The sequence below is a fragment of the Methanoculleus sp. UBA291 genome (genome assembly GCF_002499755.1).
In the GTDB taxonomy this organism is placed as follows: Archaea; Halobacteriota; Methanomicrobia; order Methanomicrobiales; family Methanoculleaceae; genus Methanoculleus; species Methanoculleus palmolei.
In genome coordinates this window covers 113,896-167,852 of record NZ_DANC01000041.1, presented here as the reverse complement: position 1 = coordinate 167,852, position 53,957 = coordinate 113,896, and the positions used below count along the sequence as shown (strand labels likewise).

General features: G+C 62.8%; 60 protein-coding genes, 2 tRNA genes and 1 pseudogene (2 of these 63 only partly in view). 29 read left to right on the top strand and 34 right to left on the bottom strand.

Annotation, left to right across the window (positions count from 1 at the left end):
* The 4 genes from BP737_RS10110 to BP737_RS10095 form a co-directional block, all read right to left on the bottom strand.
* A protein-coding gene (locus BP737_RS10110) for a hypothetical protein (RefSeq protein ID WP_292406676.1) crosses the window boundary here: on the bottom strand, positions 1 to 549 show its 5' portion. Its footprint begins 18 nt before the window's first position; 549 of the gene's 567 nt are visible here — the first part of the coding sequence; its start codon is at positions 547 to 549; its stop codon lies beyond the left edge, outside the window.
* Positions 546 to 1,790: an HD domain-containing protein gene (locus tag BP737_RS10105; protein WP_292406678.1), complete on the bottom strand. Its 1,245-nt coding sequence runs from the start codon at positions 1,788 to 1,790 to the stop codon at positions 546 to 548. The genes BP737_RS10110 and BP737_RS10105 overlap by 4 nt, the downstream gene beginning before the upstream one ends.
* Before the next feature lie 951 nt (positions 1,791 to 2,741).
* Positions 2,742 to 2,960, bottom strand: coding sequence for a hypothetical protein (locus BP737_RS10100; RefSeq protein ID WP_292406680.1), 219 nt, complete (start codon positions 2,958 to 2,960; stop codon positions 2,742 to 2,744).
* Positions 2,961 to 3,038: 78 nt separating this feature from the next.
* Positions 3,039 to 3,764: a HEPN domain-containing protein gene (locus BP737_RS10095; RefSeq protein WP_292406683.1), complete on the bottom strand. Its 726-nt coding sequence runs from the start codon at positions 3,762 to 3,764 to the stop codon at positions 3,039 to 3,041.
* 273 nt (positions 3,765 to 4,037) lie between these two features.
* Here BP737_RS10095 and BP737_RS10090 point away from each other — a divergent pair, with 273 nt between their 5' ends.
* Positions 4,038 to 5,174 carry a glycosyltransferase family 2 protein gene (locus BP737_RS10090; protein ID WP_292406686.1) on the top strand — a complete coding sequence of 379 codons (1,137 nt, stop codon included), beginning with the start codon at positions 4,038 to 4,040 and terminating at the stop codon, positions 5,172 to 5,174.
* A 281-nt stretch (positions 5,175 to 5,455) separates the two neighbouring features.
* On the opposite strand, the gene tfrB is transcribed toward BP737_RS10090, so the two are convergent.
* Positions 5,456 to 6,919, bottom strand: a complete 1,464-nt coding sequence (gene tfrB, locus BP737_RS10085) for a fumarate reductase (CoM/CoB) subunit TfrB (protein WP_292406689.1) — start codon at positions 6,917 to 6,919, stop codon at positions 5,456 to 5,458.
* On the bottom strand, positions 6,916 to 8,547 hold the full coding sequence (gene tfrA, locus BP737_RS10080; RefSeq protein ID WP_292406692.1) for a fumarate reductase (CoM/CoB) subunit TfrA: 1,632 nt from the start codon (positions 8,545 to 8,547) through the stop codon (positions 6,916 to 6,918). Before tfrA ends, tfrB begins: the two co-directional genes overlap by 4 nt.
* Positions 8,548 to 8,618: 71 nt before the next feature.
* On the opposite strand from tfrA, the pseudogene BP737_RS10075 reads away from it, so the two are divergent.
* Together BP737_RS10075 and purM are read left to right on the top strand one after the other, a co-directional pair.
* Positions 8,619 to 10,004 (top strand): annotated as a pseudogene (locus tag BP737_RS10075) (aspartate kinase); the annotation flags it as partial.
* 45 nt (positions 10,005 to 10,049) lie between these two features.
* Positions 10,050 to 11,048: a phosphoribosylformylglycinamidine cyclo-ligase gene (gene purM, locus BP737_RS10070; RefSeq protein ID WP_292406830.1), complete on the top strand. Its 999-nt coding sequence runs from the start codon at positions 10,050 to 10,052 to the stop codon at positions 11,046 to 11,048.
* A gap of 30 nt (positions 11,049 to 11,078) precedes the next feature.
* On the opposite strand, the gene BP737_RS10065 is transcribed toward purM, so the two are convergent.
* The 6 genes from BP737_RS10065 to BP737_RS10040 all read right to left on the bottom strand — a co-directional run bounded on the left by BP737_RS10065 (position 11,079) and on the right by BP737_RS10040 (position 13,656).
* On the bottom strand, positions 11,079 to 11,480 hold the full coding sequence (locus BP737_RS10065; protein ID WP_292406695.1) for a type II toxin-antitoxin system VapC family toxin: 402 nt from the start codon (positions 11,478 to 11,480) through the stop codon (positions 11,079 to 11,081).
* A gap of 4 nt (positions 11,481 to 11,484) precedes the next feature.
* The gene (locus tag BP737_RS10060) at positions 11,485 to 11,691 is read right to left on the bottom strand and encodes a DUF2281 domain-containing protein (RefSeq protein ID WP_292406698.1); all 207 of its coding nucleotides are present in this window, start codon (positions 11,689 to 11,691) and stop codon (positions 11,485 to 11,487) included.
* Between the two features lie 199 nt (positions 11,692 to 11,890).
* Positions 11,891 to 12,127: a hypothetical protein gene (locus BP737_RS10055; protein WP_292406701.1), complete on the bottom strand. Its 237-nt coding sequence runs from the start codon at positions 12,125 to 12,127 to the stop codon at positions 11,891 to 11,893.
* A gap of 77 nt (positions 12,128 to 12,204) precedes the next feature.
* Positions 12,205 to 12,732, bottom strand: a complete 528-nt coding sequence (locus tag BP737_RS10050) for a ZPR1 zinc finger domain-containing protein (protein WP_292406704.1) — start codon at positions 12,730 to 12,732, stop codon at positions 12,205 to 12,207.
* Positions 12,732 to 13,109 (bottom strand): cell division protein SepF, encoded by a 378-nt coding sequence (locus BP737_RS10045; protein ID WP_292406708.1) that lies wholly within the window; start codon positions 13,107 to 13,109, stop codon positions 12,732 to 12,734. Before BP737_RS10045 ends, BP737_RS10050 begins: the two co-directional genes overlap by 1 nt.
* A 49-nt stretch (positions 13,110 to 13,158) precedes the next feature.
* Entirely contained in the window at positions 13,159 to 13,656 is a 498-nt protein-coding gene (locus tag BP737_RS10040; protein WP_292406711.1) for an RNA-binding protein, read from the bottom strand.
* A gap of 112 nt (positions 13,657 to 13,768) precedes the next feature.
* Between BP737_RS10040 and BP737_RS10035 the strand changes: the two genes are divergently transcribed.
* Genes BP737_RS10035 through purF form a run of 3 tightly spaced genes read left to right on the top strand, consistent with a single transcriptional unit; the run spans position 13,769 to position 15,641 of the window.
* Positions 13,769 to 13,996: an LSM domain-containing protein gene (locus BP737_RS10035; RefSeq protein ID WP_292406714.1), complete on the top strand. Its 228-nt coding sequence runs from the start codon at positions 13,769 to 13,771 to the stop codon at positions 13,994 to 13,996.
* A 16-nt stretch (positions 13,997 to 14,012) separates the two neighbouring features.
* Entirely contained in the window at positions 14,013 to 14,195 is a 183-nt protein-coding gene (locus BP737_RS10030) for a 50S ribosomal protein L37e (RefSeq protein ID WP_083524834.1), read from the top strand.
* Between the two features lie 9 nt (positions 14,196 to 14,204).
* The gene (gene purF / locus BP737_RS10025; RefSeq protein WP_292406721.1) at positions 14,205 to 15,641 is read left to right on the top strand and encodes an amidophosphoribosyltransferase; all 1,437 of its coding nucleotides are present in this window, start codon (positions 14,205 to 14,207) and stop codon (positions 15,639 to 15,641) included.
* Positions 15,642 to 15,832: 191 nt separating this feature from the next.
* On the opposite strand, the gene BP737_RS10020 is transcribed toward purF, so the two are convergent.
* Positions 15,833 to 15,907, bottom strand: a tRNA-Met gene (locus BP737_RS10020).
* A 113-nt stretch (positions 15,908 to 16,020) separates the two neighbouring features.
* Between BP737_RS10020 and trxA the strand changes: the two genes are divergently transcribed.
* Positions 16,021 to 16,437 carry a thioredoxin gene (gene trxA, locus BP737_RS10015; RefSeq protein WP_292406723.1) on the top strand — a complete coding sequence of 139 codons (417 nt, stop codon included), beginning with the start codon at positions 16,021 to 16,023 and terminating at the stop codon, positions 16,435 to 16,437.
* Here the strand turns inward: trxA and BP737_RS10010 are convergent.
* From BP737_RS10010 to BP737_RS09990, 5 genes are all read right to left on the bottom strand, one after another.
* Positions 16,434 to 16,781 (bottom strand): 4a-hydroxytetrahydrobiopterin dehydratase, encoded by a 348-nt coding sequence (locus tag BP737_RS10010; protein WP_292406726.1) that lies wholly within the window; start codon positions 16,779 to 16,781, stop codon positions 16,434 to 16,436. The genes trxA and BP737_RS10010 overlap by 4 nt on opposite strands.
* A 51-nt stretch (positions 16,782 to 16,832) precedes the next feature.
* Positions 16,833 to 17,402: a flavodoxin family protein gene (locus BP737_RS10005; protein ID WP_292406729.1), complete on the bottom strand. Its 570-nt coding sequence runs from the start codon at positions 17,400 to 17,402 to the stop codon at positions 16,833 to 16,835.
* Position 17,403: 1 nt separating this feature from the next.
* Positions 17,404 to 18,507 (bottom strand): DUF362 domain-containing protein, encoded by a 1,104-nt coding sequence (locus BP737_RS10000; protein WP_292406731.1) that lies wholly within the window; start codon positions 18,505 to 18,507, stop codon positions 17,404 to 17,406.
* Positions 18,508 to 18,598: 91 nt separating this feature from the next.
* Positions 18,599 to 19,444, bottom strand: coding sequence for an ABC transporter permease (locus tag BP737_RS09995; protein WP_292406734.1), 846 nt, complete (start codon positions 19,442 to 19,444; stop codon positions 18,599 to 18,601).
* The gene (locus BP737_RS09990; protein ID WP_292406737.1) at positions 19,441 to 20,391 is read right to left on the bottom strand and encodes an ATP-binding cassette domain-containing protein; all 951 of its coding nucleotides are present in this window, start codon (positions 20,389 to 20,391) and stop codon (positions 19,441 to 19,443) included. Before BP737_RS09990 ends, BP737_RS09995 begins: the two co-directional genes overlap by 4 nt.
* A gap of 230 nt (positions 20,392 to 20,621) precedes the next feature.
* On the opposite strand from BP737_RS09990, the gene BP737_RS09985 reads away from it, so the two are divergent.
* Both BP737_RS09985 and BP737_RS09980 read left to right on the top strand, forming a co-directional pair.
* Entirely contained in the window at positions 20,622 to 20,759 is a 138-nt protein-coding gene (locus tag BP737_RS09985; protein ID WP_292406740.1) for a hypothetical protein, read from the top strand.
* Positions 20,756 to 21,247, top strand: a complete 492-nt coding sequence (locus tag BP737_RS09980) for a hypothetical protein (protein ID WP_292406743.1) — start codon at positions 20,756 to 20,758, stop codon at positions 21,245 to 21,247. The genes BP737_RS09985 and BP737_RS09980 overlap by 4 nt, the downstream gene beginning before the upstream one ends.
* 32 nt (positions 21,248 to 21,279) lie before the next feature.
* Here BP737_RS09980 and BP737_RS09975 read toward each other — a convergent pair whose 3' ends face one another.
* Positions 21,280 to 21,480, bottom strand: coding sequence for a hypothetical protein (locus BP737_RS09975; RefSeq protein WP_292406746.1), 201 nt, complete (start codon positions 21,478 to 21,480; stop codon positions 21,280 to 21,282).
* Positions 21,481 to 21,642: 162 nt separating this feature from the next.
* Here BP737_RS09975 and BP737_RS09970 point away from each other — a divergent pair, with 162 nt between their 5' ends.
* The 8 genes from BP737_RS09970 (at position 21,643) to BP737_RS09935 (ending at position 28,879) form a co-directional block, all read left to right on the top strand.
* Positions 21,643 to 21,807: a hypothetical protein gene (locus tag BP737_RS09970; protein WP_292406749.1), complete on the top strand. Its 165-nt coding sequence runs from the start codon at positions 21,643 to 21,645 to the stop codon at positions 21,805 to 21,807.
* Positions 21,808 to 21,812: 5 nt separating this feature from the next.
* Complete coding sequence (locus BP737_RS09965) at positions 21,813 to 23,099, top strand: arginine deiminase family protein (RefSeq protein WP_292406751.1); 1,287 nt, start codon at positions 21,813 to 21,815, stop codon at positions 23,097 to 23,099.
* 4 nt (positions 23,100 to 23,103) lie between these two features.
* The gene (gene arcC / locus BP737_RS09960) at positions 23,104 to 24,048 is read left to right on the top strand and encodes a carbamate kinase (RefSeq protein ID WP_292406754.1); all 945 of its coding nucleotides are present in this window, start codon (positions 23,104 to 23,106) and stop codon (positions 24,046 to 24,048) included.
* Positions 24,049 to 24,109: 61 nt separating this feature from the next.
* The gene (locus tag BP737_RS09955; RefSeq protein WP_342686159.1) at positions 24,110 to 24,448 is read left to right on the top strand and encodes a DUF5518 domain-containing protein; all 339 of its coding nucleotides are present in this window, start codon (positions 24,110 to 24,112) and stop codon (positions 24,446 to 24,448) included.
* 171 nt (positions 24,449 to 24,619) lie between these two features.
* Positions 24,620 to 25,999, top strand: a complete 1,380-nt coding sequence (locus BP737_RS09950; protein ID WP_292406760.1) for an MFS transporter — start codon at positions 24,620 to 24,622, stop codon at positions 25,997 to 25,999.
* An 83-nt stretch (positions 26,000 to 26,082) separates the two neighbouring features.
* Positions 26,083 to 27,645: an ATP-binding protein gene (locus BP737_RS09945; RefSeq protein ID WP_292406763.1), complete on the top strand. Its 1,563-nt coding sequence runs from the start codon at positions 26,083 to 26,085 to the stop codon at positions 27,643 to 27,645.
* Positions 27,646 to 27,733: 88 nt separating this feature from the next.
* Positions 27,734 to 27,892: a rubredoxin gene (locus BP737_RS09940; protein WP_292406766.1), complete on the top strand. Its 159-nt coding sequence runs from the start codon at positions 27,734 to 27,736 to the stop codon at positions 27,890 to 27,892.
* A 570-nt stretch (positions 27,893 to 28,462) separates the two neighbouring features.
* Positions 28,463 to 28,879, top strand: coding sequence for a hypothetical protein (locus BP737_RS09935; RefSeq protein ID WP_342686158.1), 417 nt, complete (start codon positions 28,463 to 28,465; stop codon positions 28,877 to 28,879).
* Between the two features lie 268 nt (positions 28,880 to 29,147).
* Here the strand turns inward: BP737_RS09935 and BP737_RS09930 are convergent, their stop codons facing one another.
* The 7 genes from BP737_RS09930 to thiM form a co-directional block, all read right to left on the bottom strand.
* Positions 29,148 to 30,197 carry an ATP-binding cassette domain-containing protein gene (locus BP737_RS09930; RefSeq protein WP_292406773.1) on the bottom strand — a complete coding sequence of 350 codons (1,050 nt, stop codon included), beginning with the start codon at positions 30,195 to 30,197 and terminating at the stop codon, positions 29,148 to 29,150.
* A complete protein-coding gene (locus BP737_RS09925) occupies positions 30,197 to 30,928 on the bottom strand; it encodes an ABC transporter permease (protein WP_394339224.1) in 732 nt (243 codons plus the stop codon). The genes BP737_RS09930 and BP737_RS09925 overlap by 1 nt, the downstream gene beginning before the upstream one ends.
* A gap of 86 nt (positions 30,929 to 31,014) precedes the next feature.
* Positions 31,015 to 31,506, bottom strand: coding sequence for a tRNA (N6-threonylcarbamoyladenosine(37)-N6)-methyltransferase TrmO (gene tsaA / locus BP737_RS09920; protein ID WP_292406779.1), 492 nt, complete (start codon positions 31,504 to 31,506; stop codon positions 31,015 to 31,017).
* Positions 31,503 to 32,321: a molybdate ABC transporter substrate-binding protein gene (gene modA / locus BP737_RS09915; RefSeq protein ID WP_292406781.1), complete on the bottom strand. Its 819-nt coding sequence runs from the start codon at positions 32,319 to 32,321 to the stop codon at positions 31,503 to 31,505. Before modA ends, tsaA (BP737_RS09920) begins: the two co-directional genes overlap by 4 nt.
* A gap of 90 nt (positions 32,322 to 32,411) precedes the next feature.
* Positions 32,412 to 32,894: a tRNA (N6-threonylcarbamoyladenosine(37)-N6)-methyltransferase TrmO gene (gene tsaA / locus BP737_RS09910; protein ID WP_292406784.1), complete on the bottom strand. Its 483-nt coding sequence runs from the start codon at positions 32,892 to 32,894 to the stop codon at positions 32,412 to 32,414.
* Between the two features lie 223 nt (positions 32,895 to 33,117).
* Positions 33,118 to 33,753 carry a thiamine phosphate synthase gene (gene thiE, locus BP737_RS09905; RefSeq protein ID WP_292406788.1) on the bottom strand — a complete coding sequence of 212 codons (636 nt, stop codon included), beginning with the start codon at positions 33,751 to 33,753 and terminating at the stop codon, positions 33,118 to 33,120.
* Positions 33,753 to 34,556, bottom strand: a complete 804-nt coding sequence (gene thiM / locus BP737_RS09900) for a hydroxyethylthiazole kinase (protein ID WP_342686167.1) — start codon at positions 34,554 to 34,556, stop codon at positions 33,753 to 33,755. The genes thiE and thiM overlap by 1 nt, the downstream gene beginning before the upstream one ends.
* A gap of 350 nt (positions 34,557 to 34,906) precedes the next feature.
* On the opposite strand from thiM, the gene BP737_RS09895 reads away from it, so the two are divergent.
* Both BP737_RS09895 and BP737_RS09890 read left to right on the top strand, forming a co-directional pair.
* Positions 34,907 to 35,347: a ribonuclease HI gene (locus tag BP737_RS09895; protein WP_292406790.1), complete on the top strand. Its 441-nt coding sequence runs from the start codon at positions 34,907 to 34,909 to the stop codon at positions 35,345 to 35,347.
* A gap of 243 nt (positions 35,348 to 35,590) precedes the next feature.
* On the top strand, positions 35,591 to 36,076 hold the full coding sequence (locus BP737_RS09890) for an HNH endonuclease (RefSeq protein WP_292406793.1): 486 nt from the start codon (positions 35,591 to 35,593) through the stop codon (positions 36,074 to 36,076).
* Positions 36,077 to 36,390: 314 nt separating this feature from the next.
* Here BP737_RS09890 and BP737_RS09885 read toward each other — a convergent pair.
* The 6 genes from BP737_RS09885 to BP737_RS09860 all read right to left on the bottom strand — a co-directional run bounded on the left by BP737_RS09885 (position 36,391) and on the right by BP737_RS09860 (position 41,297).
* Positions 36,391 to 36,475 (bottom strand) — tRNA-Ser (locus tag BP737_RS09885).
* Between the two features lie 153 nt (positions 36,476 to 36,628).
* Complete coding sequence (thsA, locus tag BP737_RS09880) at positions 36,629 to 38,230, bottom strand: thermosome subunit alpha (RefSeq protein WP_292406796.1); 1,602 nt, start codon at positions 38,228 to 38,230, stop codon at positions 36,629 to 36,631.
* 150 nt (positions 38,231 to 38,380) lie between these two features.
* Positions 38,381 to 38,995, bottom strand: coding sequence for an orotate phosphoribosyltransferase-like protein (locus BP737_RS09875; RefSeq protein ID WP_292406799.1), 615 nt, complete (start codon positions 38,993 to 38,995; stop codon positions 38,381 to 38,383).
* Positions 38,996 to 39,017: 22 nt separating this feature from the next.
* Positions 39,018 to 39,473 (bottom strand): NOB1 family endonuclease, encoded by a 456-nt coding sequence (locus BP737_RS09870; protein ID WP_292406802.1) that lies wholly within the window; start codon positions 39,471 to 39,473, stop codon positions 39,018 to 39,020.
* Positions 39,470 to 40,453 (bottom strand): RNA 3'-terminal phosphate cyclase, encoded by a 984-nt coding sequence (gene rtcA / locus BP737_RS09865; RefSeq protein ID WP_292406805.1) that lies wholly within the window; start codon positions 40,451 to 40,453, stop codon positions 39,470 to 39,472. Before rtcA ends, BP737_RS09870 begins: the two co-directional genes overlap by 4 nt.
* Positions 40,440 to 41,297 (bottom strand): ribose-phosphate diphosphokinase, encoded by an 858-nt coding sequence (locus tag BP737_RS09860; protein WP_292406808.1) that lies wholly within the window; start codon positions 41,295 to 41,297, stop codon positions 40,440 to 40,442. The genes rtcA and BP737_RS09860 overlap by 14 nt, the downstream gene beginning before the upstream one ends.
* 81 nt (positions 41,298 to 41,378) lie before the next feature.
* On the opposite strand from BP737_RS09860, the gene lonB reads away from it, so the two are divergent.
* From lonB to BP737_RS09840, 4 genes are read left to right on the top strand one after another with little or no spacing between them, the layout of a single operon-like run.
* Positions 41,379 to 43,322 (top strand): ATP-dependent protease LonB, encoded by a 1,944-nt coding sequence (lonB, locus tag BP737_RS09855; RefSeq protein ID WP_292406811.1) that lies wholly within the window; start codon positions 41,379 to 41,381, stop codon positions 43,320 to 43,322.
* Between the two features lie 5 nt (positions 43,323 to 43,327).
* Positions 43,328 to 44,656, top strand: a complete 1,329-nt coding sequence (locus BP737_RS09850; RefSeq protein WP_292406837.1) for a TldD/PmbA family protein — start codon at positions 43,328 to 43,330, stop codon at positions 44,654 to 44,656.
* Positions 44,653 to 45,945 carry a TldD/PmbA family protein gene (locus BP737_RS09845; RefSeq protein ID WP_292406814.1) on the top strand — a complete coding sequence of 431 codons (1,293 nt, stop codon included), beginning with the start codon at positions 44,653 to 44,655 and terminating at the stop codon, positions 45,943 to 45,945. The genes BP737_RS09850 and BP737_RS09845 overlap by 4 nt, the downstream gene beginning before the upstream one ends.
* Positions 45,946 to 46,209: a pro-sigmaK processing inhibitor BofA family protein gene (locus tag BP737_RS09840; protein WP_292406817.1), complete on the top strand. Its 264-nt coding sequence runs from the start codon at positions 45,946 to 45,948 to the stop codon at positions 46,207 to 46,209.
* Positions 46,210 to 46,653: 444 nt separating this feature from the next.
* Here the strand turns inward: BP737_RS09840 and BP737_RS09835 are convergent, their stop codons facing one another.
* Positions 46,654 to 47,346, bottom strand: a complete 693-nt coding sequence (locus BP737_RS09835) for a KaiC domain-containing protein (RefSeq protein ID WP_292406821.1) — start codon at positions 47,344 to 47,346, stop codon at positions 46,654 to 46,656.
* Complete coding sequence (locus BP737_RS09830; RefSeq protein ID WP_292406825.1) at positions 47,346 to 48,179, bottom strand: RAD55 family ATPase; 834 nt, start codon at positions 48,177 to 48,179, stop codon at positions 47,346 to 47,348. Before BP737_RS09830 ends, BP737_RS09835 begins: the two co-directional genes overlap by 1 nt.
* 489 nt (positions 48,180 to 48,668) lie before the next feature.
* Here BP737_RS09830 and BP737_RS09825 point away from each other — a divergent pair, with 489 nt between their 5' ends.
* From BP737_RS09825 to BP737_RS09800, 6 genes are all read left to right on the top strand, one after another.
* The gene (locus tag BP737_RS09825; protein ID WP_342686157.1) at positions 48,669 to 50,303 is read left to right on the top strand and encodes a type II/IV secretion system ATPase subunit; all 1,635 of its coding nucleotides are present in this window, start codon (positions 48,669 to 48,671) and stop codon (positions 50,301 to 50,303) included.
* The gene (locus BP737_RS09820; RefSeq protein ID WP_342686156.1) at positions 50,303 to 52,240 is read left to right on the top strand and encodes a type II secretion system F family protein; all 1,938 of its coding nucleotides are present in this window, start codon (positions 50,303 to 50,305) and stop codon (positions 52,238 to 52,240) included. Before BP737_RS09825 ends, BP737_RS09820 begins: the two co-directional genes overlap by 1 nt.
* A 104-nt stretch (positions 52,241 to 52,344) precedes the next feature.
* Positions 52,345 to 52,497, top strand: a complete 153-nt coding sequence (locus BP737_RS09815) for a hydrogenase maturation nickel metallochaperone HypA (protein ID WP_248534680.1) — start codon at positions 52,345 to 52,347, stop codon at positions 52,495 to 52,497.
* A complete protein-coding gene (locus tag BP737_RS09810; RefSeq protein WP_292410733.1) occupies positions 52,481 to 53,017 on the top strand; it encodes an alpha/beta hydrolase in 537 nt (178 codons plus the stop codon). The genes BP737_RS09815 and BP737_RS09810 overlap by 17 nt, the downstream gene beginning before the upstream one ends.
* A 51-nt stretch (positions 53,018 to 53,068) precedes the next feature.
* The gene (locus tag BP737_RS09805; protein ID WP_292410743.1) at positions 53,069 to 53,398 is read left to right on the top strand and encodes a V-type ATPase subunit subunit G family protein; all 330 of its coding nucleotides are present in this window, start codon (positions 53,069 to 53,071) and stop codon (positions 53,396 to 53,398) included.
* Positions 53,385 to 53,957, top strand: partial view of a V-type ATP synthase subunit I gene (locus BP737_RS09800; RefSeq protein WP_292410731.1) — the 5' portion only. It continues 1,392 nt past the right edge of the window; the window shows 573 of its 1,965 coding nt (coding positions 1-573); it begins with the start codon at positions 53,385 to 53,387; its stop codon lies beyond the right edge, outside the window. The genes BP737_RS09805 and BP737_RS09800 overlap by 14 nt, the downstream gene beginning before the upstream one ends.

The following is a 53,957-nucleotide window of genomic DNA, read 5'->3' as shown; positions in this document are numbered from 1 at the left end:
ACCCCTCCGGATTATCGGCCCTGCTTCCCGAAACATCTCATCAACGAAGCGGACCGCTTCTTTTGCTTCACTATAGGGAACATGCGGCTTGAGTTCGGTGATCCGACGTGCCCTGGCCTCGCAGTTCTGGTTCTGCAACTCTCTTGTCACGTAGAGAGCCGTGGAGATCTTCTCGAGGTCTTTTACCCCCTGGTTCCCGAACTTCCGGGAAACAAAGGAGATTGCAGGGTGGTATTTCTCCAGCGTCTTCGGTACTCTTGCTTTGAGTTTCTCGCCCTCTTCCGTCGTTTTGAGGGAATTCCCATACGGTGCGGGCTGGATCTTCCACTCCAGAAGGGCATCGGCCCGCATCAATGCCAGTTCGTCCGATAGATCGAAGGAGAAAGGGCCGTGCTTGTACAGGACGTATGAGAATCCGAGGGGTATCTCCATCATCTCTTCAAGAAAGTAAGCAGCTTTCTGGATATGCGTCTCGCCGCACCAGCTCCCGTACCTCGTGAGTTCATCTATAAGTTCGAACAGCAACCCATCTCTCTGTGTCGGTTTCATTGTTCATCCTCCGATTCCAATGCGGATTCAATAATACTTTCGCGATTCTCATGCAGCCATCTCCTTCCATCATCCAGCAATCCAGGGTGGAGGTACACCGCCTCCGCCGCCACTTCGGGGATGTACCGGAGCGTATCGGATTTCAGGAGGGAGGAGACAATCCGCTCATCCGGCTCGAAGACGGGGAACCCTGTCTGTCCTGCAGATGTCTTCGGCTTGTCGTGGCGCACATTCTCTTTGCCGAACCTGTCACATGCGGCCATGTAGATCGCCGATCCTGCCTCCCTGTTCTTTGAGATGTCGTTTGGATTTCGCGTATACAGCACCCGATAGTGGGTTCGCGTCACGATCCTCTGGGCAGCGTCATGGCCGGGGAGATCCGGGTCCCTGCTGGCTTTCCATATGGCAGACATCACCTCGTTATCCGTGAGGTTAAGATGTTCTTCGATGTCAACAGGAAAACGGCCCCCCTCAAGCCATGCCTGTAAGTACTCTTTCAAATGTATATCATAGATCCGCCGGACAGGGTGAAAGTATAACTGACTGAACATAAAGTATCGTGCTAGCAGGAGCGCTTCTGCCGATTGAAGTCCTCCCCCCTCTACACCGAGGGCAGGCTCCTCTGATCCTTCGTATGTTTTAGGAAGGACCCGGAGGGTCTCTATCAGGCGGTAGTGATCGAATCTGCCGTATGCGACTCCGGTGTGATGCGAATCCCGTAGAAGATAGTCCATCCGGTCAGCGCCGAAAGTATCACCTTTAATGATTTCCGAGAGTATTGTTTCTGTATTGGAGAAGATCTCCTTTTTATCGTATTCCGGACCTACTGCGAGCTTCGCTACATCCTCCGCCTGGATCTTCAATCTCTCCCAGAGTCTTTCCATCTCTTCACTCTCGATGAGTCTAAGCGTCATCATCTCGTGATTTATGCCCGGAGGAAAGAGATCTTCTGAAGCATGAGAGAAGGGTGCATGGCCGATGTCATGGACGAGGGCGGCCATTCTCAGGACACGCCGGTAGTATGTCTTCTCATATTCCCCGCGGATACCCAGAATATTTGTGTCATCGTTCTCCAGCAGAGTGTTGTAGATCCGTGTTGCCAGTTCCATGACGCCAAGAGAGTGCTCGAACCGCCTGTGGGTGGCGCCCGGGTAGACCAAATTCGTCAATGCAAGTTGATGAATATGACGGAGACGCTGGACCGGTATGGAGTTCAGAATCTCCCTTTCATCCGAGTCCATATGAATAAACGCATAGATAGGATCCCGGATTTCGTGATTATTTTTTGATACCATACTCCTTTCTTACTCCAGGTGCCCCCCGTTCTCCGGCCCCCTTTGTGCCTCCGGTGATGTTCTTTCCCCGTGCATGGATGGAGATCCAATATTAATATGTTTTCCGATCTCGATCTGATGTATCGCTGGCCGAGATCTCAATATCTGGCGAGTTTCTCTTCTAGAATGATGATCCCAGGGTCTATTGCATCTCTTTTCTTGGCAAAGCCGTCCAGTACCGAAATCAAGCAGGTTACCCGTGAGGACGGGTATTAGCTGCTGCGGCAATTTCTGGGTGAAAATCGCAGATCGGTAGTGGGTAAGGAAGACAAGAATCTACCACTGATACCATCTCTCCTCAAGTTGTCTGCTTTCGAAGCGGATCTTCTTCAGGAAATAGATTCTGTTTTTTACCAGTCGAGCCTGTGGCCGGCGCGACCTCATGTGCGTTTTGGGACCTCGCCCCAATTTGCGTCGAAGGAGTGTCCTCTCTCTGGATCCCTGACCCGCTCTCGGTGTTCTGCCGGCGCTCCGAGGGTGCTGTCCATCGTAGGCATCCCGCACCATACTTCTACTACCCGCCGATCGGGATAACGCTTTTCCCGGGTTATGCCGAGGAACATTCATCGTTTCAGGCATTCGTCGAAATTTCGCGATCTCCGGCGGCTCAAGGACCGCTCCTCAAAGGTTTGGGGACTTACCCTTCCCCGCGCGCACCGCTCCGGGGCGTCGCCGGTTCGCGAGGACCCGATGCATATCGAGGTATTGGGCACGGGAGAGGGCGTAATTTTCGGCGTTCGCGAGGAACGCGTCATCAAATCGGCCTGTTCGCGGCTCCAGACCTCGTTTGGAACCTTCCTCGCCCATAGAGCATGTCGCCGGACGAAGGCCAGCCCCTCCTGCCGGTTTCTCTCACGATCAAACCTCAATTCCATACGGCTTCCCCCGGACATACGGGCTCTCCATGAATGATCGCAACTGATCGGTATCCAGCATCTCCCGGAACAGCACCCGGAGGTAGACCGCATCCTCGATGTCCTTGTCGCTCCCGGGATAGAGTTTGTAGGGTATCTGCAGCTCGATGGGCGATATGACAAACTGGATGTCGTTGAAGGTCGCTGTCCTCGCCCGGGGCATGACGTTACGTTGCAGGGTGACGCTCCCGGCTGCGGTCGATCCCCGTCCTGGAACTGAGACGTTCTCGCCTGCACCGCACTAGCCCATGAACATCTCCTTGACGAGGTTGATGACGGAGGCGGCGAGAGCCAGGGCTTTCTCACCTTCCTCCCGGTCAAACGCCTCGTACGGCAGGCCTCCCGGGATACCGTTCGGATAGCGGGTCGGGATATAGTAGAGGTCAAGGGTCCTTGCCCGCGAGACGGCGTCGAAGGCACTATTGAGTGAGGAGGCCCGGCTAAGGAGATCCGCGACGGAATGGCCGAGTACTCTCTCCTCTCCGGAGAGATAGAGAAATGCCTTGATGGCCTTCTCCGCAGCCTGCTGGGCGAGGAAGCAGGTCAGGTTGTACCTCTCGCCGGAAAAAGCGTACTGTGCATCGTCAAGGTCACGTTCTGCCTGTTTCAGCCTCTGGTCCCCTCTCTTCCGGGATCCTGCCTCATATAATACAACACCGTCCTGTAGCGCGTTCTTAAGAAAGGTTCCATTCTGCATGGCAGCGAACTCATCCGGGGTATACACCAGGATATCCATGGCGATATGGGCATCGCGATAAAACGGCTCAAGACGTGATAGAAACGTCTTATCCGTCTCCTGAACAACAACGAGATCGAGGTCGCTGTCGCAACGAAGATCGCCCCGGGCAGCCGAACCGAAGAGAATGATCTTCCTGATCGAAGGGTCCCGGCTCCAGCGGTCGACGAACGTCTCCAGCTCGTTTTTGAGTCGCAGTTTGTGCTCACATGCGGTGCCGGGGGCAGCCATACTACTGATCGCGCCGTTGGGCGCGATAAAGGTATCGAGCGACAACCTTTATCTGAACGGACGTGACCCACCTCCCGCTCACGGTCCTCTCAAATGCTCTTCGCAGATCGTTACATCCAGAGAATCCCACATCAACATCTGACGCCGCCAGCATCGGTCGAAAGTGCCCGGAAACTGGTCCCGGAGACAAAGGATGCGGGTCTCTGGAACTCCGCACTCCAATCGATACACTCTATACACCGAAAGCCCGATACTATTCCAGAGTCTACTCTCATGGATACCCCCGCCCTCTCCGTCGTCCTTCCCGCGCTCAACGAGGAAGCCACTATCGGCGAGTGCATTAGAAAGATCCGGCGGGTCTTTGCCGACCTCGGCGTCGACGGCGAGATCATCATCGCCGACTCTTCCGACGACCGGACGGCGGCGATCGCCCGGGACCTCGGGGCCACGGTCGTCCGGCCGAAGGAGAAGGGCTACGGTAACGCCTACCTTGCCGGGCTCGCCTGCGCCCGGGGGCGCTACATCGTCATCGGGGACGCGGACAACACCTACGACTTCCTCGAGATCCCGCGCCTCCTCGCTCCGCTCGATGCCGGCGCCGACATGGTCCTCGGTTCCCGGATCCGGGGCGAGATCCGACCCGGGGCTATGCCCGCCCTCCACCGATACATCGGCAACCCCCTCCTCACCCGGCTCCTCAACCGGGTCTTTTCCACCCGGATCTCCGATGCGCACACGGGTTTTCGGGCGTTCCGGCGCGAAGCATTCGACCGGCTGAACCTCAAGACCGGGGGGATGGAGTTTGCAAGCGAGATGATCATTGAGGCGGCGAAGGCCAATCTCCGGATCGAGGAGGTCCCGATCACCTACTCCGCCCGGGTCACGCCCTCGAAACTGGAGAGTTTCTCCGACGGCTGGCGGCACGTCCGGTTTATGCTCCTCTACCGGCCGATCCCCTTCGTCATCGTCCCGGGGCTGATCTTTGCGATCTTCGGCTTCGTCCTGATGGTGCTCTTCCTCTTCCGGGGCGACGTCGAGACCTCGTTCATCCACTCCTTCATCCTCGCCGCCCTCTTCTTCCTCGGTGGGTTCCAGGCGCTCTTTGCAGGGGTCAACATCGCCGTCTACTCCGCCGTCCAGGGTTACGGTGAGGTGGGGCCGTTCATCTCCCGGCTCATGAACTACCACAGCCTCGAGTGGGAACTCCTCGCCGGCATCCTGCTGATGGCTGCCGGCGGCCTCGTCGGGTTCGGGATCGTCCGGGAATGGGCGGCGTCCGGGTTCGGATCGCTCTTCCAGGTCGCAAACGCCGTCTGGGCGCTGGCCCTCTTTCTTGCCGGGATGCAGGTAGTCTTCTCCGGGATCTTCACGAGCATGGTGCTCTTAAAGCACGGCGATGAGCAGGGCTGACATCTTCCGGGGCTGGGTGCTCTGCCTCCGGGTACTAAAGCCGCTGTTCCCTTCACCGCCGTCCGGAAGCCGGCATCTTCGCGGACAATACCGGTGTCCGCGGCGGTTTCGAGCGTACGGACTTCAGGGATCGAAGATTTCGACCGGTAATAGCATCCCGCAAAAATCCTCCGCCTTGCTCGTTGCTCCACGCACGGACTACGTCACACCCCACACGTTACTGCCGGAAAAGAACGTTTCCGCGACGTCGTTCTCCGGGCAGGTAAAAAAGGTTTCCGGGGTTATGCAGGCTTCTGCCGCTCCGCATCCTTCTTTCTGTAGCCGTCGAGGAGAACCGTCACCAGGTTCTTCACCGGGACATCCGTACAGTCGGCTATGTGGAACTCGCAGAACGGGCAGACCGTCACCACCACGTCGGCGCCGGTCTCCTTCACGGCCTCGCCGCGCATTGAGCCGAGCGCCTTCGCCTCCTCAGGCACCCCGGACCGGACGCCGCCGCCGGCGCCGCAGCACTGTGCGGGCATCTCCACGAACTCCCTGACGGCCTCGCGGAGAAGCGCCCGCGGCTGCTCCCGGATCCCCTGGCCCCGGAGAAGGTGGCAGGGGTCGTGGTAGGTCGCCCGGACGTCGAGTTTCGCCGGGGGCTCGATCCCGTACTCCGTGAGGACCTCCGTGACGTCCTTGACCTCGAACGGCGTCTCGTAATCGTTCTTCAGCGTCGCCCCGCACCCGGCGCAGATCGTCATCACGGTCGTAACCCCCCGGCGGGTGAAGGCCTCGATGTTTTTGCGCTTCAGATCCTCTATAAACGACGTCTGCCCCGTCCGGATCAGCGGCGAGCCGCAGCAGACCTGGTCGTGGGGGACGATCACCCGGATGCCGTTGCGCTTCATGACCTCCATCGCGTCGAGGGCCGTCTGCGGCACCCGGCCGTTGAACATGCACCCGACGAAGAACCCGACCTCGCCGCGGACCGGGCCGTCGGGCTCGATCACCTCCGGCACCTGCTCGAGGAACGTCGTCTTCGTCCGCTCGACGCTCCGTCCCGTTTCCTCTATCAGCCGTGCTATCTCCCGGTGGTGGGGGAGGGTCAGCCCGCGCCGGTTTGCAAGTTCCCTGAGTTTCTCGATTGCCTTGCCCGGTATATCGATCTCCTTCGGGCAGACCTCCAGGCAGCGCTTGCACGTCGTGCAGTAGAAGAGCCCCTTCTCGATGGCGTCGGTGATCCTGTCCCCGGAGTCCCGGGGGTCGAGGGCGAGGCGCATCTCCTGCCGGAGCACCGTCGGCCCGGCGAACTCCGTCACCTGGAGGGCCGGACAGGCCGAGACGCAGGAGAGGCACTCGATGCAGTCCCGGAGCGGCTTGATCGCCTCGATCTCCTCCCGTGCCGGGAGCCCTGCATCCGGCGCCGGGCAGATCCGGGCGATCTTTGCGATGACCGGGCTCATATCCACCGCGAGGTCCTTCACGACCGGGAGGTCCAGCGGCTCGACCGTCATTCCGTCGCGGGCCTCTTCCATGCAGGCGAGACCGGGCGTCCCGTCCACCCGGACGGCACAGCTCCCGCACTGCCCCGACCCGCAGCAGTAGCGGTAGGTGAGCGTCGGGTCGTGTTCGTCGTGGACCGCGTGGAGGGCGTGGAGCACCCGGGCCCCGTCGTTGACCCGAACCGTGTACTCCTCGATGTGCGGCCCCTCGTCCGCGGCCGGGTCGTAGCGGGAGACCCGGAGGGTGATCGTCTTCATGCCGCGACCTCCCGCCGCTCGATCCCTTCCCGGGCAAGCGATATGTAGGTATGGCCGAACGGCGACTTTGCCGGCTCCGTTATGACCGTTGCATCCCGCCGGACGTGGGCCCCCCGGTTCTCGGGTCGGAGGAGGGCGCACCGGACGATCAGGGACGCCGTGGTGCACATGTTCCGGACCGTACAGCACTCGAGAAGGTTTGCGGTCGATGCGGCGCGGAGCGGCTGGTCGGCGAGCCTGCGGATCTGCGCAAGCGCCGCGGTAAGGTCGGCGGCGTTCCGGAAGATCCCGGCCTTGCTCCACATCGTGAGTTTCAGGTCTCTCCTGACCGTTGCGGGACTGACCGAGCCCTCGAAATAGGCGTCAAGCACCCCGAGCACCCCGTCGATCCCTGTCCGGTCGATTCGGCCGCTCCGTGCCGGCGCCTTCCCGGAAAACTCCCCGGCACGCTTCCCGAAGACCTGCGTCTCCGCAAGCGCGTTCCCGCCGAGGCGGTTTGCGCCCTGCACCCCGCCGGCAACCTCTCCGCAGGCGAAAAGGCCGGGAATGGTCGTCCGGCACTCCGGGGTGATCCGAAGCCCCCCCATGATGTGGTGGGCGGTGGGCGCCACCTCCATCGGCTCCCGCCGGATATCCACGCCGTAGGTGAGGAACTGCTCGAGCATCACCGGGAGCCGGGTTTCGATCTTCTCCGCAGGGAGATGGGTCACGTCCAGGTAGACCCCGCCGCGGTTCGTTCCCCGGCCCTCCAGCACCTCGGTCGCGATCGCCCGGGCCACCACGTCCCGCGTGGAGAGTTCCATCCGTTCGGGGTCGTAGCGCTCCATGAACCGCTCACGCCGCGCATTGAGGAGGATACCCCCTTCCCCCCTGACCGCCTCCGTCACCAGACGGCCGCGGGCGTCGTAGGGGTAGACCGCACCGGTCGGGTGGAACTGGACCATCTCCATATCGATCAGTTCCGCCCCCGCCCGGTAGCCCATAGCGTAGCCGTCCCCGGTCCCGGCGGCGGAGTTCGTGGAGATATCGTAGACCTTCGTCCCCCCGCCGGTCGCCAGCACCGTCGCGTCGGCCCGGAAGAGCACGGGGTTCCCGTCCCGGTCGAGAGCGATAGCCCCGGCGACCGCACCGCTCTCGTCTTTTGCGAGGTCGACGACCGAGACTTCCTGGTAGAGTTGTGTGTCCGTCGCGTCGAGGCGGTCGAGGAGGGTCATGATGATCTCGTGGCCCGTCCGGTCCCCGGCGTAACAGGTCCGGGGGAACCGCTGCCCCCCGAACGGCCGCTGCGCCACCTGCCGGTCGTCCGTGACGTCGAAGACCGCACCCCACCGGATGAGGTCCGCCATCCGCGCCGGGGCCTCACGGACCAGTGCGTCCACGAGCGCGGGGTCGTTTAAGTACGCCCCGCCCTTCATCGTGTCCTCGCGGTGGGCCTCGATGGAGTCCCCGTCCCGCATCACGGCGTTGAACCCGCCTTCCGCCATCGTCGTACACCCGCCCTTCCCGGCGATGGTCTTGGAGACCAGGGCTACGTCGCCGTTCCGGGAGGCCTCGATGGCTGCCCGCACCCCGGCGCCGCCGCTCCCGATAACCAGCACATGCGCGTCCACAATCTCGTCTACAAGCATCTTATTAGCCGGTGCGTTGTATAATACCATAAAGAATTGCAGGGAACGTGTGAGCCAGAATGAGGCTTTTAATGAAATTCGGTGGCACCTCCGTCGGAGAAGCGGACTGTATCCGGCGGGTCGTAGACATTGTGGAATCGCACCGGCGGGCAGGAGACGAGGTCGCGGTAGTCGTATCGGCATGCTCGAAGGTCACCGACCAGATCATCGCGGTGGCCGACGAGGTCGTATCGAGCAGAGAGCAGCCCGAGATCGGGGCGCTTCTCCTGGAGATGCGGGCCAGGCACGTCCGGCTCCTCGCGGAGACGGCCCCCGATTACACCGATGAGGTGACGACGGTCATCGACGAACGGCTTACCCGGCTGCAGAACTTCCTCACCGCAGTCTACACCTTGAAGGAGCTGACGCCCCGGTCCCGCGATTACATCATCTCCTTCGGCGAGCGGCTCTCCGCCCCGATCGTCGCGGCCGCTCTCCGGCAGCGCGGCATCCCCTCGGTCTCTCTCGACGGTGCCGAGGCCGGGATCGTCACGACCGCCAACTACGGGGACGCCCGTGCCCTCCCGGCGAGCGAGGAGAAGATCCGGAACCGGGTCGCCCCGCTGCTCGCCGATTCCGTCCCGGTGATCATGGGCTTCATGGGAGCGACCGAGCGGGGCGTCGTCACCACCCTCGGGCGGAGCGGCTCCGACTACTCGGCCGCCGTCGTCGGTGCCGGGATCGATGCCGACGAGATCTGGATCTGGACCGACGTCGACGGAGTGATGACCTCCGACCCCCGGATCATCAAGGACGCCCGGGTCCTCGACGACATCTCCTACCTTGAGGTGATGGAACTCTCCTTCTTCGGCGCGAAGGTCCTTCACCCGCGGTCGGTCGAACCCGCGATGCAGAAGGATATCCCGATCCGGGTCAAGAACTCTTTTCGGCCCGACGCCCCCGGGACCCTCATCCTCCGCGATAAGCACCAGGAGAAGCGGGTTGTCAAGGCCGTCGCCCTGATCGAGAGAGTGGCCCTGGTCAACGTCAACGGTGCCCAGATGATCGGCCGCCCCGGTGTCGCGAAGACGATCTTCTCCGCGCTTGCGGAGCGGGAGGTGAACGTCATGATGATCTCGCAGGGCTCCTCCGAAGCAAACATCTCGCTCATCATCGACGAGTCCCACCTTGAGGCCGCGGTCGCCGCCCTTACTCCGATCGTGAAGCAGGGTATCGTGCGCGAGGCCACCTACGACCGGGACGTCGCTGCGGTCGCCGTCGTGGGTGCGGGAATGGCCGGCACCCCGGGAACGGGCGGCCGGATCTTCTCCGCCCTCGGCCGGGCCTCCATCAACACTATGATGATCTCGCAGGGCTCAAGCGAGGTGAACGTCTCGTTCGTCGTGAAGGCCGCCGACGGGAAACGGGCCCTGCAGGTACTGCACGACGAGTTCCGTCTCTCGGAGAACTGTGACGACGCGGAAGATACAAAGGAATCTTCCTGCCGGGCGAAACCCTCCGGGTTGTGCCGTGCCGAACACACCTATCGTGAAGCCGGGGTCGATATCGACCTTGAGGGCCGGGCGGTGCGGGCGCTGATCGACCGCCTCACTTATCGGAGGGCCGGCGCGTTCTCGATGCTCGGGAAGGTCGGGCACTTTGCCGGTCTGATCGACTGCGGACCCTATGTTCTCGCGCTCGCGGTCGACGGCGTAGGGACCAAGATGCTCGTCGCCGACGCCCTCCGCGACTGGCATACCGTCGGGATCGACTGCATCGCGATGAACGTCAACGACCTCTACGTGATGAACCTTGAACCGGTGGCGTTCGTCGACTACATAGCGACCGACGCCCTCTCGCCCGAGAAGATGGCCCAGATCGGTGAGGGCTTAAACGCAGGGGCGAGGCTTGCGAACATGAACGTCGTCGGCGGCGAGACCGCGACCCTCAGGGGCCTCGTGAACGGCCTCGACCTTGCGGGGACCTGCCTCGGGGTCCAGAAGAAAGAGAAGATCGTCACCGGCGAGGCGATTGTCCCGGGCGACCGGATCATCGGCGTCCCCTCAAGCGGCATCCACAGCAACGGTCTGACGCTCGCCCGCCGGATCGTCGAAGAGTGTGCTTCCTACAATACCCGGCTTTCGAACGGGAAGACCCTCGGAGAGGAACTCCTGACCCCGACCCGGATCTACCACGAGGCGCTCCGGGTGACGGCGGCCTGCCCCGTCCACGGGATGTGCCACATCACCGGCGGCGGCCTCCTGAACTTCACGAGACTCACGAAATACGGGTTCTCCGTCACCCATCCCCTGACGGCTCCTCCCGTCTTCCGCTGGCTGCAGGAGACCGGCGGCGTCGGGACCGTCGAGATGTACCGCACCTTCAACATGGGCATGGGCTATGCCTTCGTCGCCCCGGAGGAGAGCGTCGCCGCGATCCGGTCGGTCGTCCCCGATGCCCGGGTGGTCGGCGAGGTGACGGAGGAGCCAGGCGTGCGGTTCAAGGGTGTGGAGATCCGGTGAAGGGCTCGCTCTCTCTTCGTTTTTTTGAACTCAGCGCCCGAGAACCTCGGCGGGCGAGATCCTCCCGCCGGGCGTTCTCTCAAAATCGCCGTCGAACGATACGAGCACGAGGTTGTGCTCAACCGCTGCGAGGTATTGGTATGCGTTATCGAAATCGAGAAGATACAACTCCATCGTCCGGGCGAGGAGCCTCAGCCGGGCGGGATCGAGAGCGATCACCGTCACCGCGCCGTCGATGAAGAGGTCCTCGACAAAATCGCAGAAGGCCGGCGTGCCCCCGAGACGGCCGAGGATCACGCCGATGGAATGGAGCGAGAAGTCCGTGATGAACAGCCGTTCTGAAGGAACTGAGGAGAGGAATTCCTCGACCTCTCCCGACCGGTCCCGATCGAGAAGACGCTCCAGCCAGACGTTCGTGTCAAGAAGATACATCGTTTTACCCGGTGCGCCACGACAACGACTTTTTCTGCAGTTCAAGAGCGGTATAGGTGTCCCGGTGCCGCGAAAGCGCCCCGGCCCAGGTCTGCCGGAGCGGTTCGCCCTGCTTGCGCTTCTGCTTCTGGAGGAGATAGGCGATAAAGTCGAGCGCCTCTTTTCGGTGTTCGGGAGAGAGTTCCCTCACGAGTTCTTCGATATCTGCCATGACGTTCATCCCCGTAGCGTCCCCACGGGTCCGGCCGGTCGGAAGCGCCATCCGATCCGTGGGTCCGGATAGGCCCTATTGTTCAAGTGTGACAAGAATGTTTTCCTCCCATGATGCCTATCGGGATGCCTTAGTTCCGGGTGTCCGTACGGTGCTTTTGCAGGTTCGCGGTCCTGCAGATCGTTGCCTCCCTTACCGCTCATCCCCCGCCGCCCTGCTCCTCGAAGTAGTGCAGTGCGTCGGGGGCCTGCTCCCTGACCCGTGTCAGGAAGCGGTTTGTGAGGCGGGCGTCGGCCACCCGAAGCGAGTGCTGCATAGCCTGCTCCGTCTCCCTCGATAGCGCGCCCTGCCGGTCCATCTCCGCCCGGATATCATGAACGGCGTTCTCGACATCCGCTTCGTTCTCCCACTTCAGCACCGAGATCGTTTGTGCCATATCTCTTCACCTCACGGCGTCGCGTATGGGAGGAGGTCCTATTTTTAGGTTCCCTCCAGTGTACAAAAAAGAAATATTCAGGATTCGTCCCGATCAAGAAGCATCTTCTCAGCTTTCTCCCCGACAAGCGCGCTGTTTCCCATAGGGTCCTCGAGGATGACCGTGAACGGGAAGGCCACCTCCCGCGCGGAACCGATCTTCGCGAGCATCCGGAGGGCGGCCGCCCGCTCCTCGTCGCTCTCCGGATTCGCAAGCACCGTCTCCACCGCCTGCTCGAAGCGGGCGAGGACCCCCTCGACGTTGGTGACGAACCCTTCGCAGGCGGTCCCGGGCTCGACTGCGAGACCGAGCTCCGGGATCGTGATCGTTCCCGTCGTGCTCCGGGCCACCCGGATTGAGAGGTCGTCGGGCTCTTCCACCCGCATCGTCCACCGGACCGGGTCGCCCTCTCCAAGGATGATGGTGTCGGTGTGCCGGTAGCCGCAGGCGTCGCAGGCGATTGCGACAAGCAGGAGGTCCGGGAAATGGGGGATGTCAAGGCGGTGATGGACGATCTGGATCACGCCGCCGCACGCCGGGCAGGTCCCGGGGTGGCACTCCCGCACTACACGCCACCGCCGATCTTCTCACGGGAGACCTTAACGGACATCGGCGTGACGACGACGTATTTCTGGTCCCCGAGGCCGACGATGTCGCCGTTCACGTCTTTCGCCACGTCGCGGAGGTCCTTTAAGACCCGTTCGAACGTCACCTTATCCATCTTCAGCCGCCCGATATCGATAATGACGATGTTGCCGTTGTAGACCTCGTCTTTGACGCGGGGGGTATCCTTGAGGTCGGCGATGGTGGCGATCTTGACGTACATGGACGCCGGCTCCTCGCTGGTCGATCCCTCATAGGAAGCGAGATCGAGTTCCATGTATTCATCTTCGCTTTTTACGGGGTTCTTACCGAGGATACTGTCAAAGAGCTTTTTAACCATAACCAAATTGTGGGAAGAATTTTATTTAATAGTATCTTTATTTTTGCCGTCAGATCTCAAGATTCCAGAGATCGTCCCCAACGCAGTGGATGCTTTTGACCGATTTACCCTTCTCCTGCCGTTCCATATCGGCGGCATTAAAGAGGGCAATTCCGACGGCGAGCGGTTTGCCGTAGCGTTCCTCGACGACCTGCACCGGACGCCCCTCGCGGACGTCGGGCGAGATCGAGACAATCCCGGGGCGCATGGCATCCGCGCCGTTTGCGACGAACCTGACCGCGCCGGCATCGACCGTCACCCGCCGCTCGGGGATCGGGTGTTCGATGAGGCCGCGGAGGGTGGGGAAGGCCCAGGCATCGGAGGACATCAGGAGCGGCTTTTTGTCGACGAGATACAGTTCGAACGGAGCGTCCGTCTCCATCCGCTCGATCCGGTCGGATCGGAAAAGGTCGGCCGACGGACCGATCTCGTCGGCGAGCCGGTCCATGAGATCGGCTATCTGTGATTTCCGGATGACGTGACGTTTTTTTACGGTGATCTTCGACATTGTGTTCGTGACCTCGCGAAAGTATTGGTTCTCGCGTAACCGTGCGGTTATATTTAAGTAGCTTCCTCGCTCAAATATATTACTCCAGAAAAGGACGGCAAAGGGTAATCATATGACGCCAAGACCGTTGGATATTTTAGATCAGGTACTGAATCGTCAGCCCGTTATCATCAGCCTCAAAGGGGGAAGGGAGATCCGGGGAATCCTCCAGGGATACGACGTTCACATGAATCTGGTACTGGATAAGGCAGAAGAAGAAGTGGACGGCACGGTTCAGAGACTGGGCACGCTGATCGTCCGCGGCGATAATGTGATCTACATTACCCCTTCAGTTGAATAACTTCAGGTGAGAGTTTATGTCAAAAGGCACACCTTCAATGGGCAAGCGGCAGAAGCGTACCCACATCGCCTGCAGGCGGTGCGGCAAGATCTCGTTCCACGCGCAGCACAAGGTCTGTTCGGCCTGCGGCTTCGGCAGAAGCCGGAGGATCCGGAGTTACCGCTGGACGGAGAAGAAGGCCAAGGTACCGACGCACTAGAGCTGGACCATGTGTGGTATCGTTGGCATCGTCGATGCTGGCGGTGTCTCGTTTCCGCTGTATTATGCCCTGTACGCTCTCCAGCACCGGGGGCAGGAGAGCGCGGGGATTTCTACTTTTGAAGGCGCGACCCTGTACACGCATAAGGCCCAGGGGCTCGTTGCCGAGGTCTTCAACAGCCATACCCTGCAGGAGCTGCGGGGAACCGTCGGAATCGGCCACGTCCGCTACCCGACGACCGGGTCGAAGGTCCCGGAGAACGTTCAGCCGTTCAACTTCCGGTATCAGGGACTCAACCTCTCGATCGCCCATAACGGCAACCTGGTCAATACGGCCGAACTCCGGGAGGAGTACGAGCGCCGGGGCCAGATCTTCTGTACCACGACCGATACCGAGATCATCGGAAACATCATCGCCGATGCGCTCCGGACTTCAAAGAGCATGGAGGACGCCGTCCGGTTCTGCATGCGGCGCCTGCGGGGCTCCTACTCCGTCGTCGCACTCTTAAACGACACCGTCTACGCCTTCCGCGACCCGCTCGGCATCAAGCCGCTCTGTATCGGTGGCATCGACCAGGGCTACATCGTCGCCTCGGAGAGCGTGGCCGTCGACGCGCTGGACGGCACGTTCATTCGGGACGTGCGGCCGGGAGAACTTGTCCGTATCGATGAATCCGGGCTCTCTTCAATCCAGATCGCGACCGCAAACCGGACGGCCCGCTGCATCTTCGAGTACATCTACTTCGCCCGGGCCGACTCGGTCATCGACGGGACGCTGGTCTACGACGTGCGGCGTCGGATCGGGCAGAAACTCTACGATGCGAACCCCATAGAGGCCGATACGGCCTGTCCGGTCCCCGACTCCGGCATCGCCTACGCCGCCGGCTACGCCGAACGGTCCGGGGTCCCGTTTGTCGAAGGGCTGATGAAGAACCGCTACATGGGCCGGACGTTCATCATGCCGACGCAGCAGCAGCGGGAGCGGGCCGTGCGGATCAAACTCAACACCGTCAGGGGGAACCTGAAGGACAAGCGGGTGGTCCTCGTCGACGACAGCATCGTCCGGGGGACGACCTCCCGCCGGATCGTGACCATGATCCGGGATGCGGGGGCAGCGGAGATCCACCTTCGGGTCGGTTCCCCGCCGATCGTCGCTCCCTGCTACCTCGGGGTGGATATGCCGACCCGCGCGGAGCTCGTCGCGAGCGGCAGGGATACCGAGGCGGTGCGGGAGAGCATCGGTGCGACGTCGCTCACCTACATCCCGCTTGAAGACCTGGTGGAAGCGATCGGGTGCGGCGAGCAGAACCTCTGCACCGGGTGCCTGACCGGGTGCTACCCGGTGGATATCCCGGGAGAGAAGAGCTGCCACTGCGTCGTGGACTACGTGGCCGGAACCCGTCAGTCCGACCTCTCGACCTTCAGGGCCGGAAAGGAACAGTCATAGACGGTTCTTTTCCTGTTTTCCCGGATAAAGAAGCGCCATTTTCGTTTCCCGGAGATGAACCGGGCATCCCGGTTGCCCCGCGCGCCTGGCTCCCGCCCGATTTTTCAGCAAAGCAGCGCGCGATCTCGTGCGAATTCGCGCCGGACATGAAATCAATCGAAGATTGCAGAAAATTATTGAAGAAGTGAGTATAGCGAGGGATGGATTTGAACCATCGGTCTACGGGTTATGAGCCCGCCGGGATTTCCTGACTACCCCACCTCGCTTCCGATCTGTCGGGTATACTATATTGTACGTATTCGGATATAACCCTTTGTGCCGGACGGACCCCCGGTTCGCAGCCAATCTTTAATACGAGCGTAGACCATACCTCCGCTGTATGGATGAAAAAAGACCGGTGGACGACGAACTGCAACGGCTCCGGGAAGAGCGCCTCCGGGAGATGGAGGCGCGGCTCGGGGGCGACAGGGGCGGTGTCATCGAGGTCGCCGACGATACGTTCCAGGAGACCCTCCGAAAGCACCCTTCCCTGGTCGTCGATGTCTGGGCGGAATGGTGCGGCCCCTGCCGGATGGTGGCCCCGGTGATCGAGGGTCTTGCGCATGACTTTGCTGGCAGGGTGACCTTTTCCAAGTGCAACGTCGATGAAAACCCACGGATGGCGATGAGTTTCAGTGTCACGGCGATACCGACGCTCCTGTTCTTCTCAAACGGCATGCTCGTCGACCGGGTGGTCGGTGCGCTCCCGAAAGAAGCCATCAAGGCACGGGTCATGCGGGCCTTCGGCACCGGTTAGAGGGTCCCGCCCTGCCGGGCCCGGAGCCGTTCGGAGAGCCGTGCGGCCATGATAAAGTCGTTCCGGGAGAGCCCGCCGATGGCGTAGGTGTACCAGGCGACCTCCACGATCCGGCCCCGACAGATGCCGATATCCGGGACGTGGTTCTCCCGCGCGGCAAACATAGCGATCTCCTGGAGGAGCGTTACGGCGTCGTTGAACCCCTTGCAGGCGAACCGGACACAGAGATGCCCCTCTTCGAGCGACCAGGCCGGGACTTCCGGCAGGAGGTCGGCGATCTCCCGCCGGGTCAGGGGTGCCGTATCCGCGACACCCGGGCTGATCGATTCGGACGAAAGATCCATGGTGATCCCTCTCCCGGAAGAATGAAAAAGGTTCTTCTCCGGCGCCGACCTCTAACGCAGTTTTTCGATCAGGAACGCCACGTTCTCGGCGAACCGCCGGATCGTCCGCATCCCTTCTTCGTCGTTTAAGGCCTCCCCCGGCTCCAGCCCGAAGACCATGTTCCAGTAGGTCGAGCCCGGCACGATCATGTCGTTCATGAGGTAGAACATCAGTAGTTCCTGGAGCGTTGCGGTATGCCCCCCGCGTCGCGCCACAACGATCGGGCCGCCGACCTTCCGCGAGAGGAACGAGTCCGACGCCGTCGAGACCATCCCTATCCGCTGCAGCGCCGCCGTAACGTCACCCCGTGCGGTCCCGAAGTAGACCGGAGCCCCCACGATAAACCCGTCCGCCTCCCGGATCATAGTGATGATCTCGTTTACGTCGTCGTCGAGGGCGCACTCCCCCTCGCTGCAGAGCCCGCAGGCGGTGCAGGAAAGGATGCGCCGCCCTGCAAGCAGCACCGTCTCGGTTCTGAGCCCCTCGCGTTCGAGGACCTTTGCGCACGCCCCAAGCACCCGTTCGGTGTTCCCCTCGCGCCGGGGGCTCCCGCAGAGCAGCACCACGGTTCCGGTCGTCATCTCACACCTCAATCAGACGGTAGACCGCTTCCCCGAGGCCGATAGCGGCCGCGTAAGCGATCTGGTAGTCGTCGTCCGTGTAGTCCCAGACCCCCTTAAACTTGTCTTCTCCCGGCGCAAGGTTCGCTGCAAGGTGCGTCCCGGCGAACCCCTGCTGGCCGTTGATGAGGTCGATGCTCGCGCGGTCGATCGCAACCGGGTCGGTCGATGCAAGGATGCCGATGTCCGGGACGATTGCCGCGTCGCTCCAGGGCAGGCAGTCGCAGTCCGGGGTGATGTTGAGGAGGAAGTTGATGTAGCCCACCCTCCCGGGTTTCCCGCGGACGGCGCCGAGGGCGTACTCGCAGAGCCGCTCCAGGAACGGCCGGATCTCCGTCGTCCAGTCGAAATCGATCGCTCCCTCGGGACAGGCGCGCACGCAATCCCCGCACCCGACACAGTGCTCCGGGTTGAAGAGCGCCTTTCCTTCAACGACCGTCATAGCCGCCTGCGGACAGACCAGGGTGCACCGACCGCATCCGATGCAGTTCTCCCCCTCCAGGCACGGCCGGGCGGCGTGCTGCTCCGCCTTCCCCGAGGGCGGGGCGCAACCCATTCCCAGGTTCTTGATCGCGCCCCCGACTCCGGCGGTGTCGTGACCCTTGACGTGCGAGAGGATGATCATGCTGTCGGCGTCGAGGATGCTGCCCGCGATCCGGACGCTCCGGAAGTGCTTCCCGTCGACCGCGACCTCCCTCCAGTAGCCGCCCGAAAGGCCGTCGGCAACGATCACCGGGGCTCCGGCAACCGCGTAGGCGAAGCCGTGCTCGATGGCGGTGACGGTATGCCCGACGGCATCGGCCCGGCTCCCCGCGTAGAGGGTGGCGGTATCGGTGATGAACGGGCGCGCCCCCCGTTCCTTCACCTTATCGACCACCTGCCGGGCAAAGACCGGGTGCAGGTAGGTGTCGCACCCCCGCTCCCCGACGTGCAGTTTGACGGCCGTAAGGTCTCCCGGCCGGACGACCTCGCCGAGCCCGGCCGCATCGAAAAGGCGGCGGATCTTCTGAATCTTGCTCTCGTGGTGGCTCCTTGCCCTGAGATTCGCGAAGTAGACGTCTGCCATTGCTCCCCTCTCTTGTGTATTTTTCTTCTGCAGGGGATAAGAAAGATACGGCCGATTGTTCGAGACGGTGACAGCCTCTCTCCGTCATCGGTCAGGTAACCACCGCCCGTTGAAACGTCCAGCGGGCGAGGAGGTACATCACCGCTGCAAAGACCGCAAGGTAAGCGAACGATACGAAGACGTCGGCCGTGGTGTAGGCGTAGTGGGCGCCGACGGCGAAGAAGTCGTCTCCGAGGGCGAAGTAGCGGATCCCGTTGACCAGGTGCGTGAGCGGGTTGTAGAGCGAGAGGGTCTCCAGGAGAGGCGGAAACGCCTGGACCGGGTAGAGAGCGTTCGAGACGAAGAAGATCGGCAGGGTGAGGAGCGTTATTACCCCCTGCAGCCCTTCGGGGCTTTCAAGGCGCATCGAGAGAGCGGAGGAGAAGAGCAGGAATCCGAGCGAAAAGACGCCGACGAACGCGAATATCCCGAGGACCGCGAGGGCGAGCCGGGCGGCCGAAAACCCGGAGAAGAACCGCACCCCGAGGAGGGCCCCGAACACCATGATGACGCCCACCTGGATGAACGATTTCGTGATCCCCGAGAGGCTGACCCCCATCATGATATGGGTCCGGGGCATGGGGCTCGCGAGCATCTCCCGCATCAACCCCCAATTTTTATCGAAAAGGAGGCTGATTCCGCCGAAGAGGCTCGTAAAGAGGGTCGTCATCGCGATCACTCCGGCGGCCATGAAGGTGAGATAGTCGACCGGAACGACGCCCGCCGGGACCGGGATGGCCGAAGTGAACTGGTTGAAATTCGAGGACATCGCGACGCCGAAGAACGCCATCCAGAGCGCCGGCTGCAGGAGTGATGTAAAGAGCTGCGTCCTGAACCGGACGAACCGGATCATCTCCCGCCGGTAGATGGTAAGGAACTCCCACGCCGTGGTGCTCACACCCCGGTGTCCCGCAGTTCCCTGCCGGTATAATACACGAAAACGTCGTCCATCGTCGGTTTCTTGAGGTTTATGCTCCTGATAGCGATCCCGGCGCCGTGCACCGCATCGACGATCTGCGGGAGACAGCGGCTCCCGTCGGTCGAGATTGTGATTGAGAGGCCCCGGGGCGACTTCGTGACCGACCGGATCTCCCCGATCCCCCCGAGGGCTTCCCGCGCTTTTCGGTCGTCCCCGGTCTCCAGGTAGACGACATCCTCGCCGAGGGTGTTTTTAAGCTCCTCCGGTGTGCCGGAGACGATGATCTCTCCGTGGTCGATGATGCTGATCCGGTCGGAGAGCATATCGGCCTCCTCCATGTAGTGTGTCGTCAGGAAGATCGTCGTCCCGGCCCCGTTCACCTGCCGGATGTACTCCCATATCCGCATCCGCGTCTGGGGATCGAGCCCCTGCGTCGGTTCGTCCAGGAAGAGGACCGTCGGCCGGGTTAAGAGGCCGCGCGCGATCTGGAGCCGGCGTTTCATCCCGCCGGAGAGATTCTTCGTCAGTTCGTCCCGTTTAGTTTCGAGCTCCACGACCCGGAGCAGGTCGTCGATCCGCCGCCGCCGCTCGTCGCGGGGGATGGCGTAGAGCCGCCCGTGAAACTCCATCGTCTCCCGGACGGTGAGGTCGCGGTCGAGCACGTTCTCCTGGAAGACGATGCCGATGGATTTCCGGACCTGTTCGGGCGCTCGTGCGACGTCATGGCCGGCCACCCGCACCGTGCCTTTCTGGAGGGGAAGGAGCGTCGTCAGGATGTTGATGGTGGTGCTCTTGCCCGCGCCGTTGGGGCCGAGGAAGGAGAATATCTCGCCTTTTTTGACGGCAAAACTGATTCCGCGCACCGCGGCAAAGCCGTTGAACGTATGTTCGAGGTCCTGCACTTCGATGATATTGTCCTCTCCCATCGGCCACCATCCGCTCCCGTATTCCTACATACACAGCGCCGTCATATCTCCTTTTCCCTGTCGCTATGCACCGGACCGCCGGGATGTTTGCGCGGTCTCCGGGGCCTTCGCTCCGTCTCGCCTCAGGGTGCGGGTCCGGGACGGTTTTACCGTTTCGGCATCCCTCCTGCGGCCGGTCCCAACAGCAATTCAAAAATACCAGAACCTCCCCATCCCCTCTCAGAGATGGTATGCGCGACTGCGATCTTCTCCACGACAACGGCGGTCCGGGAGCCCCTCCGGTCTATAGCGCCGCTCTCGGCGCCAGCGTGCTGAAACGGGAAGAGCGGATGCTCCCGGAGAAAGAACGGGGGAGTGAGCGGCGATGACTTCGTCCCTTCGGGCGGCTGTTGCCTTCCTTGCGGTGCTGGCGCTTGTGACGGCGGGAGGCGGACTCGTGGTCGACAACGCCGATCTGACCCCGGAAGAGGTGAACCTCCTCTTTGCGATGCGGGAGTATACCCTGACTTACAACGAATATGCCGACCGTCTCCCGGGATGGGTGACCGGGCCGTTCGAGAACGAGAGAGTCGACCTCCACGTCGAGTCCCCCGATGGCGTGCTGGTCATCGGGATCACCTTCAAGGACGGCAAGATCGTCCAGTTCGATGCAAAGGGCTGCCCGGACCCGATCGTCACGGTGACCACCGATCCGGAGACGGTGGAGGAGGTCATGGTGTCCGACCGGCCGTTCGATGCCTTCCGGGCGGCGATGCAAAACGGCACCGTCACGATCAAGGGAGAGACCTTCATCGGGACGTTGCGGCTGGGGCTGGTCCGGTTCGGGTTCTGGGTAATGGATCTTATCGGTCTGTGACGGACGGAAAAGAGAGGCTCCCGGCCGGGGCGTCAAAGCCCCGCGAGGCGCATGCAGAACCCGAGGATCATCCCCGACATTGCCGATGTCGCCGAAAGGGCCGCGAGAACGGCGGCGTTCACCGCCGGGCCGATCCTGAGCGGGATGTAGGTCGGGTTGCGCTGCAGTCGTCGCACTATTCTGAACGGTTTTACGGTCGTTGAGATCGGGGGTTTGTAGCGTCGGATCCTCATGTGAACACCTCCGTGATGGATAATATTTCCTGCGTCCCGGTTGTTCCCTCGAATAATAATTCTTACGGTTTTATCTCTGCGGAGCCGGAGGCGAGCCGCCCTCGACCCCGGTGCCCGGGCCGCGACAGGTTTATCCCCTCCTCGGGTGAGGGTGTCCCCCGGATGCATCGATACGTTAAACTCCTCCTCTATGGCGTGCTTGCGTTTGCCGTCTTTGCCGGAATCAGTTTCGCCGTCGGCGGGAGGGTGAACTGGGAACTCGCGGTCGCGACGGCCGTCGGCGTGATGATCGCGTATTTCTTTGCCGCTCCCCGGCGCGGGCGGTGAGCGGGATGGCAGCGGGAGTGCGGGCGGAGTGGGACACCCTCCGGAAGGTTGTCATCCACCGTCCGGGGATCGAGATGTTTTTCGGGCTGCTGGAGCCGTATGCGGCACTTTACGAGAGGGCGTTCAGCCGCTACGAAGCGCGCCGGGAGCACGATCACCTCGAACGCACCCTCCGGGAGGAGTTCGGGGTCCGGGTGCTCCGGTTCAAGGAGACGATCCTCGATGCCGCCGACCACGACCCGGCGGTGCGCCGGCGACTCGTTGATCTGGCATACGAGACCGTCACCCTCCGGGGCGGGAAGCGGGAGGTGGAGGAGGCCCGCCGGAGCATGGCGGAGAACGCCGATGCCCTGGATTCTCAGCACTTCTTCACGCTCCTTCTCTTGAACCCGGTCATCGAGGTGGGGCGGGGAGGGGTGGATGTCCGGGTACTGGGGCAGGAGCCGCTTGCAAACCTCTACTTCATGCGCGACCAGCAGGCGGTGACCGACTGCGGTCTTGTTGTCGCCCGGCCGGCAAAACGGCAGCGGACCCGGGAACCCGGGTTCACCCGGCTCCTCTGGGAGGTCCTCGGCGTCCCGGTCGTCGGGGCGGTGCAGGAGCCGGGAACGTTTGAGGGCGGCGACTTCATGCCGATGGGGGAGTTCGCTCTCGTCGGCACCGGCGACCGGACAAACCAGGACGGGATACGTCAGTTCCTCGGCTGCGCCCCGGGGTTCGACGAGATCGGCGTCGTCCGCCAGCCCGGTCACCCGCTCATCCCGGGCGACCGGCCCGACCCGATGGTCGATATGCACCTCGATACCTACTTCAACGTCGCGGGGAGCGGCGTGGTGATCGGCTCTGCGGTCCTCCTCCGGCGGGCGCGGGTCGATGTCTACCAGAGGGCGGGCGGCGGCTACGAGCCGTCGGGCGAGGTCGCGAACCTCTACGACTACGTCCGGTCAAAGGGGTTTTCCGTGATCGACCTCTCGATCCTGGAGCAGCTCGCCTACGCCGCAAACGTCCTCTGCGTCCGGGACGGGAGCATCCTTGCAGTGGAGGGGGAACGCGTGATGCGGACGGTGCTCCGGAACCTGGAGCGGAAGGCCGCCCGCGATCCGCGGCGCTACGGACGGCTCTTTTTGCAGGCAAAGGAGGATCACCGCCGGGTCCGGAACGAGGGGCAGGTCTTCCCGCACAAGGCGGAGTTCTACCGGCACGATATCGAGGTCTGCCCGCTCCGTCTTGAAAACCTGACGGGAGGCTACGGCGGCCCCCACTGCATGACCTGCACCCTGGAGCGGGGGTAGGGTGATGCCCGGGAAGGCCGTGGTGATCGCGCTCGGCGGCAACGCCATCCTCCGCCACCGGGAGACGGGGACGGCCGAAGAGCAGTTCGCGAACGTCCGGAGGACCGTGCGGCACATCGCGGGGATTGCGGGAGACGGCTACGCCGTCGCCGTCACCCACGGGAACGGCCCCCAGGTGGGGGACATCCTCCTCAAGAACGAACTCGCGAAGGATACTCTCCCGCCGATGCCGCTCGACGTCTGCGGGGCGGAGAGCCAGGGGATGATCGGTTACTTGCTCCAGCAGTCGCTGCAGGAGGCTCTTTTCGCGGCCGGAATGGACTGCCCGGTTGCGACGGTGCTCACCCAGACCCTCGTCGCGGCTGTCGACCCGGCGTTTCAAACCCCCGAGAAACCTATCGGCCCGTTTTATACCGCGATGCAGGCGAGACGGCTCGAGAACGAGAAGGGCTGGCGGATGACGCAGATCCCGGGGCAGGGTTACCGTCGGGTGGTCCCCTCGCCGCGTCCGATAGCCCTCGTGGAGGGGGAGGCGATTGCCCGGCTCTGTTCGGCCGGAGCGGTCGTGATCGCCGCGGGCGGCGGGGGTGTCCCGGTAGTCGCGGGTCCCGGAGGCACCCTCAGGGGAGTCGAAGCGGTGGTGGACAAGGACTACACTGCGGCGCTCCTCGCCCGGCTTGTCGGCGCCGGCGACCTGCTTATCCTGACCGACGTCGAACGCGTTGCCGTAAACTACGGGCGGCCGGGTCAGCGGGACCTCCGCGAGATGACGGTTGCGGAGGCAAGGCGGCACCTCGCGGCCGGGCAGTTTCCGGCCGGGACGATGGGGCCGAAGATCGAGGCGGCTATCGGGTTCCTCGAGGCCGGTGGGGAGCGGGTGACCATCGGTTCGCTCGATTCTGCCGCTGCCGCCCTTGCCGGGCGGGCGGGGACCCGGATCCGCCGTTGACTGAAGCCGGGCCACTACTCTTATATACTACATCTTCAAAGTCCCGGCGGTGAAGGAAGGTATGGCTAATAACTTCTGGACTGGTGTCATCATCGGGTGGCTCGTGGGACTCATTCTCGGTTTCCTGTTGCCGGTCATCGGACCGCTGGTCGGCGGGTTCGTCGCCGGCTGGATCTCCGGGCGCGGGATTGGAAACGGTGCAAAGGCCGGGCTGTTTGCCGGCATCCTCGGCGCCATCATCATCGCGGTGCTGCTTCTCGTCGGCGGCACGGTTATTCTCGGGGCATTCGGGTTCATTGCAGGCCTCGGGACGTCGATAGTCCTCATCGTCGTGGCGTTCATCTACCAGGGGATACTCTCCCTGATCGGCGGTGCCATTGCCGGGGCGATCCGGCGGTAACGGACGGCAAACACCGGGGAGGGGGACCTTCCCCGGCTCTTCTCGGCCCCGGTAAGGGCGTTTTGTGCCGGTGCCGTTCAGTGGAGGGTATCGATCCGGCGTGGACGGCCGGCAGTGCCCTTATTTGCGGCGAGCGCAAATATTCCTATATTCGGGGCACGAGGAGTTGCGGTGAAGCAGGAGGACGGGCACGCGTATTCACGAAGATTTATCCTGTTACTGGTCACCGTCGTCACGTTCCTGAATCCGTTCACGGGTTCCGCAATCAACCTCGCCCTGCCTGCCATCGGGGCCGAGTTCTCCGCCGACGCCGCAATGCTCGCCTGGATCTCCAGCGCCTACCTCCTCTCGTCGGTCATCTTCCTCCTCCCGGCAGGCAGGCTCGGCGACACCCGGGGCAGGGTCACCGTCTTTCTGGTCGGGGTCGTCGTCTACACCGCCGGGTCCGTCCTCACCATCTTCACGCCTTCGCTCGACCTGCTCCTCGTCTTCCGCTTCCTGCAGGGGGCCGGCGGCGCCCTGATCTACGCAAACAGCGTGGCCCTGATCACACACCTCTACCCGCCCGGCGAACGCGGTTCCGCGATCGGGCTCAACGTCACCGCCGTCTATGCCGGGCTCTCGCTCGGGCCGTTCCTCGGGGGCGCCCTGACCCAGTACTTCGGCTGGCGGAGCATCTTCATCGCGACCGCGCTCCTCGCCGTCCCGGCCCTCTTCTACGCCGGAAAGTTCCCGGCGTTCCTGAACGAGCGGCAGCACGGAGACTTCGACTTCCCCGGCATGGTCCTCTCTTCCGCTCTGATCCTCTGCCTCTTCCTGGGCCTGGCCTCGGCGACCACCCCGACCGGCGCGGCGCTCCTTGTCGCGGCCCTCCTGCTTGGAATTGCCGCATTCCGGGTGGAGCGGCGGCAGCCCTGCCCTCTCCTCCCGGTTTCCCTCATCGCGAAGAACCGGGTCTTCGCCGCCTCGAACGGTGCCGCCCTGATCAACTACAGCGCCACGTATGCGGTCGGGTTCCTCCTCTCCCTCTACCTCCAGTATATCCGGGGCTACGAACCCGTCGCTGCAGGAACACTGCTCCTGGTCCAGCCGATCATCCAGGTCTTCGTCGCCCCGGTCTCCGGCCGTCTCGCCGACCGGATACAGCCCGGGCTCGTCGCCTCGGTGGGGATGGGGATCTCGGCTGTGGCTCTCTTCGGCTTCGCTCTGCTCGGTGAGTCGGCGCCGATCTCCCTGATCCTCGCCCTCCTGGTCCTGCTGGGTGTGGGAGTCGGGCTCTTCTCGTCCCCGAACACCACCGCCATCATGGGCTCTGTCACGAAGCGGGAGTACGGGTGCGCATCCGCGATGACGGCGATGATGCGGTCGTTCGGGATGATGCTGAGCATGGGAGCGGTCCTCGTGGTCTTTGCGGTCGTTATGGGGTCGACCACCGTTACGCCGGTGATATTCCCGGAGTTCCTCCTGAGCATGCAGTTGCTCTTCCTCGCTTTTGCGGTCCTCTCGGTTTTAGGCGTCTTCTTATCGCTCGGGAGGAATAAAGGTCGATAATTATTGTTGATTTTTAAAATCGGACACGCTTGAAACCTAAGCGAAGCGTTAACATCCCTGCCGTCGTGTGATCTCTTGAACGCATGGACCTCGTAATCGGGAAGGCCGGCGACCGGGAGATTGCCGTCGATGCTCAGGAACTGGTCACGGGAAGGACCTGTATCATCGCGCAGTCGGGCGCCGGGAAGAGCTGGGGCATCGCGGTTCTCTGCGAGCGGCTCCTGCAGGCGCGGGTGGGGTTCTGCCTCATCGATACGGAAGGAGAGTACTCCTCGCTCAAAGACCGGTTCTCCCTCGTCCGGGTCGGTTCCGGCGACGGCTGCGATGCGGATATCGGGCGGACGAACATCCGGGAACTGATGCAGGACGCGATCTGCTCCCGGACGGCGGTGATCTTCGACGTCTCGGAGATCGATATGCGCGAGAAGGTAGCGACGCTCGCCGACATCCTCTACGACCTCGAAAGCCGGTTAAGGCAGCCGTACCTCCTGATTGTGGAGGAGGCGGACAAGTTCATCCCCCAGTCCGGCGAGTCCATCAAGAAGATCGAGGAGATCTCCCGCCGGGGGCGCAAGCGCGGGCTCGGACTGCTGGTCGCGACCCAGCGGCCGTCGCTCGTGGCAAAGAACGTCCTCTCGCAGTGCAACAGCCAGATCATCGGGAAACTCTCGATTGAGAACGACCTGAAAGCGGTCGGCCTCTTCTTCTCGTCCCGGCAGGAGGTCGGCGAACTCGCGGAACTCGAACCCGGCGAGTTCTTTGTGATGGGCGGTCTCTCCCGGGAGAAGGTGCGGATGCGTTTCGGTGCGCGGGTGACGGCGCACCGGGGGCTGACCCCCCGCCTCGTGCCCGCACCTCCGGCCGAACCGTGCGCCGGGCCCCGGGAGGAACGTGGGGAACCGGAGGCGCCCCGCGCCGCCGGGGATGCGGTGGTCCCGGTTCTGCTCCGTGAGGAGGCGCTCGATCTTGCAAAAACGAAGCGAAAGCGTCGGTTCCTCTTCCTGGAGCCCGATGAACGGATCGTCTCGGGGGAACGTGTCTACCGGCCGCTCCACCGGGTGGAGGTCCGCTACATCGGCGGGCTCATCCGGAAAGCGACGAAGACGGCGTCGTTTGTCCTCGATGGCTGCACCGGCTGCGTCGTCGAGATCGACCGGGGGCTGAAGGTCAGGCCGGGGTTTTCGGACCTCCTGGGGCTCGATGAGGCCGCGGTGAAGATCGTCTCGGGACTCGCGAACGGCGGCTCGACGATGACCGAGATCGAGGCGGACACCCATCTCGCATCCGGTGTGGTGAAGAAGGCGATAAAAAGCCTCGTGGAGGCGAAACTCATCACGGAGGTGAAGACGGTGGGCGATACGGTGGTCTACGTGCCCCTGCTCGCCGCTGAGATTCCGGGCCTGCACACCCTCCGGCGGGGTACAGACCTCCCGATGGAGCCGCTCCGGGGGCCGCCCCCCGAAGCGAAGGTCACGGAGTCCTCTCTCCGGACCATCCTGAAGGGAATTGAGCCGACGGCGGAGATCGTCGGGTTCGATACGATCTACTACCCGGTCTATCTGGTCCGGTTTGCATCGGAGCGCGGGGAGCGCTCGATTCTCCTCGACGGCTGCACCGGTAAGGAGGTGTCGTTCCCGATCTCCTGACCGAAGCGCTTATCGATGCCCGAAAATAAATGGGACACTGTGTCCCTGTCGGCCCCGTGCGGCCGGTCGGGGCGGAAGGTGAAAAGCGATGGATTCATACCGATGCGCCCTCTGCGGCTACGTCTATAATCCCGCAATCGGGGACTCCGCTCACGGCATCAAGCCCGGAACCGCCTTCGAAGACCTGCCCGACACCTGGCGATGCCCCCGGTGCGGCGCGGCGAAGAGCCGGTTTAAGAAGCTTTAGAGAGCAACGGTTCGGTCCCGGGCCTCAATTGTATCTATTTTTACTTTCCGGAAGATGAGGGGCCTTCCGGGTATGACGTGAGCCATATCAGAAAACTCATATATTTCTGCTCTGAAGTAGTGTATGTCTCGGTTGTATGAGAGGAGGTAATACAACGATGCCGTCTGCCCGGAAAAAGAGGATCTACAACCCTGTGACCGGCAAATATTATGAGGTCCGGCAACACTCAAGCAAATACGGGACTGCCGGACAGATTCAGGGTTTATGGAGTTCAAAAAAGAAAAAATCTTCGAAGTAACCTATTTTGGAGGCCACAAGCATTTCTGGGAACATCTGGTTCATCGATACGAACGTTCTTGCGCACTGGGTGCTCGGTGAGGGCGGTGTCCTGAAGTTTTTTTGTGAGCAGCTGAAACTTCCTTGCGATTTTCTCAATGTCTACCTTGGACGATATCAAACTTCGTTGATGTTTATCGACGAAATTGTGCGGCAACGAAGGAACGGATTGCCGGACGAATTCTATGTCTCCGCACTGGCGACAAATGAACTCTTTTCGTCAATCCGAGTGAAGTGCGCAGTATCCTCCTGTTCAAAGGCGGCATCCCGATTTCACGGTGGAGGGACTCCCGAAATAACCCGCAGATCCCAGAAGAGTGCTACGAGCATATCTACGGATTGACGCTTGCTTCCTTCGATACACTCTTCGAGAACCATGGGATCACTATTATCCCGGAGGCCTCACCCTGGGAAGACGGCACCTACTGGTCCATATGCTCCTCGATTCTCTTTCTAATCCGGGAGTCAAAGACCCAGGACGCAACGTTGCTGACGACTGCAATCCTGAATCGGGCGGATAGTTTCGTCACTCTGGATACCCCTCTCATCCGCTCGGCGAAACAGGCCCTTCAAGAGGGGTACGGGCTGCACCTGCTCAACCCGACGGAGGGACTGCAGGCGCTCAGAGGGAAGGGCGTTCCGCAATTTTAACGCGACAACCGGCAAAATACCGGGTATCCCGTTTCACACAAACTGCATAGACTCCGTGGGCGGCAGCGCCGAAGTTCTCGTCACGGCCGATATCACAGTGGTCTCTTCCGGAGCGCAACTCCTGTCGCCCCAGTACCGGACGAGAAGAGGGGGGACGAACGCATCGATGGATATGCCGAACCGGGTGGCAAAGGCGATTTCCTCCCGGATCTCGCCGATCCCCGTCAGGTGTCCCAGTGGATCGGAACCCGGGGAAATGCTGTGCCTGCTACCTGGCAAAGACGTGGACTGCGGAAGCCTTGAAGGTGACGTAGGCCGGCTCCCCTTCGGCGAGGCCCAGGCGTGCGATGCTCTGCCGGGTCAGGACGGCGACGAAGGGCCGGCCCGCATCCACGACGACCTTCGAGAACATGCCGTTCTGCTGGACCTCCGTCACCGTCCCGGAGAAGACGTTTGTGGCGCTCGACTCGAACGGTTCCCGGGATACGATCACCTCTTCTGGCCGGACGCCGACGCAGACGTCGCCCTCGACGGCCGTGACGGTCCGGACGGTGATCGCCCCGAGGTCGATGGCCGCCTCCCCGTCCCGGACCCGTGAGACACCGCGGTAGACGTTCTCCATGCCGGTGAAAGCGGCGACGAACTCGGTGGCCGGTTTCCGAAAGACCTCGTCGGGCGTGCCGGTCTGCACGATCCTGCCGCCCTGCATCACCGCCACCCGGTCGGCGAGGGCAAATATATCTTCGAAGTGGTGGGTGATGTGGACGACCGTTGTTTTGGTCGTACGGTGGACGGCTTTCAGTTCCTTCCGGAGCCGGTCCCGGGTGACGGCGTCGAGCGCCGAGAGCGGCTCGTCCAGGAGCAGGACGCGGGGCCGGAGAACGAGCGCCCGGGCGATTGCCGCCCGCTGCTGCTCTCCGCCGGAGAGCGTCCCCGGTGTGCGCTCCAGAAGGCGGCCGATCCCGAGCAGGTCTGCGGTCTTCCGCACCGTCTCTCGTATCCGGGCAGGGTCGTCCCCCCGCTGCCGGAGGCCGAACCCGACGTTCTCCCCGACGGTGAGGTGGGGGAAGAGCATGTAGTCCTGGTAGACCATGCCGATCCCCCGGTCCCGGGGATCGGTGCGGGTGATGTTGCGGCCGTCGAGAGTGATCGTCCCTGTCTTCGGGGTGTATATCCCCGCGAGTGTCTCAAGGAGTATCGTCTTTCCGGCGCCGGTCGGGCCGAGGATGATGAAATACTCGGCGTCGGCGACGGTCAGGTCCACACCGTCGAGCGAAAATTCCCCGAGCGAGAGGGAGAGGTCCCTGATCTCGAGCATCAGAAGGCCCCCCTGCTGCCGACGGAGTAGCGCTCGAAGACGAGGAGCGACGCCACAGCGATCACGATCAGGATGACCGATGCAGCGATGGCGAGGTCGAGGTCTCCGGTCGACATGTTCAGAAAGAGCGCGATGGGCAGGGTCTCGGTCTTCATCCGGGTTGCCCCTGCGAGCATGAGAACGGCACCGAACTCGCCGATGGACTTGGACCAGGTGATGACCAGACCGGCGACGAGGCCGTTCCGGGCCAGGGGGAGGGCGACCTCCCGGAACGCGCCCCATTCGGTACAGCCGAGCGTTCTGGCGACGTACTCGTAGCGCGGGTTGATCGTCTCAAAGGCTGAGCGCACGACCCGGATCATGTAGGGCACGTTGACGAAGAACTGAGCGGCGATGATCCCGAGCGGGGTGTAGACGATATCGAGCCCCAGGGACGAGAGCACCCTCCCGAACGTCGACGGGCCGTAGAAGATGAGCAGCGCCACGCCGGCGACGAGCGGCGGGAGGGCGAGCGGGAGGTTCACCAGGGTGTTTACGATCCACCTGCCGGGGAACGAGAACCGGGCGAGGGAGTAAGCGGCCGGGACGGCCACGAGAGTGCAGAGGGCGGTGGAGACCACCGAGGTGGCGAGGGAGAGTTCGACCGCAGCGATGATCTCCGGGGATGCCAGGCTCTCGATGAGGGCCGGCAGCGGCGGGTAGGCCACGAGGCCGGCGAGGACGACGGCCATGTAGCCGATCAGGACGAAGAGGACGGTGAGAAAGAGGATTTTAAACGGGGTTCGGCGGGGACGGGCGCCCCGGTCGGCAAGCACGGCTAATCAACCTTGAAGGAAGCGCTCCGTCTCCGGATCTGCTCTACGTGCTGCGGGGTCACCCACCCGGAGGCGGCAGTGGGGACGCTGTCGAACGCCGGGATATAGGGCTTGATGTCGAGGACCGGCGTCCCGTCCAGGAGGTCGACGCCCTCGACGGCGAGCACGGCGCCGTCGATCCCGGCGAGCCTGACGACCGAGAGTCCGAGCCGGTTCGGGCGGTTGAAGTGCCGGGTGGCGAAGATGCCGTGCGGCTCCGCGCCGTCGATGAGCGGACGTTCGCTGAGTTCTTCACCGGCGGCCCGGTGGAACCGGTAGATGAGGATAAGGTGGGAGAACCCCGCAAGTGCCGAGAGCCCGTCCCGGAACTCGGGGAAGACCTCCCCTGTCCCGCGGGCGGTGGAGAAGGCCGCCTGGATAGGGGCGGCGGCCGGGTCGGAGAACGGCGTCCGGACGACGCCGATAGCCCGACAGGTGTAGTCCGTACCGATCATGGCTCAATGCCCATATACGCCGGGTCGGGGTAGGTCGGGAACCCGTGCTTTGCAAAGATCGCCTTTCCTTCGTCGGAGGTGACGAACTCGACGAATTTTTGGGCGGCGTCGGGATGTTCTGTGAAGGTAGTCGCCCCTATCGGGACGATGAGGGTGAGACCGTTCTCCTGCGGGATGTCGATGGTGTCCATCGTCCCGGGGTTTATCTGGTCCAGCGTGAGGAGCGCGGCATCGGCGGTGCCCATGTTCATCGCCACCACCACTTCGTTGATCGTCGGCGCCCGGAGGACGACGTTTGCTTCGACGGCGTCGAGGATGCCAAGTTTCTGGAAGAGTTTGTCGCCGGCTCTTCCAATCGCGGTGGTGTTCACGCCGCCGAGCGCGATCTTCAGCCCGGGCCGGGCAAAGTCGTTCACCGACGTGATGTTGTGGGGGTTCCCCTTCTGGACGGCGATCACCGGGACATGGTAGGCGACGTACCCGGGCTCTTCGACAAGGTCTTTCTCCTGTGCGATCCGGTAATCGGGTGTCCCGCCCGGAATGAAGACGTCGCCCTTTCGGGAGAGGTCCATCTGGGTGATGAGCGTGCCCGATCCGGCGAAGGTGTAATCGACACCGATACCGTAGTTCTCGGTGAACACCTCTCCGATCTCGGTCATCGCCTTCTTGAGGCCTGCGCCGGAGTAGACGAGCAGCGTGATGTTGGTGTTGTCGTCGGTGGTGACCGTGGCCGACGGCTGGGTGGTGCATCCCGCCGTACAGAGAAAGGCGACGAGGATAACGATGGCTATCAGTGTGACGGCTTTTCCTGTCATGGATATAATATCCATTTCGGCTGTATTAAAGTACTGCAATTTACCTATGTCTAATGTTAATGTTTTTTGGTTTACCCGATCTCTTTCCCATTAACAGAACCGGTCGTCCGACCGCATGGTGCGTGCGGTCTCACATGTCGCGGCAAGCCACCCGGCACGTTCGTCGGGATAGGCGTCGAACGCCGGGACGTAGGGCTTGATGTCGATGACCGGGGTGCCGTCCAGAATATCCACATCCTCGACGGTAAGCGTTGCGCCGTCGACACGGACAAGTTTGAGGACGGAAAGCCCGATAGCGTTCGGGCGGCGGGGCGCCCGGGTTGCAAATATGCCGTGGGGCGTTTTATCGAGAAACGGCACGACCTCGAGTGCGTACCCCTTCGAGCGGTGGAGGTGGTAGAGGAGGATGACGCGGGAGAACCCTTCGAGGTCCTTTAATCCGGCGGTGTAGGCCGGGTCGAGTTCGATCCTGCCCCGGACGCCCCGGGCGCCGATGGGCTGGATCGGCATGTCGCGCGGGTCCTGGAAGGGGGAATGGACGGTGCCGATGGGGTTGAATACGATCTCTGTCATGCGTACCACTCTCCGGGCGGGACAAAGAGGGTTTGTGTTCGGGCAGGACCGCGGGGAATGGTATCGCCGGCTGTATGAACCCATGCCTCTCCTCCGGAGGACCTGTCGGGCGGTTTTATCGGAAATGGGAAGCAGACCCGGGATGGCGGCCGATGTCCGGGCGTTGATCTCCACCGGAAGCCTCCGTTGCCGTCCCCCCTCTCCGGAACTCCTAAAGAAAGAGTTAGCGGCTTCTCGCCTTTGCGGCGGCGATCCGGCTCCGGAGGTCCCGTGCGGCGGCGGTGACATCGTCCTGCCCGACGACCGCTGAGATGACCGCGACCCCGTCCGCCCCGGCGGCGATGACGTCGGCGACGTTCCCCGCGGTGATCCCGCCGATGGCGACGAGCGGGAGAGAGACCGCGGAACGGACCGCCGAGAGGGTGGCGAGCCCGTGGCCTGGCCCCGCATCGTCCTTCGACGTGGTCGAAAACGTCGGGCTGAGCGCCACGTAGTCGGCCCCCTCCTCCGCGGCCAGGACCGCCGTGGCGACGGACCCGACCGATGCCCCGACGATGAACCCCGGCGGGGCGAGACGCCGGGCCTGCTCTATGGGGAGGTCGGTTGCGCCGAGGTGGACCCCGTCGGCGCCGGCCGCGAGGGCCACGTCCAGACGGTCGTTCACGATGAAGAGCGCTCCTGCCTCCCGGGTTACCTCGCGGACGGCGACCGCCGCATTGAAGAAAGACCGGCCGGAGAGCCTCTTCTCGCGGAGCTGGACCACGTCAGCGCCGCCGGCGACGGCGCGGCGGGCGATCTCCGCGTGGGAGAGGCCGCGCCCGATTTCCTCGTCGGTGATCACGTAGAGGTCATACGCCATCACAACTCCTCGATCCGCGCGTGCTCCGCGAGGTCCCGGGGCTCAAGCCCGGCGAGTTCATCGAAGAGCGCCGTCCGGAACGAGTAGGGGCCGCGCGCTCCTGCCATAGCGGCCCGCTCCCCGGCCCGGCCGAAGGCTGCAAGCGCCGCCGCCGACGAGACCGCGTAATCGTCGGCGACCGCGGCGAACGCCCCGACCATCGATGCGGCCATGCACCCCGTCCCGGAGAGGCGGTCCATCGCCGGGTCGCCGTTTCTGACCAGGTATGCCCGTTTTCCATCGACGACGATATCGACCTCTCCGGTCATCGCCACCACGGTCCCGGTGACCCGGGCGCACTCCCGCGCCGTCTCGACGGGGTCGCCTGCAACCCCGCCGGAATCGACCCCCCGGACGCTCCCGCCGGTCCCGGCAAGGACACCGATCTCCCCGGCGTTCCCCTTCAGGACGGCGACGTCGAGGGCCTCGAGGAGACGCTGCACGGTCCCGGTCCGGAACGTCGTTGCCCCCGCACCGACCGGGTCGACGACGACCGGGATGCCGAGTTCGTTCGCCCGGCGGCCGGCGATGAGCATCGCCTCCACCTGCACGGCGGAGAGCGTCCCGATGTTGAGGACGAGAGCGCCGGCGGCGGCGACCATCTCGGCGACCTCCTCGGGGGCTTCGGCCATCACCGGGGCGGCCCCGGTGCAGATCGTGATGTTCGCACAGTCGTTGATCGTGACGCTGTTCGTGATGTGGTGCACCAGCGGCCGCCGCTCCCGCACGGAGGCGAGGAGACCGGCGGGGACCGTGCCGTCCATGAATGTTGCCGGGGATTTCTTCATCATATCTGCCGTTATCTGTTTGGATCGTACTCCAATAAAACACCCGTCGTCCGGCACCACGCTATGGAGCCGGGGCGGCATCGTCATCGTTGCCCCTGCTTTTCGGAGCGTCTTCTGCATCCGCACCGCGCTACGACGCGCCGACAGGGTAGACCCAAGATTCGCAAAGTGGCCACGGATGATCAGTCGAGTCCTGGGGCTCTCCCGGTTCATTGCCGCTGCAGCGAAGCGGTAGTCCCGTTCACCCCTCTCCACACCGCACCGCCATGGACGGCATACCGGGGGCGGATAACTATATAGTTTTGAAGGCCGTACTATAGTTTTGTATGTACTCGCGGATCTACACCGACGGGGCTTGCCGAGGCAACCCGGGCGACTCCGCGTGGGCGTATGTCAGATTCGACTCTTTTGACGCATTCTCACGGGTGATGCAGGATTCCGGCTACATCGGCGTCGCAACGAACAACGAGGCCGAGTACTGGGGCATCATCCACGCGCTTCGCTCCCTGGCGGAACACGACCCCAGGAAGAACGTTGCCCTTTACAGCGATAGTCAGGTGGCTATCCGGCAGATCACCGGCGAAAGCGTGTGTACGTGCCGTACTCATCTGCGGCTTCGTGAGCTCATTGCCGACCTGGTGCAGCAGATAGGGCATGAGAGAGTTCGTTTCTGCCACGTCCGACGGACGGAACCCGGCGTACAGATTGCCGACCGACTCTGCAACCAGACCCTTGATAGAGTTCTGACGGGCACACCATGGCAATGATACGGCAGGCGGGGCGCTACGGTGCGTAAGAAGGGTATATGCAAAGGAATGAATGCACCGTTGGAAAATCGGGACGGTACATGGACCGTTGTGAAACCCGGGCATTCATCATCGCGTTTCGTCGCTTCCGGCTTTGCGAAGGCGGGCCTCCCGCCACGGGATGTCCATAGCCGAACCGGACCAACCCCGGGAAGAGGTTCACGGCATTCGGGGAGACCGGCTACTACGGCCCGTGCCCGGAGAGTGAAAAAACCGTGTCGCGTAAGGGATCGGCTCGGCACGTATCCGGTCGATGCCGTCATGCCCTTCGTCTCCGACCTCTCGGAGCGAGTCGGGAACCGGCACCATGTTCGATTCGAGGGCGTCCTCGTCAACATGGCTTCCGATCGGATGCGCTGCTTCCTGTATTCGGGGACAGTCTGTATTTGTTGCGGACTCAAAGCCCGGTACTTCGCTCTGGAGCGGTTCTGCGAGGCTGACGAGTATCGCCTGAACCTTTACGGGATCAAAAACGGGAGAGAGGTAATGTTCACGAAGGACCATATCGTCCCGAAGTGCAAAGGCGGCCCCTCCTCCCTTGAGAATTACCAGACGATGTGCGAGCACTGCAACAGTGAGAAGGGTTGCGGGATCGAGACCCCGATACTGCAGATGAGCGCCGTCCCACTCTTCGATACCTCCTCCATGGAACCCATCCGGATGACGTGGTCCGCGGGAACCGCTCCGTGAGCAGTTGACGGGTGTCCACTCACCGTCGGAGGAAACCCCGGACCTTCCGCGACTTCGCCCCGGGCCATGGTCCGACAGTTCCCCTTTCCCGGGGTCACCTGCGGGGGCCGGTGTGTGGGAGATCGCGCGAGCGCCGGCACGGTTCACCCGGTGGCCTGTCTGTGAAAGGCTCCCCTCCTTCCTTTTACTGCGGACGCAAGCAACGGCAAGCGACGTGGCTAACCCGGGACGGCAGTAACCGGCTCCAGATTGGCCGGACATAGAGCAAGGATCGGATAGCGGTGAAATTTCCAGGTCAAACCATCAAAAATGGACGCCGAGGGGGAGATTTGAACTCCCGAGGTGCCGAACACCAGTGGCTTTCGAGGCCACCGCCTTCCCGGACTAGACTACCTCGGCACAGAATCAGCCTACAGTATTTGGGCTCTTCGGCTATAATGGTATCGCGATAGCCTCGCGGGGCTCACCTCTATCACGGAAGGAAGCCTGCCGCAGAATAAAAAGGATCGAAGAAGAAGGGCCGGAAAGTGCCGGCCTCCTCATGCGGTCAACTTACTGTGCGCCCGCTGCGCCCGCCTTTTTTCCGGACTGGGTAACCATCATATCGTCGACGCGGACGAGGAGCATGGCCGTCTCGGTCGCGCTCTTGATCGCCTGGGTCTTCACCCGCAGGGGCTCGATGACGCCGGCCTCCCGCATATCCATAACCTCGCCGGTATAGACGTTGAGCCCGGTGTGCTTCGCGCCGTCGGCGTGGGCCTTCCTCAGGGCGACGACCTTGTCGATCGTGTCGAACCCGGAGTTCTCCGCAAGCGTCCTCGGAATGACCTCGAAAGAATTTGCAAACGCCTCGATGGCGAGCTGGACCCGGCCGCCGACGGTTGCGGCGTAGTCGCGGAGGCGTATCTGGAGTTCGGTCTCCACCGAGCCGCCGCCGACGAGGAATTTGCTGTCCTCGATGGCGTCCTGAACGACCCTGGCTGCATCGTAGACCGCCCGCTCGAGTTCGTCCACCAGGAGTTGGGAGGTGCCCCGCAGAAGGATCGTGACGGCTTTCGGGTTCTCGCAGCCGGAGATGACGGTGAGATCGGCGTCGGGGACTTCCTCGGCTGCTTCCGCGTGGCCGAGCGTCGCCGCGGTGAGTTCGTCGGGCTTGTTCACGATAGTGCCGCAGAGCGCTTTCGCGGCAAACTTCATATCCTCTTCCTTCACGTCTTCAAGGGCGTAGACGCCGTGCTTCGCGAGGTAATACTGCACCGCGTCGGCGATCCCTTTCTGGCAGAGAACGACGTTTGCGCCGGAGGCAACGACCTGCTCGGCGAGTTTCCGGAGTGACTCGCGTTCCTGCTCGGTAAACGCCTTCATCTGGTCGGAAGTAGTGATCTTGATCTTCGACTTCACCTGAGTCTTCGTGACCTCGAGCGGCTGGGCGAGCAGGGCCACTTTAACGTCCGTGACCGCATCAGGCATCTGCTCAAAGACACGCTTCTTGTCGATGACGACGCCCCGGATCAACTTAGCGTCGCGCATCGTGTCGCCGACCTGCTTCTTGATCTTGACGTCGTCCTCGTCCACGGAGTAGGTGCCGTCGTCGTTCCTGACGGCGACCTGCCGCACCGCGTCCACCACGATGCCGGAGATCTTCTCCTTGGCCGCTTCGATGGACTTGCCGGTCATGGCGGTGTCGGCGAGTTTGAGGAGATTCTCGCGGTCGTCGAACCCGACCGTGATGGCCAGTTCGTCGAGGATCGAGAGGGCCTGTTCCATGCCGAGCCGGTAACCCTGCGCGATGATTGTGGGGTGAACCTCCTGGGCGAGCAGATCTTCCGCCTCCTCCATCAGCGATCCGACGAGCACGGTCGCGGTCGTGGTGCCGTCGCCGACCTCGTCGTCCTGGGTCTCGGCAACCTCCACGACCAGCTTGCCGCCGGGGTGCTGCACGGACATCTCGTGCAGGATGGTTGCCCCGTCGTTCGTGATCACCACATCACCGCTGGAGCTGACCAGCATCTTGTCCATTCCCCGGGGACCGAGCGTCGTCCGAACGGCGGCCGCAATTGCCTTTGCGGCCATGATATTCGAGCGCTGCGCCTCAAATCCGCGCGTACGTTCAACGTTGTCCCGCAAAATAACGATGGGCTGTCCAGCAAGCATTGTATAATCCTCCTTTGTTCGTTAGGTTTGTTCAGAGGTTCTATATATATTCGTCGATAGACCCCGGTCCTCCCCGGGTGCCCGGGCCTATCGGTATGGGTGGATCGCCCATCGGCTGGCGCTCCGCGCCCGTCGGCCGTGATGGTGCGGTCACCCGAGCCGCGATATCGTAAAGAGTGACTGGACCGGGACGCCGTCGATCTCCCGGACGCCCCGCTTGTCGAAGAGTGACCAGACCGCCACCGGCATGGCCCCGTGCTGCCGGAGGAACCCTATCGCTTCCGCAAGCGTCGCCCCGGTCGTGACGACATCGTCGACGATGATGCAACGCTGCCCGGTGATCGTGGAGAAGGTGCCCGAGAGGGACCCGGTGGGCGTCTCGCTCCGGCTGTGCTTTGCCGGGAGGTAGACCGCGAGTCGCAGCCCCTCCTCTGCGGCGATGAGGGTCGCGAGCGGGACGCCCGAGAGCGCGACACCGACGATCGTCTCCGGGAGTTCTCCCGGAGGACGGACGGCTTCCCCCTCTCCGAAGTAGAAGAAGCGCCTGAGCATCATCATTGCCATATCGGAGAGGAGCATCCCGTGGCTCCCGACTGCCGTCCAGTCGATATGGACGTCTTTTGGGGCCTCCATGCCTTTTTGCTGGGTGAGCAGCCAGGTGACCGTCTCCATTGAGACGCCCAGTTCATCGGAGATCTGGCCGGGGGTGTGCCCGTCTGCCTGGAGCGCCTTTGCCTTCGTGATCAACTCTTCAAGGGAGGACATGGAGAAGAGATCTCCAAGTAATCTATTTAAGTTTTCTTTTGATCGGTGCGCCGCAGACCGGGCAGTCGCCGGGCTCGCGCCAGTACCGGCCGCACCCGCTGCACCGGTAGCGCCACCGGATCGCCCGGGCCGGCCGCTGCCGGATGCTCCGGGTCTCGATCCCGAGGCGGTGGGCGACGTTCTGGACCGCGAAGTCGTCGGTGACGAGGACGGCCGAGAGTTCCAGTGCCAGTGCGAGGATCTCCCGGTCGGTTGCGGAGAGCACCCCGGCATCCCCGGTCCGGGCCGCAGCCTCTTCCACCCGTGAAAGGTCCTCTTTGCGGGGCTCCCGGACGAGGAGCCCCGTAGCGGAGAGCGCCTCGAACCGGCACTTCGCGTGGAGGTCCCCGAGTTCTTCGACAACCGACGGGGTAGTCCAGGCCCGGCCGACGACCGGCACTTCCGAGAAGAAGACGGAGGCGTCGAGGACCAGCGTCATGCTGAGAACTCCACGGTCCCGTTCTCCCGGCATCGGACCTCGTAGCCGAACGCCGACAGCAGCCAGCAGGCGGTCTTTGCGTGCATCGAGAGGGTGTGGGTGCTGTACTCCCCGCCGTAGCACGCAAGGTAGACGAGGAGCTGGTCGGCGAGGTGGACGTCGACCGTGCCGGGGCTGCGGACCTCGCGAACAAGGGCCCGGGCGGCCGCCCGGCCCACCTTCTCGGCGGGAAGCCCTCTCTTTCCGAGAGCGACGGCACCCTTCGCCCCGCTCCATACGGTGACGGAACTCCCGGTGCTTGCCCCGCCTTCCCGGGGGTCGAGGGTTGCAGCGCAGGAGAGGTTGAGTTCGCTCTCGATGAGAGCCCGGGCAGCGGCAGCCTGGCGCTCCGCGACATGCACCGGGAGGCCCGCCGAGCAGGAGACGATCCCGCACTCCTGCTCTTTCGCCCCGATCACGATCGGGCCGGGGCGGCCCGGCTCCACCCGGACGTGCACCCGCCCACCGCCCTCCGGGTAGTAGCCGCGTTCGAGCACTTCGGTCTCGACCGTGGCCCCGGCGCGCCGGAGCACCGGCGCGAGGACGTACTCCAGGTAGTCGATGGTCGGGCTCCACGTCACCTCGGTCCCGCCCGTGACCGTGATGCTCCCGCCGGCGTGGAGGGCGACCGGGAGCCACGCCTGGAGGATGAGGGGGATGCTCCCGGCGGTCCCGGGGTCGATCGCGAGATCGGCGCGCCGGAGCCGGCCCGGGATAAAGGTGATTTCGCTGCTCCGGACGACGAGCCCCGTGCATTCGGCGTCGCAGGCTCCGGCGACCGCCCGGACCGCGGCAACGTGCTGGGGGGCGAGCCCGGGATTCTGCCGGTTCTGCCGGATCCGGGTGACGGTGACCGGGGTGGCGGAGATCGCCGACACGGCTACTGCAAGGCGGAGGACCTGGCCGCCCCCTTCGAGGTAAGACCCGTCAATGGTGAGCATCTTCTCTGATCGCGGTGGCGATGGCGTTCGCGGCCGATATGAAACTTGAGGCGTTCTCGTAGGTGTCGCTGGAGACGACCGAAGAGATTCCTGCCGCCCGCAGGCGGGTGTAGGCCCCGCTCGTGAACACCCCGTGAACGCAGGCCGCGTGGATGGACACCGCTCCCTGCTCCCGGAGCATGCAGGCGGCGGTCGCGAGGGTCCCGCCGGTGGATATGATGTCGTCCACGATGACGGCCTCCCGCCCGTCGACGTCGATGGATTTCGGGGCAATCCTGACCTCTTCACCCGAGAGCCGGGTCTTTTCGAGGTGGTCGCAGTCCCACTCGCCGACCGCCGCAACATTGGCCGCAAACGCGGTCGCCCCTTCGTCCGGAGCGAGGATCAGGGGATCATTCAGGTTCAGGTCGCCAATGTATCCGCCGACGGCCGACGCGATAGTGACGTTCTCCGCCGGAACGCTGAAGAAGTCCAGTACGCCAGGGTCGTGAATATTGACCACAAAGGCCCGCTCGATGCCGGCCGAGAGGGCTCGTGCGACTGCCCGGGCGCTGATCGGCTCGCCCGGAAAGAAGCGCCTGTCCTGCCGGGAGTAGCCGAGGTACGGGACTATCAGCGTGGTCCGCGATTGATCAGCGGCATCGATCGCAAGAAGGGTCTGCACGAGCATATCGTTATCCACGATGCTGCTGACGATCAGGGTCTCACCGTCCAGTTCTCCGCACCGAAGATACATCTCGCCGTCGGGAAACCGGGTGAATTTTGTTTCAACCAGAGGAACTCCCAACTTTTCGGCAATACGAGCTGCCAGGACCTGGGACCGTTCTGTACTGATTATTCTCATAGGTCACCTTTGCTAGAAAGTATTTGAACGAGCATGAATAAATTATATAAGTATCAGTGCAGCAAAGAGGTAAACTCAACGATGGATTCAACAGTTTCAAACGAAATACCCAATATCGAGCTCACGAACGACGAATTGACGGATACAGACGTCTTTTCAGGTCTTGAACTGAGTACATCGTCGGATATTGAAGTACCTCCGCATCTCATCGATCAGGTTATCGGCCAGGAACACGCTGTCGAGGTGATCCGGAAAGCTGCGGTCCAGCGGCGGCACGTGATGATGATCGGCACTCCCGGAACCGGCAAATCGATGCTGGCGAAGGCCATGGCCGAACTCCTCCCGAAAGAGGAACTCCAGGATATTCTGGTCTACCCAAACCCCGAGGATAACAATAACCCCATCATCAGGACCGTGCCTGCCGGCCGCGGCAAGCAGATCGTCAATGCGCACAGGGCAGAGGCGAAAAAGAAGATCCAGATGCGGAGCACTCTCGTCATGCTTCTGGTCGTCGGTATCATCGGCTACGCGATCATCACCTACCAGTGGCTCATGGGCATCATCGCCGCCGCCTTCGTCTTCATAGCGCTCCGGTACTCGATGCCCCGCGAGGAGGCAATGGTCCCGAAGCTCCTGATCTCCCATGACCCCAACACCTCCGCGCCTTTTGTCGACGCCACCGGCTCGCACGCAGGCGCCCTGCTCGGTGATGTCCGGCACGACCCCTTCCAGAGCGGCGGTCTTGAGACGCCGTCTCACGACCGTGTCGAGGGTGGAGCCATCCACCGGGCACACGGTGGAGTTCTCTTCATCGACGAGATCAACACCCTCACTCCGCACTCCCAGCAGAACCTGCTGACCGCGCTTCAGGAGGGCTCGTTTCCAATCACCGGCCAGAGCGAGCGCTCAAGCGGCGCGATGGTCCGGACCGAACCGGTCCCCTGCCGGTTCGTGATGATCGCCGCCGGCAACCTCGATGCCATCCAGGGGATGCACCCGGCGCTCCGGTCGCGTATTCGCGGCTACGGTTACGAGGTATACATGCGCGAGACGATGGAGGACACCCCGGAGAACCGGAAGAAGTTCCTCCGGTTCATCGCCCAGGAAGTCAAAAACGACGGGAAGATCCCGCATTTCGACCGCAGCGCCATGCTCGAGGTGCTCCGGGAAGCCCGGCGCCGCTCGAACCGGAAGGGTCACCTGACCTTAAAGCTCCGCGACATGGGCGGACTCATCCGGGTGGCGGGGGACCTCGCCCGGCAGGAAGGGGCCGAGGTCACTTCGGCACGGCACGTCATCGCCGCGAAATCGGCTTCTCGCTCGATAGAGGACCAGATCTCCGACGAGTACATCCGGCAGAGCCGCGACTACGACCTCGCCGTCGTGGAGGGCACCCGAATAGGACGGGTGAACGGGCTTGCGGTGATGGGAAACGACTCCGGTTCGGTCCTTCCGGTGATGGCCGAAGTGACCCCGAGCCAGGGAGCGGCCGGCACGGTCATCGCGACCGGGATGCTCAAAGATATCGCGAAAGAGTCGATCACGAACGTCAGCGCGCTCATCAAGAAGTTCACCGGCAGGGATATCCGGAACATGGATATCCATATCCAGTTCATCGGCACCTATGGCGGTGTGGAGGGCGACTCGGCTTCCGTGACGGTCGCGACGGCGGTGATCAGCGCCATCGAGAACATCCCGGTGCGCCAGGACGTTGCGATGACGGGGTCGCTCTCTGTCCGGGGCGACGTCCTCCCCATCGGCGGCGTCACCTACAAGATCGAGGCGGCTGCAAAGGCGGGGATCAAGAGGGTGATCATCCCGCGGTCGAACCTGGAAGACGTCCTCATCGAGGACCGCTACCGCGACATGGTCGAGGTGGTGCCGGTCGAACACATCGACGAAGTCCTCCGGAACGCGCTCGTGCCCGAGAACCGCGAAGGGTTCCTCTCGAAACTCCGAAAGTTGACGGTCAACCCGACGACCGGCGGCATCTTCGATTCGAACGTCGGGCGTTCCCTGATCTGATGCCTATGGTTGATGTGCGCTACTACGACCTTCGGTGCGTGCGGGGCGAGAACACCCTGATCGATATCGACAACGGGGTGGTCGAGTCCGCAGGCACCTCATTCTTTGACAGAACCGTGGTCCGGGTGCTGGGGCAAAAAGGCTGGGGCGTCCTCACCCGCGATCACGTCGATATCGATTCGAAGCGTGAGATCGATGCCCTCGTCGAGGCGGCGGCCCGCCTTGCGGCGGTCACAGAGGACCGCCTCGACCTTGCGGATGCGCCGCGCGGCATCCTCCCCGTCCCCCCTCTCGGGGAAGACCCCCGGGACGTCGACCTCGAGGAGAAGACCCGGCTGCTCGCCGGGATCGAGGCGTCGGCACGGGTCCCGGAGGTCGCCAACACCCGGGCCCGCTACACCGAGGGGATCGACTCGGTCCGGTTCCTGGATTCAAGCGGGAATGAGGCATCCTACGAGGCGACCCGGTCCGGGTTCTCGGTCCTCGCGATTGCGTCCCGAAACGGAGTGATGCAGATGGGGAGCGAACGCGACCACGTCATCACCGGGTTCAACCTCCGGAACAGGCAGGACCTCGGGCGGAAGGCGGGCGAGATCGCGGTCTCGCTGCTCGACGCCAGACTCGCAAAGGGCGGGACCCGACGGGCGGTGCTCGACCCGGAACTCGCCGGCGTCTTTACTCACGAGGCGGTCGGCCATGCGAGCGAGGGGGACCTTGTCCGCGAAGGCGCATCGGTCCTTAGCGGGAGGATCGGGGAGCGGATCGGGCGCGAGGGGCTCGTCATCGTCGACGATCCCTCCCTCCACGAGTTCGGGTTCATGCCGGTGGACGCCGAAGGCGTGGCGGTGCGGCGGACCGAGATCATCCGCGACGGCGTCCTCTCTTCCTACCTCCACAACCGGGAAACCCTCGCGGCGGTCGGGAACGGCGTCGCCGGGCACGCCCGGGCCGAACACGGGGCGCCGCCCATCGTCCGGATGAGCAACACCTTCATCGAGAACGGCGATGCGGCCTACGACGAGATCCTTGCCGAGTGCAAAGACGGCATTCTGCTGATCGGGTCAAGGGGCGGCCAGGTCGACCCCGGCCGGGGCGTCTTCCAGTTCAATGCGGAGTACGGTTACCTGGTCGAGGGCGGCGAGACGACCGATATGGTCCGTGACGTCTCGCTTTCGGGCGAGATCCTCTCGACCCTCCATAACATCGTCCTCATCGGGAACGACCGGAAGATGAGCCCGGGATACTGCGGCAAGGGCGGGCAGAACGTCCCGGTAAGCGACGGAGCGCCCCATCTCCTGCTTGAAGGCGCAATCATCGGGGGGCGCGGAGAATGAACGGCGAAGACCTTATCGAGAAAGTTCTTCGGGCGGGTGGACGCGCGGCCGACGAGGTCGAGGTCTTCTACGTCCGGGAAGAGAGCGTCGGCACCGATATCAAGAAAGGGATCCTCGGCGCCGCCGAGGAGTCGGAGGCCTGGAGCATGGCCGTCCGGACGATCAAGGACGGCCGGATCGGGTTTTCAAGCACCGGCGACCCCGACCGGTGGAAGGAATGCCTGGACGCGGCGCTTACAAGCGGGCGGATGGCCACCCCCCAGCAGTGGGGCGGTCTCCCGAAGCCGGCCGAGATCCCGGGCGCGGCACCTTCATCGGACCCGGATCTCGTCGTTGCGGTGGAGGACGCGGCGAGGATGGTCGACGACCTCCTGTCCGGTGCCGCGGAGCACCCGGTGGATGTCGTCGGCGGGTCGGCGGATCTCGCCCGGGCGTATCTGGCGGTTGCAAACACAAGCGGCGTCTTCTACGGCATGGACCGGACGGCGGCGTCGGTCTCCCTTGAGACGATCCGGGAGCAGTCCACGGGCTACGAGTTCGATGTCTCCCCGTTCCGTGCCGATATCGACGCCCGGTCGGTCGGGGAGCGGTCTGCGGACCTTGCCGCACGCTCTCTTTCCGGCCGCGATATCGAGACGGGCCGCTACGACGTCGTCCTCTCCCCGATCGCGGCGGGAAGTCTCCTCGGGCAGATCCTCCTCCCGGCCCTCTCCGGGCGGAGCGTGAAGGCCGGCCGGTCGCCTCTTGCGGATAAACTCGGCGAAACGGTCTTTGATGAGAATCTCTCCATCTACGACGACCCGTTGGCCCCCGGCCTCGGAAGCACCGCCTGGGATGCGGAGGGCGTCCTCACCCACCGCCTGGATTTCGTGGAGCGGGGTGTGCTCAGACTGTTCGCCTACGACCTCAAGACCGGATACCGCTACGGCGAAGAGAGCACGGGAAGCGCCGTCCGGTCCAGGAGCGGGGTCCCCGACATCGGGTTCCATAACCTCTTCGTCGACGGGCCGCGGATGAAGGATCTCGGCGATGAGCGGGCGGTCTGGATCCACGATGTCGTGGGCGCCCATACCGCAAACCCGTTCTCCGGCGACTTCTCGGTGGAGGTCTCCAACCCCTTCTGGATGGAGGGAGGGGACCTCGCCCGCCCCATCCGGACGGCGATGTTCTCCGGGAACGTCTTTGAGATGTTCCGGGAGATCGGGGGGCTTGGAAAAGATGCAAGGCGCGTCGGACGGTTGACGATTCCATCAATACGATTAAATAACCAGCAGATCATTGGTAAATAGATGATGGAAGAGATCCTTGCCATCCTTCTTGCGGTTGCAATAGCCGCCGCGCTCTACTATCTGATGAAGAAGGCCCTGACGCTTCTCATCAACGCCGTCGCGGGGCTCGTCACGCTCTGGCTCCTGAATTACTTCAATATCCTCGCGTGGTTCGGCGCCCCCGACCTCCAGATCAACCTGGTGACGATCCTCATATGCGCCCTCGGCGGGCTCCCCGGCGCCCTGGTCCTCGTCCTGCTGCATCTCGTGGGGATCACGATCTGAGAGGGCCTCCCGGACACTTCTTCTTTTCGGCGGCCGGGTTAATCCCCGCCGTTTCAAGGGGGGCACACTACCGGAGACCCGATCATACGGGTTTCTCCAGTGCTTCCCGCGGACTAGTGCATCGTGCCCCCTAATTTTAGGAATTCTGATGCGCAGGAGCGCATCAGTCACTTTCGATTGATCGCACTGGCACGGCTTTCCATGGCTATCGCCCCGCACTGCCCCCGTCCCGATGGCGGGGGAGGAGCGCTGAAAGCGCGGGCGGGGTGGGTGAAACAGGGGAGGCATGCCCGGGGTGAGTCCTCATCCCTTCATCGGGCCCACATTCATATCCGATTCAGCGGAACGAACTTTGGCATCTTCGCGTCAGGCAACCCGGGACGAAGTATGGTTCCACACAGATGGTCGTGCTATGGAATTCATAGTATTAAATGACCATGAGCACTAGAAGAGAATCGCTTCCGAGTAGACCATGATCTTGTCCTGGAGGATCTCAAACGGCTTGATCTCGCGCGAATGGGCCGACCGGCGCATCTTCGCGACCTCAAGGGCCAGGTGCACCTCGGTGAGCCCCGGAGACCGGATACGGTGAAGGAGGATCACCGCATCCGCCAGGTACTCGGCAAGTCCATACTTGCTCTCTTCCGGGTTTGCCGTGTTGGCCTCGCTCGTTAGCATCAGGGTGCAGGCCTCGTCCCGCATTATCTCGATGAACCCGAACATCTCCCGCCGCCGGACGGATGCGTCCTCAAAGAGCCCCTCGAAGAGCGATATCGGGTCGATAATCACCCGTGCGGCCCCGAAACTCTTGATGAGTGAAGAGAGTTCGCTCTTGATGCTGTTGATAGCGAGGTTGAAGTCGGTTGGGTCCAGCCTCACGAGGTACAGCCGGTCGTCGAAAACCCCGGTATCCCACCCTTTCTGCGCGATGGTGGTGCGGAGATGTTCTTCGCGTTCTTCGAGGCTGATGTAAATGACTTTTTCGCCCCGGCGGAGCCCCTCGTACGCAAACTGGAGGGCAAACATCGTCTTGCCGGTGCCGTAGGTCCCGACGACCGCACAGATACTCCCCTCAAGAAGCCCCCCGAGGAGCATCTCGTCCAGTCCTTCGACCCCGAACTTCACCCGGTCCGCCATTACACCACCACCCTGATGTTACGCACCTCGAACCCCCCCGTTGCCGAGACCGAGACCGCGAACTTCACCAGATCCTTGCTCTCAAGGTGGGGCATCACGCCCCGGAATTTTCCGAAGTACATGACCCGCTGCCGGCGTTGCGCACCGGCCTCCTCCCAGTGAAAGAAGATCGTTGCGTCGACGCAGTCGGCGATCTCAAGTTCCTGCGACCGGTCCAGGATGCCGGAGGTGAGCAGGAGATAGACGGTAGTACCCCAGCGTTTCGTCGCTCGCTGCAGTCCGCGCAGGAAGGCGACGAACGCATGCCGCCGTGTCCCCTCCATCAGCGGCGGGGCGATATCGGTCAGCGAGTCCAGGATGATCTGGCTGTTCTTCGGGCACTCGTCGAACAGCCGGACAATCTCCGCGAGGATGCTGTCTTCCTCCCTGCGCTGCTTCTTCTGCATGCGTTCGATGACGTTCCCCTCCCCGTACCAGCCCGGGGGGACGGTGCTGGCATCGAAGTAGAGGTTCGAGAGGTCGTGGAAGACGATCTCCTTCTCCAGTTGTTCGTAGAGGTCCGGGTTGAACGAGAGGGCTATCTCCTCCAGGATATCCTCCTTCATCCGGGTGAGCGTCACGTACGAGACGCTCTCCGGGAGCATGAGGTGCTCCCCGGCCGCACCCTGCTTCCCGATAGCGAAGCTCATGAGCGAGGTCTGTACAAACTCAACGCTGCCGGCACCGTCCTCCCCGAGGAGCAGCACCACCGATCCCGGCGGGACCCCCCCGTCCAGCACGGGGTCGAGCGAAGCGATTCCCGTCGGCATCCGTAGTTGGAGGCGGTCGTACATGGTAATCAGTATACGTTGATCGCCGTTAAAACGTTCCGCTTCGTGGTACGGGAGAAAGTTGCGTCCGTGAACCGCCCCGCCCCTTAAGAGGAGGCCATCCCGGCGGGAGCGTGTCCATCGGCTCGACGGCGCTGATCCGTCGCCTGGAAATGCGAATTATTTGATAATTGCGGCATTGATAGCCCGGTAGCCGCAGACCGAACAGGTCTTCACGGAGGGCTCGAACGTCCCGTTCTTGAGCAGAGTCTTTTCGCTCATGCTGCCGAAGGGTCCCGCAGGAATAAATGGCATCCATTGCTGAAAAAGCAGGTTTATCATGGGTGCCGCTCCACACATATATACATAGTCTCCCGCACAGCCCCCGGTGCGCTGCCCGTCACCCCGAACGCTGGTGAATGGCGGCGGGGGCCTGTATCCGGGATGGGATGGGTCACGGAACATGCGGAAAGTAGCCTATGACCGGCAATTGAGAGAGCCCGGGATGCCGCGATGACGGCAGAGAGAGAAGGCTCTTCGGCGGCCCGGGAGCGGTCCGGTTCGGTCCATCTTCTGGATCGCCTTCTCCGCTTCCGGAAGGGTGGCGCGACCGTGGGCAGGTACGACCCCATGGTACACGGCCACCTCGCGGAAGCGGAGGTCCCGGCGGGCTACGAGGAGATCGACCGCTACTGGATCACCCGGGGCCTTGCCCTCGCCGTGATAGCCCGCAATGCACAGACGAATCAGGTCGAGTTCCTCCTCTTCGAGCCGGTGCTCTCGGAGTTTGAGTACGAACTCCTGGAACGGCTCTTCGACGACCTCCACGACGTCCTGATCCTCGACGACCACGCCATGGCTTCTGATCGCCGGACGGTCCTCTCCGGGAAGATGGAGAAACTCCTCGCGGAGTACGGCCTCGCCCTCCCCGATGCCTCTATTTTCCGGCTCCGCTACTACCTCGAGCGCAACTTCCTCGGTTGGTCGCGCATCGATGCGCTGATGAAGGACGCCCTGATCGAGGATATCTCGTGTGACGGCGCGGGGGTTCCGCTCTTCCTGTATCACCGCAGGCACCAGAACATCAAGACGAACATCAGGTTCGACGAACCGGCTCTGAACTCGCTCGCGATCACGCTCGCCCAGCGTTCGGGGAAGCATATCTCCATCGGAAGCCCGCTCGTGGATGCAACCCTCCCCGACGGGTCGAGGCTGCAACTCACCTTCGGCAGTGAAATCACCACCCGCGGCACGTCGTTCACGATCCGGAAGTTCCGCGAGGTGCCGTTTACACCCGTGGAGCTGATTGAGACGAACACCTTCGACGTCGACCAGCTCGTCTACTTCTGGATGGCGATCGAGAACAACAGGAACCTGCTCTTCATCGGCGGCACCGCGTCAGGAAAGACCACGTCGCTCAACGCGGTCGCCCTCTTCATCCCGCCGCTTGCGAAGGTCGTCTCCATCGAGGACACCCGGGAGATCACACTCTATCACGAGAATTGGGTCGCGAGCGTCACGCGTGAGACGGTATCCGGGGGGCCCGGCGCTCCCGTCATCGGGATGTTCGACCTCCTCAAGGCCGCGATGCGGCAGCGTCCCGAGTACATCCTGGTCGGAGAAGTCCGGGGGAGCGAAGCCCGGACGCTCTTTCAGGCGATGAACACCGGGCACACGACGTTCTCCACCATGCACGCCGGCGGCGTCGATGCAGCCATCCACCGCCTGGGGAGCGACCCGCTCAACGTGCCGAGGAACATGCTCCAGGCGCTCGACATCATATCCGTCCAGGCGCTCACCCACCGGGGGCCCGACCGTGTCAGGCGTTGCCGGGAGATCGTCGAGATTGCCGGTATCGACCCGCTCACCGACAACCTCCAGGTGAACACGGTCTTCGAGTACAACCCCGTACCCGACACTTTCTCCTACAGCGGGCGGTCCCGGATCTACAGCGAAATCATGGAGTACCGCGGCTGGAGCCGGACCCGGCTCGAAGAGGAACTGCAAACCCGGCGCCGCGTTCTCCTCGCTCTCGCCGCGCAGGGTATCAGAGACTACGGTGCGGTCGCCCGGATCATCCAGATCTTCGCGGTTGATCGCGACCGGGTGATCGCCTCCCTTGACGACCTCGGCGGGCTGGTCCGGTGATGCTGCCCGCCGGCGCGCACCTCCACCGCTTTGTCCGCCGGTGGGTGGAGCGCGACCCCGTACGGTACCGGAGCCTCCACGAAGACCTTGTTGCGGCGAACATGGGGGTGACGCTCGACCGCTACCTCCTCCGGGCATTCCTCGTCTCCGGGCTCTTCGGCGTGCTCTGGGCTGTTCTCGCGTTCCTCGCGATGCGCCTCGCGGTCTTCCCCCGGGTGAGCGTCGGGGTCTACAACGTATTTGCCATCCATCTGCCGGGGTTCGAACTGACGGATACCTGGATCGATCTCCTGCAGGTTGCCGCAAGCGCGGTCACCTTCGTCCTCACCGCCTATGCGGCCTATATCTTCTTCATGTGCTACCCGTCCATTCTGAAGAAGAGTCGGGCGACCCGGATCAACCTGCTGCTCCACAACGTCGTCTCCTACATGTATGCCATGCGCCAGGGCGGGACGGAGATGATGGAGGTCTTCCGGGCGATCAGCGCAAATCCGGCGGTCTATGGTGAAGCGGCCCACGAGTTCCGGCGTGTCGTCCGGGACGCCGATTACTTCGGCTGCGACCAGATCACAGCACTCCGTCACCTGCAGGAGACGACCCCGTCGGAGAAGCTGCGTGAGTTCGCCGAGGACCTTATCTCCGTGGTCGAGAGTGGGGGGGATCTTCTCGGGTTCCTTGATGTGCGGGTGCGGATATACCAGGAAGATGCCCGATTCGAGCAAAAGACCTTCCTCTCCGCGCTTCAAATGGCAGCCGAGGTCTACGTGACGCTCTTCGTTGCCGGCCCGCTCTTCATCATCATCGTCATGGTCGTCCTGGGTTTCATGAGCAGCACGCCGCTCATGGCACTTTCGATCGTCATCTACCTCCTCGTTCCTCTGGGTTCACTCCTCTTCCTCCTTGCTATCGACGCGATCTCAATCAAAAGCGAGCCGGTCGAGCGGTATGCCAGTATGAAATGGCTCCATGAGTTCGACGATGTCCGGGTCGAAGAGCGATCCGGTGACGAGCCGCATTTCCAGCGCCTGGAGCGTTACGACCGGGTCAGGAAGATTCGGTCATTTCTGCGTCACCCCCTCCAGGCGTTCCTCGTCGAGCCGAACCGGACGTTTTACGTGACGGTGCCGGTTGCGCTCGCGTACGTCGCTCTCACCGTCCTCGCGACTCCGGCCTATCCCGACACGGAAATTCTCATCGATGTGCTGGACGACCATCTGGTCGTGGGGTTGCTGATCATCCTCATTCCCTTCGGCGTCTTCCATTGGTTCTGGCAAAAGAGGGTGATGGAACTCGAGGCGGAGATCCCCGAGTTCCTGAATCGCCTCTCCGGGATAAACCAGGTGGGCCTGACGCTCGCGCAGGCCATTGTGCTCCTCGTAAAGGCGGACCTCGGGGTGCTGACCTACGAGATCAGGAAGATCAAGCGTGACATCGAGTGGGGCGCCAGCGTCCAGGAGGCGCTTGTGCGGTTCGAGGAGCGGATACGCACCCCCACCATCGCCCGGACGGTGACCCTGATCACGACGGCGAGCCGGATGACCGGGAATATCAGTGAAGTGCTCTCCATCGCGGCGCGCGATGCCGCGATCTCGGAGAACCTCAAGCGCGAGAGGCGGGCCGAAATGTTCATCTACACCGCTATCGTCTATCTGGTCTTCATCGTCTTCCTCTTCGTCGTGGCCGTTATCGATCTCCAGTTCCTCTCCGTGCTGGCCGACGTCAGCGTCCTGGTCGCGGATGCGGGAGCTGGCGCGGTGCCTATCGGGAAGACGCCCCTCATAACGTTCGAGCGTCTCCTCTACCACGGATGCATCATCCAGGCATTCTTTTCGGGCCTGATCGCCGGGCAGATGGGGGAAGCGTCGCTCCGGGCGGGCGTCAAACACGCAGCTGTGATGCTCATCATCGCGTTCGTGGTCTTCACGGTCTTTCTCTAGGGCCGGCGCCTCCGCGGATCGTCCAACCCTCCCTCATGCGGGTGTCGGGGTGCCGCAATAGGTTTTATACCCTCTGCCTTCCATCTCTCTTTCGGTGATGCCAGATGTGTACAGTCGGTGGACCCGTCGATATCGAGTTCAATGAGCGGGTGAAGGGCAAGAGTTACCGCTGCAAAGAGTGCGGCGAACGGTTCAAGGGCGTAGGAAAGCGGCCCATGTGCCCGAGCTGCCAGTCGGAAGATGTCGAAGAAGTCTGAAAGCGGCGCTGCCGGGAGGTCGTCTGCCGGGCCGGGCGTGACGACCCTGCCCCTCGGCGACGAACTTCTCCTCATCCGGGGAGAATGCTCTTTTCTACTTGTTGCGAAGGCCGGCTCAAGGTTTCCGCTCTGTATTGAGACCCCGGACGACGAGTACTGTCTCGCGGTCGACCCCGACGACCTGGTCGCCGTCTCCATGCCGGAAGGCGGCCCCGTTGAGCAGGCACGCATGATGCTTGAACTGGTCCGGCGATACCACGTCCCGCTCGTCGTCCTTCCGAAAGACCATCCCGGCTCGAAACGGTTGTCGATGGTCGTCTCGGTCGCCCCGGAGATCCTTCTTGCCTGCGACATCCGGCGGGGGACCCATCCCGGACAGCACCTGCTCTGCTCGTCCGGGGAGTTCTCCGGAGTCTCGATTGCAGGAATTCCCGGGGGCGTTGCGGTGAAAAACCTGCCGCCCGGGGCGGTGGTGAAGCATCTGGATGCGGAAAAATCCTCCGCAGACAAACAACAATAAATATATGCTCAATTTCCTCAAATATTCATGAGCCGTGAGAAGGAGGGTTTGATGAAGACCGATGTCCTGAAAAGCATCAGGGAAACTGAAGAAGAGTATCAGGCAATGATCCGTGATGCGCAGGCCGGGAGGAAGAAGAGCCTCTCGGATGCCGAGGTGGAGGCTGACAACCTGATCCAGAAGGCGCAGAAAGATGCCGAAGGATACAGGAATCAGCGTCTTGCCGAGGCGCGGGCCCAGGCGCAGAACAGGTATGCAGGGATCGTCAAGGAGGGTGAAGCACGCGCGGATGCCTTGCAACAGCAGGGCGAAAGGAACCTTACAAAAGCTGTAGACTTTATTGTCGCACGGTTCAAGGAGCAGCTGCATGCTAAGGCCTGAACGGATGCGCCGGCTGCTCATCGCGGCCCCGAAGGGTGAGATCGACACCATCGTGAGAGTTCTCTACCGCCACAACGTCTATCATATCGAAGACTTTGTGCCGGAGAGCGCGTCAGACGAAGCGCTGTCGATCGGTCACCCCCTCCCCGGGGCGAGCGATGCGGCTTCGGCGCTGATCAAGGTCAGGGCAATCGAGAATGCGTGCGGGGTAGACCCGGAGAGCGTAGAAGTCGGGGAAAAGGTCCCCGCATCGAAGGTTCGGGCGATGATCCGGACGGACCTCCCCGCCATCCAGAACGAGGTGGAAAACCTCGTTTCAACGCGTTCGAGACTGGAGACGCGGCAGAAGGAGCACGAACAGCGCGTAAAGGAACTCGAACCGTTTACCGTGGTCCCCCTTGACCTGGAACTCTATCGCGGGTACACGCAGTTTACCGTTTTTACCGGGCATATCGCACACGATGTCGAGATCGACGTCCCCAACGAGAAGTTTTTTTCCGGCGAGGTGGACGGCAACATGATCGTCGTCGTGGTGCAGAGCGAACACCGCGAGCAGGTC

Excerpts from the sequence above, each read along its gene's own strand:
- BP737_RS09945 (WP_292406763.1), top strand. The coding sequence starts at position 26,083 with ATGGACCTCGTAATCGGGAAGGCCGGCGACCGGGAGATTGCCGTCGAT.
- BP737_RS09860 (WP_292406808.1), bottom strand. The coding sequence starts at position 41,297 with ATGAGAATAATCAGTACAGAACGGTCCCAGGTCCTGGCAGCTCGTATT.
- arcC (WP_292406754.1), top strand. The coding sequence starts at position 23,104 with ATGCCCGGGAAGGCCGTGGTGATCGCGCTCGGCGGCAACGCCATCCTC.
- BP737_RS09815 (WP_248534680.1), top strand. The coding sequence starts at position 52,345 with ATGTGTACAGTCGGTGGACCCGTCGATATCGAGTTCAATGAGCGGGTG.
- BP737_RS09830 (WP_292406825.1), bottom strand. The coding sequence starts at position 48,179 with ATGTACGACCGCCTCCAACTACGGATGCCGACGGGAATCGCTTCGCTC.
- BP737_RS10060 (WP_292406698.1), bottom strand. The coding sequence starts at position 11,691 with ATGGCAGATATCGAAGAACTCGTGAGGGAACTCTCTCCCGAACACCGA.
- thsA (WP_292406796.1), bottom strand. The coding sequence starts at position 38,230 with ATGCTTGCTGGACAGCCCATCGTTATTTTGCGGGACAACGTTGAACGT.
- BP737_RS09870 (WP_292406802.1), bottom strand. The coding sequence starts at position 39,473 with ATGACGCTGGTCCTCGACGCCTCCGTCTTCTTCTCGGAAGTGCCGGTC.
- tsaA (WP_292406784.1), bottom strand. The coding sequence starts at position 32,894 with ATGACAGAGATCGTATTCAACCCCATCGGCACCGTCCATTCCCCCTTC.
- BP737_RS10065 (WP_292406695.1), bottom strand. The coding sequence starts at position 11,480 with ATGTATCTTCTTGACACGAACGTCTGGCTGGAGCGTCTTCTCGATCGG.
- BP737_RS09970 (WP_292406749.1), top strand. The coding sequence starts at position 21,643 with ATGCATCGATACGTTAAACTCCTCCTCTATGGCGTGCTTGCGTTTGCC.
- BP737_RS09985 (WP_292406740.1), top strand. The coding sequence starts at position 20,622 with ATGCGCGACTGCGATCTTCTCCACGACAACGGCGGTCCGGGAGCCCCT.
- BP737_RS10045 (WP_292406708.1), bottom strand. The coding sequence starts at position 13,109 with ATGGTTAAAAAGCTCTTTGACAGTATCCTCGGTAAGAACCCCGTAAAA.
- thiE (WP_292406788.1), bottom strand. The coding sequence starts at position 33,753 with ATGGCGTATGACCTCTACGTGATCACCGACGAGGAAATCGGGCGCGGC.
- BP737_RS10100 (WP_292406680.1), bottom strand. The coding sequence starts at position 2,960 with ATGCCCCGGGCGAGGACAGCGACCTTCAACGACATCCAGTTTGTCATA.
- BP737_RS10040 (WP_292406711.1), bottom strand. The coding sequence starts at position 13,656 with ATGTCGAAGATCACCGTAAAAAAACGTCACGTCATCCGGAAATCACAG.
- rtcA (WP_292406805.1), bottom strand. The coding sequence starts at position 40,453 with ATGCTCACCATTGACGGGTCTTACCTCGAAGGGGGCGGCCAGGTCCTC.
- trxA (WP_292406723.1), top strand. The coding sequence starts at position 16,021 with ATGGATGAAAAAAGACCGGTGGACGACGAACTGCAACGGCTCCGGGAA.
- BP737_RS09835 (WP_292406821.1), bottom strand. The coding sequence starts at position 47,346 with ATGGCGGACCGGGTGAAGTTCGGGGTCGAAGGACTGGACGAGATGCTC.
- BP737_RS09875 (WP_292406799.1), bottom strand. The coding sequence starts at position 38,995 with ATGTCCTCCCTTGAAGAGTTGATCACGAAGGCAAAGGCGCTCCAGGCA.
- BP737_RS09840 (WP_292406817.1), top strand. The coding sequence starts at position 45,946 with ATGATGGAAGAGATCCTTGCCATCCTTCTTGCGGTTGCAATAGCCGCC.
- thiM (WP_342686167.1), bottom strand. The coding sequence starts at position 34,556 with ATGGACGGCACGGTCCCCGCCGGTCTCCTCGCCTCCGTGCGGGAGCGG.
- BP737_RS09820 (WP_342686156.1), top strand. The coding sequence starts at position 50,303 with ATGCTGCCCGCCGGCGCGCACCTCCACCGCTTTGTCCGCCGGTGGGTG.
- BP737_RS10090 (WP_292406686.1), top strand. The coding sequence starts at position 4,038 with ATGGATACCCCCGCCCTCTCCGTCGTCCTTCCCGCGCTCAACGAGGAA.
- modA (WP_292406781.1), bottom strand. The coding sequence starts at position 32,321 with ATGACAGGAAAAGCCGTCACACTGATAGCCATCGTTATCCTCGTCGCC.
- BP737_RS09850 (WP_292406837.1), top strand. The coding sequence starts at position 43,328 with ATGGTTGATGTGCGCTACTACGACCTTCGGTGCGTGCGGGGCGAGAAC.
- BP737_RS10000 (WP_292406731.1), bottom strand. The coding sequence starts at position 18,507 with ATGGCAGACGTCTACTTCGCGAATCTCAGGGCAAGGAGCCACCACGAG.
- BP737_RS09965 (WP_292406751.1), top strand. The coding sequence starts at position 21,813 with ATGGCAGCGGGAGTGCGGGCGGAGTGGGACACCCTCCGGAAGGTTGTC.
- purF (WP_292406721.1), top strand. The coding sequence starts at position 14,205 with ATGTGTGGTATCGTTGGCATCGTCGATGCTGGCGGTGTCTCGTTTCCG.
- BP737_RS10005 (WP_292406729.1), bottom strand. The coding sequence starts at position 17,402 with ATGACGACCGGAACCGTGGTGCTGCTCTGCGGGAGCCCCCGGCGCGAG.
- BP737_RS09930 (WP_292406773.1), bottom strand. The coding sequence starts at position 30,197 with ATGCTCGAGATCAGGGACCTCTCCCTCTCGCTCGGGGAATTTTCGCTC.
- BP737_RS09975 (WP_292406746.1), bottom strand. The coding sequence starts at position 21,480 with ATGAGGATCCGACGCTACAAACCCCCGATCTCAACGACCGTAAAACCG.
- BP737_RS09825 (WP_342686157.1), top strand. The coding sequence starts at position 48,669 with ATGACGGCAGAGAGAGAAGGCTCTTCGGCGGCCCGGGAGCGGTCCGGT.
- BP737_RS09810 (WP_292410733.1), top strand. The coding sequence starts at position 52,481 with ATGTCGAAGAAGTCTGAAAGCGGCGCTGCCGGGAGGTCGTCTGCCGGG.
- lonB (WP_292406811.1), top strand. The coding sequence starts at position 41,379 with ATGGATTCAACAGTTTCAAACGAAATACCCAATATCGAGCTCACGAAC.
- tfrB (WP_292406689.1), bottom strand. The coding sequence starts at position 6,919 with ATGAAGACGATCACCCTCCGGGTCTCCCGCTACGACCCGGCCGCGGAC.
- BP737_RS09990 (WP_292406737.1), bottom strand. The coding sequence starts at position 20,391 with ATGGGAGAGGACAATATCATCGAAGTGCAGGACCTCGAACATACGTTC.
- BP737_RS10010 (WP_292406726.1), bottom strand. The coding sequence starts at position 16,781 with ATGGATCTTTCGTCCGAATCGATCAGCCCGGGTGTCGCGGATACGGCA.
- BP737_RS10035 (WP_292406714.1), top strand. The coding sequence starts at position 13,769 with ATGACGCCAAGACCGTTGGATATTTTAGATCAGGTACTGAATCGTCAG.
- BP737_RS09925 (WP_394339224.1), bottom strand. The coding sequence starts at position 30,928 with ATGGCCGTCGTCCTCGCCGGCCTCGTGGCCTACCCGCCGCTGCCGGCC.
- BP737_RS10095 (WP_292406683.1), bottom strand. The coding sequence starts at position 3,764 with ATGGCTGCCCCCGGCACCGCATGTGAGCACAAACTGCGACTCAAAAAC.
- tsaA (WP_292406779.1), bottom strand. The coding sequence starts at position 31,506 with ATGATCGGTACGGACTACACCTGTCGGGCTATCGGCGTCGTCCGGACG.
- BP737_RS10105 (WP_292406678.1), bottom strand. The coding sequence starts at position 1,790 with ATGGACTCGGATGAAAGGGAGATTCTGAACTCCATACCGGTCCAGCGT.
- BP737_RS10055 (WP_292406701.1), bottom strand. The coding sequence starts at position 12,127 with ATGGCACAAACGATCTCGGTGCTGAAGTGGGAGAACGAAGCGGATGTC.
- BP737_RS10030 (WP_083524834.1), top strand. The coding sequence starts at position 14,013 with ATGTCAAAAGGCACACCTTCAATGGGCAAGCGGCAGAAGCGTACCCAC.
- BP737_RS09980 (WP_292406743.1), top strand. The coding sequence starts at position 20,756 with ATGACTTCGTCCCTTCGGGCGGCTGTTGCCTTCCTTGCGGTGCTGGCG.
- BP737_RS09940 (WP_292406766.1), top strand. The coding sequence starts at position 27,734 with ATGGATTCATACCGATGCGCCCTCTGCGGCTACGTCTATAATCCCGCA.
- BP737_RS09845 (WP_292406814.1), top strand. The coding sequence starts at position 44,653 with ATGAACGGCGAAGACCTTATCGAGAAAGTTCTTCGGGCGGGTGGACGC.
- tfrA (WP_292406692.1), bottom strand. The coding sequence starts at position 8,547 with ATGCTTGTAGACGAGATTGTGGACGCGCATGTGCTGGTTATCGGGAGC.
- BP737_RS09805 (WP_292410743.1), top strand. The coding sequence starts at position 53,069 with ATGAAGACCGATGTCCTGAAAAGCATCAGGGAAACTGAAGAAGAGTAT.
- BP737_RS09955 (WP_342686159.1), top strand. The coding sequence starts at position 24,110 with ATGGCTAATAACTTCTGGACTGGTGTCATCATCGGGTGGCTCGTGGGA.
- BP737_RS09895 (WP_292406790.1), top strand. The coding sequence starts at position 34,907 with ATGTACTCGCGGATCTACACCGACGGGGCTTGCCGAGGCAACCCGGGC.